General features: G+C 71.2%; 50 protein-coding genes (2 of these 50 running past the window's edge). 34 read left to right on the plus strand and 16 right to left on the minus strand.

Features of this window, described 5'->3' with window-relative positions; all coding sequences use genetic code 11:
* The 3 genes from ACFYPG_RS14340 to ACFYPG_RS14350 form a co-directional block, all read left to right on the plus strand.
* Positions 1 to 987: the 3' portion of a uroporphyrinogen-III synthase gene (locus ACFYPG_RS14340; RefSeq protein ID WP_355005750.1), read on the plus strand. The gene continues 594 nt to the left of window position 1, outside the view; only the last 987 of its 1,581 coding nucleotides appear in the window; its start codon lies off the left edge, out of view; the stop codon is at positions 985 to 987.
* A 20-nt stretch (positions 988 to 1,007) separates the two neighbouring features.
* A complete protein-coding gene (hemB, locus tag ACFYPG_RS14345) occupies positions 1,008 to 1,991 on the plus strand; it encodes a porphobilinogen synthase (protein ID WP_355005749.1) in 984 nt (327 codons plus the stop codon).
* A gap of 647 nt (positions 1,992 to 2,638) precedes the next feature.
* On the plus strand, positions 2,639 to 3,127 hold the full coding sequence (locus tag ACFYPG_RS14350; protein ID WP_355005748.1) for a helix-turn-helix transcriptional regulator: 489 nt from the start codon (positions 2,639 to 2,641) through the stop codon (positions 3,125 to 3,127).
* Between the two features lie 68 nt (positions 3,128 to 3,195).
* On the opposite strand, the gene ACFYPG_RS14355 is transcribed toward ACFYPG_RS14350, so the two are convergent.
* The 3 genes from ACFYPG_RS14355 to ACFYPG_RS14365 all read right to left on the minus strand — a co-directional run bounded on the left by ACFYPG_RS14355 (position 3,196) and on the right by ACFYPG_RS14365 (position 9,200).
* The gene (locus tag ACFYPG_RS14355) at positions 3,196 to 6,474 is read right to left on the minus strand and encodes a lamin tail domain-containing protein (protein ID WP_387352209.1); all 3,279 of its coding nucleotides are present in this window, start codon (positions 6,472 to 6,474) and stop codon (positions 3,196 to 3,198) included.
* 92 nt (positions 6,475 to 6,566) lie between these two features.
* Positions 6,567 to 7,583: a GNAT family N-acetyltransferase gene (locus ACFYPG_RS14360; protein ID WP_355006076.1), complete on the minus strand. Its 1,017-nt coding sequence runs from the start codon at positions 7,581 to 7,583 to the stop codon at positions 6,567 to 6,569.
* A 75-nt stretch (positions 7,584 to 7,658) separates the two neighbouring features.
* A complete protein-coding gene (locus ACFYPG_RS14365; protein WP_387352211.1) occupies positions 7,659 to 9,200 on the minus strand; it encodes a lytic murein transglycosylase in 1,542 nt (513 codons plus the stop codon).
* A 37-nt stretch (positions 9,201 to 9,237) separates the two neighbouring features.
* On the opposite strand from ACFYPG_RS14365, the gene ACFYPG_RS14370 reads away from it, so the two are divergent.
* Both ACFYPG_RS14370 and ACFYPG_RS14375 read left to right on the plus strand, forming a co-directional pair.
* Positions 9,238 to 9,450: a zinc ribbon domain-containing protein gene (locus ACFYPG_RS14370; RefSeq protein ID WP_112674337.1), complete on the plus strand. Its 213-nt coding sequence runs from the start codon at positions 9,238 to 9,240 to the stop codon at positions 9,448 to 9,450.
* A gap of 150 nt (positions 9,451 to 9,600) precedes the next feature.
* Entirely contained in the window at positions 9,601 to 12,441 is a 2,841-nt protein-coding gene (locus tag ACFYPG_RS14375; RefSeq protein WP_355005745.1) for an NB-ARC domain-containing protein, read from the plus strand.
* Between the two features lie 289 nt (positions 12,442 to 12,730).
* On the opposite strand, the gene ACFYPG_RS14380 is transcribed toward ACFYPG_RS14375, so the two are convergent.
* Entirely contained in the window at positions 12,731 to 13,267 is a 537-nt protein-coding gene (locus ACFYPG_RS14380; protein ID WP_355005744.1) for a phospholipase, read from the minus strand.
* Between the two features lie 179 nt (positions 13,268 to 13,446).
* On the minus strand, positions 13,447 to 15,105 hold the full coding sequence (locus ACFYPG_RS14385) for a family 10 glycosylhydrolase (RefSeq protein WP_355005743.1): 1,659 nt from the start codon (positions 15,103 to 15,105) through the stop codon (positions 13,447 to 13,449).
* A gap of 201 nt (positions 15,106 to 15,306) precedes the next feature.
* Here ACFYPG_RS14385 and ACFYPG_RS14390 point away from each other — a divergent pair, with 201 nt between their 5' ends.
* Together ACFYPG_RS14390 and ACFYPG_RS14395 are read left to right on the plus strand one after the other, a co-directional pair.
* Positions 15,307 to 16,803, plus strand: a complete 1,497-nt coding sequence (locus ACFYPG_RS14390) for an amino acid permease (protein WP_355005742.1) — start codon at positions 15,307 to 15,309, stop codon at positions 16,801 to 16,803.
* An 89-nt stretch (positions 16,804 to 16,892) separates the two neighbouring features.
* Positions 16,893 to 17,900, plus strand: coding sequence for a LacI family DNA-binding transcriptional regulator (locus ACFYPG_RS14395; RefSeq protein ID WP_387352214.1), 1,008 nt, complete (start codon positions 16,893 to 16,895; stop codon positions 17,898 to 17,900).
* On the opposite strand, the gene ACFYPG_RS14400 is transcribed toward ACFYPG_RS14395, so the two are convergent.
* The 3 genes from ACFYPG_RS14400 to ACFYPG_RS14410 form a co-directional block, all read right to left on the minus strand.
* Positions 17,897 to 18,622, minus strand: a complete 726-nt coding sequence (locus ACFYPG_RS14400) for a methyltransferase domain-containing protein (protein ID WP_355005740.1) — start codon at positions 18,620 to 18,622, stop codon at positions 17,897 to 17,899. The two genes, ACFYPG_RS14395 and ACFYPG_RS14400, sit on opposite strands and share 4 nt — an antisense overlap.
* 391 nt (positions 18,623 to 19,013) lie before the next feature.
* The gene (locus ACFYPG_RS14405) at positions 19,014 to 19,322 is read right to left on the minus strand and encodes a hypothetical protein (RefSeq protein WP_355005739.1); all 309 of its coding nucleotides are present in this window, start codon (positions 19,320 to 19,322) and stop codon (positions 19,014 to 19,016) included.
* Positions 19,323 to 19,360: 38 nt separating this feature from the next.
* A complete protein-coding gene (locus tag ACFYPG_RS14410) occupies positions 19,361 to 20,998 on the minus strand; it encodes an ABC-F family ATP-binding cassette domain-containing protein (protein ID WP_387352217.1) in 1,638 nt (545 codons plus the stop codon).
* Between the two features lie 62 nt (positions 20,999 to 21,060).
* On the opposite strand from ACFYPG_RS14410, the gene ACFYPG_RS14415 reads away from it, so the two are divergent.
* The 4 genes from ACFYPG_RS14415 to ACFYPG_RS14430 all read left to right on the plus strand — a co-directional run bounded on the left by ACFYPG_RS14415 (position 21,061) and on the right by ACFYPG_RS14430 (position 23,949).
* On the plus strand, positions 21,061 to 21,831 hold the full coding sequence (locus tag ACFYPG_RS14415) for an ROK family protein (RefSeq protein ID WP_355005737.1): 771 nt from the start codon (positions 21,061 to 21,063) through the stop codon (positions 21,829 to 21,831).
* A gap of 131 nt (positions 21,832 to 21,962) precedes the next feature.
* Positions 21,963 to 22,331: a tetratricopeptide repeat protein gene (locus ACFYPG_RS14420; RefSeq protein ID WP_355005736.1), complete on the plus strand. Its 369-nt coding sequence runs from the start codon at positions 21,963 to 21,965 to the stop codon at positions 22,329 to 22,331.
* A 119-nt stretch (positions 22,332 to 22,450) separates the two neighbouring features.
* Positions 22,451 to 22,705 (plus strand): Smr/MutS family protein, encoded by a 255-nt coding sequence (locus tag ACFYPG_RS14425; protein ID WP_007465523.1) that lies wholly within the window; start codon positions 22,451 to 22,453, stop codon positions 22,703 to 22,705.
* A 227-nt stretch (positions 22,706 to 22,932) separates the two neighbouring features.
* Positions 22,933 to 23,949, plus strand: a complete 1,017-nt coding sequence (locus ACFYPG_RS14430; protein ID WP_387352708.1) for a hypothetical protein — start codon at positions 22,933 to 22,935, stop codon at positions 23,947 to 23,949.
* Between the two features lie 258 nt (positions 23,950 to 24,207).
* Here the strand turns inward: ACFYPG_RS14430 and ACFYPG_RS14435 are convergent, their stop codons facing one another.
* Positions 24,208 to 24,834, minus strand: a complete 627-nt coding sequence (locus ACFYPG_RS14435) for a class I SAM-dependent methyltransferase (RefSeq protein WP_387352219.1) — start codon at positions 24,832 to 24,834, stop codon at positions 24,208 to 24,210.
* On the minus strand, positions 24,831 to 25,433 hold the full coding sequence (locus tag ACFYPG_RS14440) for a DinB family protein (protein WP_387352221.1): 603 nt from the start codon (positions 25,431 to 25,433) through the stop codon (positions 24,831 to 24,833). Before ACFYPG_RS14440 ends, ACFYPG_RS14435 begins: the two co-directional genes overlap by 4 nt.
* 184 nt (positions 25,434 to 25,617) lie before the next feature.
* On the opposite strand from ACFYPG_RS14440, the gene ACFYPG_RS14445 reads away from it, so the two are divergent.
* From ACFYPG_RS14445 to ACFYPG_RS14460, 4 genes are all read left to right on the plus strand, one after another.
* Complete coding sequence (locus ACFYPG_RS14445; protein ID WP_387352223.1) at positions 25,618 to 26,115, plus strand: NUDIX hydrolase; 498 nt, start codon at positions 25,618 to 25,620, stop codon at positions 26,113 to 26,115.
* Between the two features lie 82 nt (positions 26,116 to 26,197).
* Positions 26,198 to 27,646: an ATP-binding protein gene (locus ACFYPG_RS14450; protein ID WP_387352225.1), complete on the plus strand. Its 1,449-nt coding sequence runs from the start codon at positions 26,198 to 26,200 to the stop codon at positions 27,644 to 27,646.
* Between the two features lie 128 nt (positions 27,647 to 27,774).
* The gene (locus tag ACFYPG_RS14455) at positions 27,775 to 27,969 is read left to right on the plus strand and encodes a hypothetical protein (protein WP_387352227.1); all 195 of its coding nucleotides are present in this window, start codon (positions 27,775 to 27,777) and stop codon (positions 27,967 to 27,969) included.
* A 1-nt stretch (position 27,970) separates the two neighbouring features.
* Entirely contained in the window at positions 27,971 to 28,264 is a 294-nt protein-coding gene (locus tag ACFYPG_RS14460) for a hypothetical protein (RefSeq protein WP_387352229.1), read from the plus strand.
* A gap of 86 nt (positions 28,265 to 28,350) precedes the next feature.
* Here ACFYPG_RS14460 and ACFYPG_RS14465 read toward each other — a convergent pair whose 3' ends face one another.
* Complete coding sequence (locus tag ACFYPG_RS14465) at positions 28,351 to 28,785, minus strand: GNAT family N-acetyltransferase (RefSeq protein WP_387352231.1); 435 nt, start codon at positions 28,783 to 28,785, stop codon at positions 28,351 to 28,353.
* Between the two features lie 148 nt (positions 28,786 to 28,933).
* Here ACFYPG_RS14465 and ACFYPG_RS14470 point away from each other — a divergent pair, with 148 nt between their 5' ends.
* Positions 28,934 to 29,254, plus strand: coding sequence for an ArsR/SmtB family transcription factor (locus ACFYPG_RS14470; protein ID WP_387352233.1), 321 nt, complete (start codon positions 28,934 to 28,936; stop codon positions 29,252 to 29,254).
* A complete protein-coding gene (locus ACFYPG_RS14475; protein ID WP_387352710.1) occupies positions 29,217 to 29,723 on the plus strand; it encodes an SRPBCC domain-containing protein in 507 nt (168 codons plus the stop codon). The genes ACFYPG_RS14470 and ACFYPG_RS14475 overlap by 38 nt, the downstream gene beginning before the upstream one ends.
* A gap of 37 nt (positions 29,724 to 29,760) precedes the next feature.
* Here ACFYPG_RS14475 and ACFYPG_RS14480 read toward each other — a convergent pair whose 3' ends face one another.
* A complete protein-coding gene (locus tag ACFYPG_RS14480) occupies positions 29,761 to 30,009 on the minus strand; it encodes a hypothetical protein (protein WP_387352234.1) in 249 nt (82 codons plus the stop codon).
* 194 nt (positions 30,010 to 30,203) lie between these two features.
* On the opposite strand from ACFYPG_RS14480, the gene ACFYPG_RS14485 reads away from it, so the two are divergent.
* Together ACFYPG_RS14485 and ACFYPG_RS14490 are read left to right on the plus strand one after the other, a co-directional pair.
* Entirely contained in the window at positions 30,204 to 31,004 is an 801-nt protein-coding gene (locus ACFYPG_RS14485; RefSeq protein ID WP_387352236.1) for a proline hydroxylase, read from the plus strand.
* 15 nt (positions 31,005 to 31,019) lie between these two features.
* Positions 31,020 to 31,961 (plus strand): threonine/serine dehydratase, encoded by a 942-nt coding sequence (locus ACFYPG_RS14490; protein WP_387352238.1) that lies wholly within the window; start codon positions 31,020 to 31,022, stop codon positions 31,959 to 31,961.
* Positions 31,962 to 32,002: 41 nt separating this feature from the next.
* On the opposite strand, the gene ACFYPG_RS14495 is transcribed toward ACFYPG_RS14490, so the two are convergent.
* Positions 32,003 to 34,153 (minus strand): tetratricopeptide repeat protein, encoded by a 2,151-nt coding sequence (locus tag ACFYPG_RS14495; RefSeq protein ID WP_387352239.1) that lies wholly within the window; start codon positions 34,151 to 34,153, stop codon positions 32,003 to 32,005.
* A gap of 281 nt (positions 34,154 to 34,434) precedes the next feature.
* Between ACFYPG_RS14495 and ACFYPG_RS14500 the strand changes: the two genes are divergently transcribed.
* Entirely contained in the window at positions 34,435 to 34,923 is a 489-nt protein-coding gene (locus tag ACFYPG_RS14500; RefSeq protein ID WP_387352241.1) for a hypothetical protein, read from the plus strand.
* A gap of 54 nt (positions 34,924 to 34,977) precedes the next feature.
* Here ACFYPG_RS14500 and ACFYPG_RS14505 read toward each other — a convergent pair whose 3' ends face one another.
* On the minus strand, positions 34,978 to 37,398 hold the full coding sequence (locus ACFYPG_RS14505) for a M28 family peptidase (RefSeq protein WP_387352242.1): 2,421 nt from the start codon (positions 37,396 to 37,398) through the stop codon (positions 34,978 to 34,980).
* Positions 37,399 to 37,688: 290 nt separating this feature from the next.
* Here ACFYPG_RS14505 and ACFYPG_RS14510 point away from each other — a divergent pair, with 290 nt between their 5' ends.
* The 7 genes from ACFYPG_RS14510 to ACFYPG_RS14540 all read left to right on the plus strand — a co-directional run bounded on the left by ACFYPG_RS14510 (position 37,689) and on the right by ACFYPG_RS14540 (position 46,381).
* Positions 37,689 to 38,888 (plus strand): fused response regulator/phosphatase, encoded by a 1,200-nt coding sequence (locus ACFYPG_RS14510; protein WP_355005725.1) that lies wholly within the window; start codon positions 37,689 to 37,691, stop codon positions 38,886 to 38,888.
* A complete protein-coding gene (locus tag ACFYPG_RS14515) occupies positions 38,885 to 40,609 on the plus strand; it encodes an ATP-binding protein (protein ID WP_387352244.1) in 1,725 nt (574 codons plus the stop codon). Before ACFYPG_RS14510 ends, ACFYPG_RS14515 begins: the two co-directional genes overlap by 4 nt.
* The gene (locus ACFYPG_RS14520; RefSeq protein ID WP_355005723.1) at positions 40,606 to 41,058 is read left to right on the plus strand and encodes a response regulator; all 453 of its coding nucleotides are present in this window, start codon (positions 40,606 to 40,608) and stop codon (positions 41,056 to 41,058) included. The genes ACFYPG_RS14515 and ACFYPG_RS14520 overlap by 4 nt, the downstream gene beginning before the upstream one ends.
* Positions 41,051 to 41,860, plus strand: coding sequence for an inositol monophosphatase (locus ACFYPG_RS14525; protein WP_355005722.1), 810 nt, complete (start codon positions 41,051 to 41,053; stop codon positions 41,858 to 41,860). The genes ACFYPG_RS14520 and ACFYPG_RS14525 overlap by 8 nt, the downstream gene beginning before the upstream one ends.
* Before the next feature lie 181 nt (positions 41,861 to 42,041).
* On the plus strand, positions 42,042 to 43,058 hold the full coding sequence (locus ACFYPG_RS14530) for a hypothetical protein (protein WP_355005721.1): 1,017 nt from the start codon (positions 42,042 to 42,044) through the stop codon (positions 43,056 to 43,058).
* A gap of 36 nt (positions 43,059 to 43,094) precedes the next feature.
* Positions 43,095 to 44,657 (plus strand): fused MFS/spermidine synthase, encoded by a 1,563-nt coding sequence (locus ACFYPG_RS14535; RefSeq protein ID WP_355005720.1) that lies wholly within the window; start codon positions 43,095 to 43,097, stop codon positions 44,655 to 44,657.
* 71 nt (positions 44,658 to 44,728) lie between these two features.
* Positions 44,729 to 46,381 (plus strand): protein kinase, encoded by a 1,653-nt coding sequence (locus ACFYPG_RS14540; RefSeq protein ID WP_387352247.1) that lies wholly within the window; start codon positions 44,729 to 44,731, stop codon positions 46,379 to 46,381.
* Between the two features lie 115 nt (positions 46,382 to 46,496).
* Here ACFYPG_RS14540 and ACFYPG_RS14545 read toward each other — a convergent pair whose 3' ends face one another.
* Both ACFYPG_RS14545 and ACFYPG_RS14550 read right to left on the minus strand, forming a co-directional pair.
* On the minus strand, positions 46,497 to 47,165 hold the full coding sequence (locus tag ACFYPG_RS14545) for a potassium channel family protein (protein WP_387352249.1): 669 nt from the start codon (positions 47,163 to 47,165) through the stop codon (positions 46,497 to 46,499).
* A 68-nt stretch (positions 47,166 to 47,233) separates the two neighbouring features.
* Complete coding sequence (locus ACFYPG_RS14550; protein WP_387352251.1) at positions 47,234 to 48,568, minus strand: TrkH family potassium uptake protein; 1,335 nt, start codon at positions 48,566 to 48,568, stop codon at positions 47,234 to 47,236.
* 681 nt (positions 48,569 to 49,249) lie between these two features.
* On the opposite strand from ACFYPG_RS14550, the gene ACFYPG_RS14555 reads away from it, so the two are divergent.
* From ACFYPG_RS14555 to ACFYPG_RS14585, 7 genes are all read left to right on the plus strand, one after another.
* Positions 49,250 to 50,449 (plus strand): substrate-binding domain-containing protein, encoded by a 1,200-nt coding sequence (locus ACFYPG_RS14555; RefSeq protein WP_355005716.1) that lies wholly within the window; start codon positions 49,250 to 49,252, stop codon positions 50,447 to 50,449.
* A gap of 2 nt (positions 50,450 to 50,451) precedes the next feature.
* Positions 50,452 to 51,195, plus strand: a complete 744-nt coding sequence (locus ACFYPG_RS14560) for an ABC transporter ATP-binding protein (RefSeq protein WP_355005715.1) — start codon at positions 50,452 to 50,454, stop codon at positions 51,193 to 51,195.
* A gap of 55 nt (positions 51,196 to 51,250) precedes the next feature.
* Complete coding sequence (locus ACFYPG_RS14565; protein ID WP_355005714.1) at positions 51,251 to 52,033, plus strand: ABC transporter ATP-binding protein; 783 nt, start codon at positions 51,251 to 51,253, stop codon at positions 52,031 to 52,033.
* Positions 52,033 to 52,923, plus strand: coding sequence for a branched-chain amino acid ABC transporter permease (locus tag ACFYPG_RS14570; protein WP_091402581.1), 891 nt, complete (start codon positions 52,033 to 52,035; stop codon positions 52,921 to 52,923). Before ACFYPG_RS14565 ends, ACFYPG_RS14570 begins: the two co-directional genes overlap by 1 nt.
* Positions 52,920 to 54,023 (plus strand): branched-chain amino acid ABC transporter permease, encoded by a 1,104-nt coding sequence (locus ACFYPG_RS14575; RefSeq protein ID WP_387352253.1) that lies wholly within the window; start codon positions 52,920 to 52,922, stop codon positions 54,021 to 54,023. Before ACFYPG_RS14570 ends, ACFYPG_RS14575 begins: the two co-directional genes overlap by 4 nt.
* Positions 54,024 to 54,150: 127 nt before the next feature.
* Complete coding sequence (locus tag ACFYPG_RS14580; RefSeq protein WP_387352254.1) at positions 54,151 to 56,274, plus strand: DEAD/DEAH box helicase; 2,124 nt, start codon at positions 54,151 to 54,153, stop codon at positions 56,272 to 56,274.
* Positions 56,275 to 56,615: 341 nt separating this feature from the next.
* Positions 56,616 to 56,922, plus strand: the 5' end (the start) of a protein-coding gene (locus ACFYPG_RS14585; RefSeq protein ID WP_355005711.1) for a hypothetical protein. The gene runs 620 nt beyond the window's last position; the window shows 307 of its 927 coding nt (coding positions 1-307); its start codon is at positions 56,616 to 56,618; its stop codon lies off the right edge, out of view.

Consider the following 56,922-nt stretch of genomic DNA (forward strand, 5'->3'; position numbering starts at 1 on the left):
GAGACCCAGTACACGACCACGTCGACAGTGGACAGCTTCGTGGCCGCCGCGCTCGGCTTCACCGGCCGGGTGGTGCTCACCGTCGGTGTCGGCGTGGGGCAGCGCGACAAGCTGAGCTGGTGGGAGAACCGCCCGCTGTACGGCTGGAAGGTGCTCGTACCCCGGACCAAGGAGCAGGCCGGCGCGATGAGCGCCCGGCTGCGCGCGTACGGGGCCATCCCGTGCGAGGTGCCGACGATCGCGGTCGAGCCGCCGCGTACCCCGGCGCAGATGGAGCGGGCGGTCAAGGGCCTTGTCGACGGCCGGTACGCCTGGGTGATCTTCACGTCGGTGAACGCGGTCCGCGCGGTCTGGGAGAAGTTCGCCGAGCACGGCCTCGACGCCCGGCACTTCGGCGGCGTCAAGATCGCCTGCATCGGTGAGGCCACCGCGGACTCGGTCCGCGCGTTCGGCATCCAGCCGGAACTGATCCCCGCCGGGGAGCAGTCCTCGGAGGGCCTGCTGGCCGAGTTCTCGCCGCACGACGAGATCCTCGACCCGGTGGGCCGGGTGCTGCTGCCGCGCGCCGACATCGCCACCGAGACGCTCGCCGCCGGGCTCACCGAGCGCGGCTGGGAGGTCGACGACGTGACCGCGTACCGGACGGTGCGGGCCGCTCCGCCGCCCGCCGAGATCCGCGACGCGATCAAGTCGGGCGGGTTCGACGCGGTGCTCTTCACCTCGTCCTCCACCGTGCGCAACCTGGTCGGCATCGCCGGGAAGCCGCACGCCCGGACTGTTGTTGCCGTCATTGGGCCCAAGACGGCGGAGACTGCGACGGAGTTCGGCCTGCGCGTCGACGTCCAGCCGCCGCACGCCTCGGTGCCCGACCTGGTGGAGGCGCTTGCCGCCTACGCCGTCGAACTGCGGGAGAAGCTGGCCGCCATGCCGGCCAAGCAGCGCCGTGGCTCGAAGGTGCAGGGCCCGACCGCTCTGCGCTTCCGGTAGTCGTTCGAGGAGGGCCTGCCATGTCGTACCCCGAGATCCGGCCCCGCCGGCTGCGCCGCAACCCGGCGGTCCGCCGGCTGGTGTCAGAGACCCGGGTCGACCCGGCCGAGCTTGTCGTGCCGATGTTCGTCAAGGAGGGGCTGACCGAGCCCCGCGCCATCGGGTCGCTCCCGGGGGTGCTCCAGCACTCCCGGGACTCGCTCCGCAAGGCGGCGGCCGAGGCGGTCCAGGCCGGTGTCGGCGGGATCATGCTCTTCGGCGTGCCGGAGCAGCGGGACCCGACCGGCTCCGGCGGCATCGACCCGAACGGCATCCTCAACGTCGCCATCCGCGACGTGGTGGCCGAGGTGGGCGACGCCACAGTGGTGATGAGTGACCTGTGCCTCGACGAGTTCACCTCGCACGGGCACTGTGGGCTGCTCACCCCCGACGGTGAGGTCGACAACGACTCGACCCTGGCCGCGTACGCCGACATGGCGGTGGCCCAGGCCGCCGCCGGGGTCGGCATGGTCGGGCCGTCCGGGATGATGGACGGCCAGGTCGGCGTGGTACGCCGGGCCCTCGACGCCGCCGGGCACCAGGACGTCTCCGTGCTGGCGTACGCGGTGAAGTACGCCTCCGCCTTCTACGGCCCGTTCCGGGAGGCGGTGGAGTCGGCGCTGGAGGGCGACCGGCGCACCTACCAGCAGGACCCGGCCAATCTGCGTGAGTCGCTTCGCGAGGTCGCGTTGGACGTGGCCGAGGGCGCCGACCTGGTGATGGTCAAGCCGGCGCTGCCCTACCTCGACGTGGTGTCGGCGGTGCGGGCCGCGGTGGACGTCCCGGTCGCCGCCTACCAGGTCTCCGGCGAGTACGCGATGGTCGAGGCGGCCGCCGCGAACGGCTGGATCGACCGCGAGCGGGTGATGCTGGAGACGCTCACCTCGATCAAGCGGGCCGGTGCGCAGGTCATCCTCACCTACTGGGCCGTCGAGGCCGCTGGCCTGCTCCGCCAGCGCTACTGAGCGGCCCGTCCGCGGCCGTCCTCTCCCGCTGTGCGCCGATCGTGGCGCGCCGGTGGACCTTGACGCGGCCGTGACCGCTGGGGCCCGGCTCGCGCGGGGTCCAGTTCTTGTCAGCCGGATCCCGGCTCCCGACTGTGCCGTGTTCGGGCTCCTGACCGCAGCGGGTGCGGGCTCCTGACCGCGGCGCATCCCGGCTCCTGACCGCGGCGCATCCCGGCTCCTGACCGCGGCGCATCCCGGCTCCTGACTGTGCGGATCGCTGGCTCCGATGTCTCCACCACTGCCTTTGCTCTGCACCCGCGGATGCGCCGGCCACGGTCTTAGGCCGGCGCTGACCAGGATGGCGCGTATCAGCAGGGACAAAGCGTGTCGGGGGTGGCGCACGAGAGGGCGCGTCTTGGTGGCGCGCTTCAGAGGGGCCGTCGGGGTGGCGCGTATCAGGGTGCAGAGCAAAGGGGATAGGTCGGGGATTGCCTCCCCGCTCCGTCGCGCGGACGACGTGCTGCTCAAAGCCCACGACTTCGTCGCCTGAGCGGAAGCCACCCTCGCCACGATGACGGATGTCCCGTTGTCCACAGGTCCTTCCGTTGTCCACAGGCCAGCCGAACGGGACTGCGAGAAACGGGGCGAGCCGGGACGGTGGAGGCATGGACGACCTACCGAGCGAGCCCTCCGACACCCTATGGCCGGTCGTTGGCATCGTCCGGGCGGTCCGTCGCCACGCCGACCTCAGCCAACGTGAGCTGGCCCGACGGGCAGGGGTGCACCACGCCACCATCGGCCGCATCGAAGGCGGTCGGACTGTTCCGAGCATCGAGCTGCTCTGCCGGATCATCGACGTCGTCGGGTGTCGGCTGGCCGTCGTCGACGACCTCGGCCGGGTGCTCAAGCCGATGCGGGACTGGGAGGACACGCGTGACGGCGCGGGGCGCCGCTACCCGACGCACCTGGACACCATTCTCGACCCGAAGCCGGGAGAGTGGTGGGCGGACATCTACGGGCTGGCCCGCCCACCCGAGACGTTCTACCGCAACCGGCAGGTCCGTGACGCGATGCGTCGGCGTAGCCAATGGGAGGTGCGGGTAGCCAAGCACCGCGGCGATCCACCACCGCCGCAGCGCTGGCGGTACGACTGACCGCAGAACGGACGACGGCCCGCCGCCCCCGGGCGGGGTTCGGCGGGCCGTCGACGACCACTCCAGAATCAGTCGTCGTTGGTGATCGTTCCGGTCGCGAGTGGATCAGCCAGCCGCAGGCCCGGCACGCCGGCCACCAGCAACGTCAACTTCTCGTCCGCCTCCCGCTTGCGGTCACCGCGCACCGACACCGGGAACGCCACCGACGTCTGCCCGGCGGCCAACACCTTGCAGCCGGCGTACGGGTCGAAGTCCGAGCCCACCTGCGCCGTGAGGCCGACGGTCGCGGCGCAGAGCAGCACCGACTGGGACAGCGGCCGAGACACGGTCGCGGTGAAGGTGAGCTGCCGGGTGCCCTGGTTGCCCTCGGCCACCGCCGAGTCGGCCACTGTCAACGACGCCCGAGACCGGAACCGCGCCACCTGCGGGTCGTGGTCACTGGAACCTCGCGACCCGTCACCGGCGAACTCCGCCGGCCAGTCGGCGTTGATGTGCGCCGCCCGCACCTGCACCAGGTCGCTGTGGAGCGCGTCGTTGACGAACAGGTGGTCGAGAGTCTGAGCGTGCCCCTCGAAGCTGTACGAGTAGGCCGAGGCCGGCGCGTCCGCGACGAGGTCGTCCCACAGGTTGCGCAGGCCCGCCTCGTAGAGCGGGGCGAGCTGGTCCGACGGCGTGGGCTGCTCTCCGGTCGCGATGGGATCGTCCGGGCGGGGGAAGACGTTCAGGTCCCCGCCGTAGACCACCCGGGCGGTCTGGTCGGCCTCCTCGATCGCGGTGACGATCGCCGCACCGTAACGCGCCTGCTCACGCCGCTGCCCGACCCGGCTGTCCGGGCCGGACGAGTAGTGGTTGCTGAGCGCGTACAGGGTGAACCGCTCGGTCGAGCCGGGCGCAGCCGCCACGCTGAACTTGCCCAGCTGCGGAGCACGGGTGAAGACGTTGCTGCCGTCCCGACCGGTCGAGGTGTCCACGTCCGCCGGCAGCACCGCGTTGAGGGCCTTCGGGTTCTGCACGTCGGCGTTGGTCGGCAGCCCCGCAGCCCGGTACTGAACGGTCGGTGTCGTCCCCAGCAGGGGGTCCGCCGCCGTCGCGTCCGCCAGCGACACCCGGTCCGTGCGGTGAAGGAAGGCCGCGGTGATACCGCGAGCGTCCGCGCCGGTCCGGTCATAGGCGGCGGCGTACGCGGGCCCACCGGCCGCCGCCACCGCGAGCGCCAACTCCTGGATGCTGTCCGGGGCGCCATCGGCGTTGTTGGTGTCGCCGCAGCTAAGCGCCGCCCCGGAGATCGTGCAGATGTCCTGGTCCTCGGCCTCCTGCACCAGGATCAGGTCCGGTGCGTGCAGGTCCTTGACGATCTGATCGGCGAGGGCGGCCAGTTGCTCGCGGTATTCCGCCTCGCTGGCCGGGACGTAGTCGAACGGCGGGGAGACCCCCACGCAGCCGGCGTTACCGGCGAAGTCGCAGCCGTCGAACGGGTCGTCGCGGTAGTCGTACAGGTTCTCCACGTTGTAGGTGGCCACGGCCACCTCCTGCGACCGGTCGGCCGGCTTGGGTGGGTTGTTCTTCGACGGGTCGGCCCCGGCGGCGAACTCCGCCCGCTCGACCTGGACGCCGTACTTCTCGAACGAGTAGTAGACCCCGCCCACCGCGTCCGCCCGCAACGTGTCGAAGGTGTGCGCCGGCGGGAGCAGCGCGGCGCTGTCCCCGGCGGTGGCCTTCACGCCCATGCTGCCCAGCAGCGTCCGCTGGCCGTTGCCGTCGTCGAAGCGGCGGGTCGGGTCGTTGTCCAGCGGGTGCGAGTCACGGAAGACCCGCCGGGAGTACGGGTCGGCGCGGTCCAGCAGCGGGTCGTCGCGGTCGACCACCCACAGCTCCGCGTCGGCGGTGGAGGAGAAGACGTCCCGGCCGCTCACCGCGCCGCTGCCCGCGCGTACCCGCATCCGGGAGCCCTCGTGCCGCTCCCAGAAGCGCTGCGCGTCCGTCAGCACGGCCGGCGGCACCGCGTCGGCCACCGCGACCGCGGTGTCCACGACCAGCCCGCCGCCGATCAGGCGGACCAGCGACGCGCCGGAGAGCTGGGTGAAGTTGTAGTACTCCGACACCCGGGCCCGCAGCACGACCTCGTCGCCGACCGTCGGCACGTAACCGCCGATCAGCGAGGTGAACGTACCCATGAACACGAAGATGCCGTCGGAGCTGGTCGGATCGCCGTCGGTGTCACCAACGCGGCTCTGCAGGAAGAAGCCGTGCTGCTCCGCTCCGGCCGAGGTGCGGGCGAGGGTCAACTGGGTGATCACGCCGCGTACGTCGTACAGGGCGCTGCTCGTGCCGTTGCCGCTCGCAGGTGCGAGCGGTGACCGGTCGCTCGGACCGGCCTCGGTGTCGGTGGTCGGACCCTGCACCTCTCCGACGGTCAGCTCCCGGGTCACCTGCACCGCCAGCGCGCAACTCGCGGTGCCACCGCCCGCGTCGGTCGTGGTCACTGTGACGGTGTACGCCCCGGCGGCGAGGTCGGCGCTCACACCGACCGTGGCGCGGGCGGTGCCGCCCACCCCGTCGGCGGGGGTGAACGCGGTACGGGTGATCGAGCCGGAGGTCGGGCTCGGGCTGATCGCGGTCACCGCCAGGTCGACGATCGTGTCGTCGGGGTCGGCGGCGGTCACCTCGCGGCTCGCGGCAGTGCCGGCGGCGGTGACCAGCGGCCCGCCGCAGGTCAGCGTGGCGGGCACGTCGACCGGGCCGCCGCCGTCCACTGTGTGCGCGCCCAGCCCGTCGAAGGTGTCGACGGGGAATCCGGCCCACTGTGCGGCGGGGTCGAACGCGTCCGACGGGTCGGTGTCACCGGCGGCCACGCTCGCCAGCCGGCGCAGGGTGTTGTCCGCGGTGCTGGTGACGCCAGCGCCCCACTCGGTGCCCGGGTCGACGCCCACCTGGCCGATCGAGTCTAGCACTGTGGTGCCCCGGCGCAGCACTATCGCGTCGTCACCGTTGAAGAGGCTCGCCCCGGTGGTCTGGTCAGCCTGGGCGAGGATGGCGGCCCCGGCCGAGGCGCTGGCGAACACGAACGCGTCACCGGCCGCCACACTGCCGATCAGGGCGATAGTGGTGGCCGTGGCGGAGCCGTTGAAGTAGAGCTGCAACTGGTAGCCACCGGCCGCCAGGTCGACGGCGGCGCCCGTGCCGTTGAACAGCTCGATCGCCTTGTTGTTCGACGAACCCTCGACGTACTCCGAGATGAACAGGTCGGTGGGCGCGGCGCTGGCCGCGGTGGGTGCGACGCCGAGCGCCGTGACTGTCACGGCGGCGGTGGCGGTCGCGAGCGCGGCGAATGAGCGGCGCGGGCGCATAGGGCCTCCACGATGGGTGGATGGGGGTCAACGCACGTTAAGGTGCGCGACTGTCCACCGTCCATCCCCTAATGGACAGTTTCGTGAATTTCTCAGCGCGGTGGATCGAGGCGGTGCACCAGCTCAGCGACGTCGACGCTGTATTCGCACCAGTCCCGGTCGGGGCGGTAGCCCAGCTCAGCGTTGACCTTCAACATCGCCTCGTTGGCCTGCGCGTTCCAGGTCTGCACCTCGATCAGCTCCGGCTCGGCGGAGCGCAACTCCAGCAGCATCCGCGCCTTGATCGCCCGATCGATGCCGTAGCCCCGGTGGTCCTGCGCGACGATCGTGTCGTACTGGTCGGCGCGGGTCGGGTGCTGCGCCGGCACCACCACCTCGGTCAGACCGGCCACCTCGCCGCTCTGCTCGTGCCGGGCGAGCACGATGTACGGCTTCATGCCCCGCCGGTGCAGCGTGTCGAGGCTGTCCCGCAGTCGCTCCGGGTCGTAGGAGCTGGGGCGCAGCTCACCGTCGTCGACGTCGCGAACCTCGGCCTTGGCCCGCGCGTACGCCTCGATCAGGTCGTCCGGCGGCCCGCCCGGGAAGAACTCCAACTGGTAGCCCGCCCCGATGCCGGTGGCCATCTCGGCCAGCTCGGCCCAGTCCACCGCCGTCAGGTCGAGCACGCTGCGCGTCTCCACGTACTCCCTGGTGAAGCCGAGCGACTCGTAGAACCCGACCGCCGGCGTGTCGCCGACAACCTCGACCCCGATCGACTGGAAACCCTCCTGGTAGACCCGGCGCGCGGCACGCAGCACCAGGTCACGGCCGAGGCCGGTGCGCCGCGCGGACGGGTGCACCAGCACCTCGAGCACGCCGATGTCACCCAGAAGGAGTACGTGCACCTGGCCGATCACAGCGCCCGTGTCGCCCGGATCCGTCGGCTCGGCCTGGGCGATCCAGGAGATCCGCCGCTCGCCGGGCATCACCTCGGCGAGGTACTCCCGCAGCGAGGCCTCCCGCCAGGGCGGATCCTGCGGCAGATCGGCCGCCAGGACCGCGTTCAGCGTGGCCAACAGCGACGCGATCTCGGCGGACGACGCGGTCCTGGGGTCCCACTCGCGCACCATCACCCGTCTAGCTTGCCGCTAACAGAGGCCCGGGGGAAGTGTCCAGTTCTCCAACGTATCGAGACGATCACTTCACTAGCGACTGGCCCGTCCGTACCGGTTCGCGGTGTCGTAGACGTCCTGGGCGTACCGCCGTACGTCGTTGTAGGAGAGGATCGCGTTCCACCAGTCGCCCGCGATGCTCAGGTTCCGGCCGCCCTTGCAGAGGTAGTTCCCCGCTGCCAGTGCCGCGTCGTCCAGGTCGTGCGGGTCCTTGACGCCGTCGTTGTCCGCGTCCGCGCCGATCTCCTGCCAGGTGGTCGGGATGAACTGCATCGGCCCGATGGCGCGGTCGAGGATCGAGTTCCCGTCGAGCGCCCCACGGTCGGTGTCGATGATCCGCATCCGGCCGTCCTTGCCGTCCAGCGGCAGCCCGAAGATGTTGGGCACCGCCTTGCCGTCCTGCCCCAACTGGGCCCCGTTGGTCGACCCGTGATCCGATTCGACCTTTCCGATCGCGGCCAGCGTGGTCCAGCTCAGCGCACAGCTGCGGTTGGTCTGGGCGAGCACCAGCTCGGCGTAGCCGTACGCCTGCATGGCTACCGCCGGGACACCGACCTTGGCACCGACCTGCTGCGCCCAGCCGGCCAGGGCATCCGACGGTCGGCCACCGATCACCGACCCGGTCGGCAGCCCGTTGCCGGGCAACCCGCCGGAGGGCAGCGGAAGGGTCGGCAGCGGTCCGGTCGGCAGCGGTCCGGTGGGCAGCGGGCTGGTCGGCAGGCCGGACGGCATCCCAGGCGCTGCCACCCCGCTCGGCGCGGCCGAGGCGTCGACGGCGACCGGGCGCGGTGCACGGATCGTGGCCGGTACGAGCAGCGCTCCCACCGCGCCGGTCGCCGCCACCAGTGCCAGCAGGAAGACACCGGGCAGGGTCAGCCGACCACTCGGCCGGCGCGCCCACGCACGGGTCGCCTGGGTCGCTGCGGCTGCTGCCCGACGGGGCGGCAGCCGTACCGCGTGCGCGAACTGCACCCGCCGTCGGCGGGCCGGGTCGGACGCCGGCACGGCCGGGATCTCATCCACAGTGGTCTTCGCCGGACCTGGGGCGTCGGTCTTCGCGTCGTCGGCGGGCGCGTCGGCGCTCGACGCGCCGGCCGCCTTCGACGAGGCCGGGCCACTGGCGCTGCCGTCCGCCTCCGCGGCGTCGGCCTTCGCGTCCTTGGCCTCGGGGGTGTCGGCCTTACCGGCTTCGGCCTTCGCGTCCTTGGCCTTGCCCGTCTCGGCGTTGGATGCCGCGGCCAGGGGGTCGGCTGCGGGGATTGCGGTCGGGACAGATTCGGCCGGGACCTCCGGGCCGGCGGCGCGCGAGTCCGGTTCGGACCCGGCGGAGTCGGCTGCGGAGGACTTCGCCGCTGGCGGAGCTGGCGTCGCGGCTGGTGGCGTGGTGGTCGCTGGCGTGCTCGGCGCGCCGGCGGAACGCCCGCTCAGCCAGGGGCGGCGGGGGCGGGGCACCTTGCGCGCCTGGTCGGGCGCGGCCCCGGAGCCTTCGAGCGGCCCGTCCAGCGGCGCGGCCGGTCGTAACGGTTGCACACGCGTGTCGTCCTCGCCGTCCACCACCTGTCGAGTATCACCCATGCTCCGCGAACCGTCAGATCCACGTACCCTGGGTGGCATGCCCCGGTACGAGTTCCGCTGCCGCGCCTGCGGCGACACCTTCGAGGTCAACCGTTCGATGGCGGCGGCCGGTGAGCCGGCCAGCTGCCCTCAGGGACACGCCGACACGGTCAAGCTTCTTTCCGCGGTCGCAGTCACCGGTCGCAGTGGTGGTGCCCCGGCACCCGCCGCTGGTGGTGGTGGCTGCTGCGGCGGCGCCTGCGGCTGCTGATCGGGTCAATTCGCCGCCGCCTGGTGGGCCAGCCTTGCCGGGAGCGGGTCCGAGTGGCACGTTGGCGGCACTTGCCCGGCCGTTCTCACGATGTGTGATCGTTCGGACTCAGGCAGCATGAACCCGACGTCACGGGCGGAGGTTCCTCGCATGTCGCCACGGATCCAGCTCCCGAGCGGTTGGGTGACCTTCGTATTCACTGATATCGAGGGCTCTACACGGCTGGCTCAGCTGCTCGGCCCGGACTACCGCCCGGTGCTCGCCGAGCATCGACGGCTGCTGCGCCGCACACTGGCCAGCACCGGTGGCGCGGAGCTGCTGACCGAGGGCGACTCGTTCTTCCTGGCCTTCGAGGAAGCTTCCGCGGCGATGACCGCGTGCCTGACCGCTCAGCGGGCACTCTCCAGCCACGACTGGCCCACCCCCGAGGCCGCGCCCCGGGTGCGGATGGGCCTGCACACCGGCTATGCCGAGCCACGCGACGGCGAGTACGCCAGCGCCGAGGTGCACCGGGCCGCCCGGGTGGCGGCCGCCGCGCACGGCGGGCAGGTGCTCTGCACGGCGTCCACCGCCCGTCGGGCCGAGCCGATGCCGCCGGGTGCGACCCTGCTCGACCTGGGGCTGCACCGGCTACGCGGCTTTGACGACCGTGAACGGCTGTTCCAACTGGTCGCACCGGGTCTGGAGCGACAGTTCCCCCGGCCCCGCACCGCCGACGCGGTGGCGCACAACCTGCCCACCCAGGTCACCTCGTTCGTCGGCCGGCAGGCCGAGCGCATCGAGCTGAGCCTGCTGGTGCGTCAGAACCGCCTGGTCACCGTGCTGGGTGCCGGCGGCGCGGGCAAGACCCGGCTTGCGGTGGAGTTGGCCAGCGGAGTCGTCGAGGCGTACCCGGACGGGGTCTGGTTCGTCGACATCGCCTCGGTGACCGACCCGGGGTTGGTGGCGTTCGCCATCGCCGCCGTGCTCGGCCTGCGTCCCGAGCCCGGTCGGCCGATGCTGGACACCCTCGTCGAGTACGCGGCCGGCCGTCGGATGCTGGTCGTACTGGACACCTGTGACACCCAACCTGCCGCCTGCGCCGAGGTGATCGCGCGGCTGCTGTCCGGTGGCAGCGGCGTACGGGTGCTGGCCACCAGTCGCGAGTCGTTCAGCCTGCCCGGCGAGGTGGTGTGGCGGATTCCGCCGCTCTCTGTCGACCCGCGCGCGGACGGCGCGGAGAGCGACGCGGTGGCGCTGCTGCTGGACCGTACGGCGGCGGCCCGTGGTGGTCGGCAGCCGGACCCGGCCGAGTCCGCCGACCTGCGTCGGGTCGTGCAGCGGTTGGACGGTCTGCCGCTCGCCATCGAGCTGGCCGCCGCCCGGCTACGGGTGCTCTCGGTCGGTCAGCTCGCCGAGCGCCTGGACGACGTCCTCGGCACCCTGGACGCCGGCCGGGAGGACCCGGATCCGCCGCCGGTGGAGCGGGGCTGGTCCGGCAACCAGCAGGACACCGTGGACCTGGTCGCCGCAGCGGCCGGAGCGTCGCCACCCTCACCGGCCAGCCGAGCGGTGCAGCGCTCGGCCACCGAACGGCATCTGACCATGCAGGCCACCGTCACCTGGTCCTACCGGACGCTGGGGCCCCGGGCCGCCCGCCTGCTGCGGTGGCTGGCGGTCTTCGCCGGCCCGGTGGATCTGGCGACTGTGGAGTGGCTGCTGGGTGACGATCCGCTGGACCCGCTGTCGGTCCTGGTGGACAAGTCGATGGTGTTGGCCGAGCCGCGGGCCTCCGGCAGCACCTACCGGATGCTCGACCCCATCCGGGCGTACGCGGCGCGACGGCTGGCCGAGGCGGGCGAGGAGCAGGCCGCCCGGGACCGGCACGTGGCCTGGTCGGCCCACGCGTTGGACCGGGCCCACCTGGGCCAGGACGGCCGGCCGGTGACGCTGTCGCTGTATGCCCTCGATCCACTGGCCGGGGAGCTGCGCGCCGCGCTGCGGTGGTGCGCCACCGGCGGCAGCGCCCGTGCCGGGCTCGGCCTGGCGGGTGGGCTGGACCAGTGGTGGCTGGAGCGGGGCCTGGCCCGCGAGGGGCGGCTGTGGCTGTTCCGGCTGTACGGACGGATCGCTGAGACGGGGGAGCGGATCCCGGAGGCGGAGCTGGCGGCGGCGTACCACATGCATTCGCTGCATGCCAGCGCCGACGGTGAGTTCGCCGAGGAACTGCGCTTCTCCCAGCGGGCGGAGGCGGCGGCCCGGCAGGCCGGCGACGCCGGGTTGCTGGCTCGGGTGCTCGCCGGCCGGGCGGCACCGCTTGTCGACATGGGGCAGTTCGCCGAGGCCGAACGGGTGTGCCGGGAGGTCATCGACTGGGCGCACGGGCAGGACGTGGTCGGCGAGGCTCTGTTCGCGGTCTTCAGCCTGGCCGAGCTGCTGTGGCGGCGGGGTGCCCTGGAGGAGGCCGCGGAGCTGCTGGGCGCGGTGCGTCCGGTGGAGGCGGCCCGGCCCGTGGAGCGGGGACGGCGTTCGGTGGACATGCTGCTCGGCATGGTCGCGCTGGCCCGCGGCGACGTGATCGCCGCACACGAGCATCTGCTGGTGGCGTTGCGCTCCCGGATGGGTCACGGCTACCACGGGCGGGCGTGCGACACCTTGAACGCGGTAGCGGTGCGCTGCGCGATCGGCGGGGAGCGGTTGACCGCGGCCCGCCTGTTCGGGGCGGCGCAGGCCACCCGGGCGAGCATGCGGGCCACCCCCGGCATCTTCGGCGGTTACTGGGCCGAGCAGCAGGGGGAGTTGCGCGCGGTGCTGGGCGACGCGGCCTTCGACGACGCGTACGGCGAGGGTGCGGAGCTGGGGCTGGACGAGGCCGCGGCGCTGGCACTCGACGTGGAACACCCGGACCTGGCGGCGGACTCGACCCGCTTCAGCACCGGCCTGTCCCAACCAACCCCCCGCCGTCCCGCCGACCCCGACCGCCACCCAGCCACCCGAACCGAACGCGCCTAACCCCACCCGCCCAGCCCTGCCCTGCCTCGCCCCTGCCCTCCCTCGCCCCTGCCCTCCTCCCCCGGGCCCCGCGCCCTCGCGCCGGCCCTCGCGCCCCCGCCCTGCCCCGCCGATCTTGCACTTTCTGTCGTGAGATACCGGCGCCAAAGCGGCAAACCGACAACCGAAAGTGCAAGATCGCGGGCGGGCGGGCGGGCGGGCGGGCGGGCGCGAGTGCGAGGCGCGAAGGCGCGAGGGCGCGGGGCGCGAGGGCGCGAGGGCGAGGGGTGGGGAGTGCGGGGGGTGGGGGTTAGTGGGTTGCGGCGTTGGCTTCGGCTTGGGCCTTCATGCGGGCGGCGCGGTCGATGTCGGCCTGCTGGACGGCCGCTACCGAACCGAAGATGCTGACCGCCTGGTAGTAGGTCCAGGCCAGGCTGTAGCAGGCCGGTCGGACGACCGAGTTGTACGTGGTGCAGACACGCTTCAGGTCCTCGTAGAAGGCGTTGTCGAGGCGGGACTTGTTTGCGGAGAACTGGCCGACCGCCTTGTAGTTGCGGTAGCCGAAGTCGTGCCGGTAGCAGCCCAGGTTGAAGGTGAAGCCGAGCGGGTTGTCCGGGCTGGACGAGCAGTAGTCGGTGGACCAGTTGAAGTTGTACTCGGCCCAGGGCGCCCGGTTGACCCGGGCGCTGTTCCACGAGTTGTAGCTGGACGCGCTGGTCTGGGTCCAGCTGGACAGCACGGAGAGCTTCTGGGCGGGGGTGACGGCGGCGGCGGGTGAGGCGATGGCGAGGGTGGCGAGCAGCGCTGACGCGCCCGAGGCGAGCAGGGTGGCGAGACGTCGGGGCACGGGTTACCTCCGCGGGGGTGAGCGGGTGGGACGGAAGTTACCGGCGGGTTACCGGATGTCGATGAGTGTCGATCAGCTGATCAACTAGGTGGTATGCGCATCGCCAACTATTGGTGACATACGTCGAAACAGACGAATGCCCCGGACGCGCGAGGCGTCCGGGGCATTCAGAGAGACGGTCAGCGCAGGACGAATGCCGGCGGGCTGGCGGCGCTCTCGTTGGCCGACCGGTCCACCGCGGTCAACTGGTAGGTGTAGCGCCGGCCGGGCTCGGCCGACGTGTCCACCCAGGACTGGACGCTGCCGGGCGTGGCCCGGACAGTGTCGACCAGGTGCGCGGCGTCGGCAGTGGCGCACCGGCCGGGCAGCGTGGTGCCGTCGAATCGGTAGATCGCGTACGAGGTGGCGGTGCCGAGCGGGCCGACGCCGTCGGCGGGCTGCCGCCAGGTGAGCCGGACGCCGTCGGCCTGCCGGGTCGCCTTGGTGACCACCGGAAAGAGCAGCGGCCGGGCCGGCAGGTGGGGCATGGCCGGCACCAGCGCCGGTCGGGAGTAGTGCTCACCCGCGTAGATGTCGGTGGCGCCGAGCCGGTTGGCCCGCACCTGCACCGCGGAGAAGTGCACGTTGCCCTGCACCTCCGGGTACGACCGGTTGAGCGTCAGGTGGTCGGACAGCTCACGCGGGTTCTGCCAGTACGGCCCGTACGCCGGGTCTCCGCTCTTGTAGTCGGCCTGGCCGATGTAGAGCTGCACGCGGGTGCCGCGCACCGTCTCGGCCCACCACGGCACGAGGCGCGCGTAGTCGGCGGCCGGGTACTGGCCGATATACCAGTAGAGCTGCGGCACCACGTAGTCGATCCACTCCTGCTTGATCCACTTACGGGTGTCGGCGGAGATGATGTCGTACGACTGGCTGCCGGTGGTGTCCGAACCGAGCGGGTCGGCGGTCTTGTTGCGCCAGATGCCGAACGGGCTGACGCCGAACTTCACCCACGGCTTCGCCGCCTTGATTTTGCCGTTCATCTCCTGGATCAACAGGTTGATGTTGTCCCGCCGCCAGTCGGCCCGGTCGGTGAAGCCCCGGTTGTGGGCCGCGAAGGTCGCATCGTCCGGCACCTGGTACGTGCCGCTGGGGTAGGGGTAGAAGTAGTCGTCGAAGTGGACACCGTCGATGTCGTACCGCTTGACGGCGTCCATCATGGCGGTCTGGACGAACTCGCGTACCTCGGGGATTCCGGGGTTGTAGTAGAGCCGGCTGCCGGCCACGCCGGCCGGTGGGTAGGCGAAGGTCCAGTCGGGGTGCTGCTGGGCCGGGTGGCCGGGGGCGAGCTGGGCGAGGTCCGCGCCGGCGCCACCGGGGGCCGGCATGGAGACGCGGTACGGGTTGAACCAGGCGTGGAACTCCAGGTTCCGCTTGTGCGACTCGTCGACCAGGAAGGCCAGTGGGTCCCAGCCCGGGTCCTGGCCGCGTACCCCGGTCAGGTACTCCGACCAGGGCTCGTACGGCGAGGGCCAGAGCGCGTCGGCGGTGGGCCGGACCTGCACCACGACGGCGTTGTGGTTCAGTCGCCCGGCCAGGTCGAGCAGCTCGCGGTACTCGGTCTGCTGCGCGGCGATCCGGTCGGGGCTGGTCTGGGACGCCTTGCTGGGCCAGTCGATGTTGACCACCGACGAGATCCACATGGCCCGGAACTGCCGTTTCGGGGTGGCCGGGTCGGTGGCGCATGTGGTGGTGGTGGTGTCGGCCGCGCTGGGCGCGGCGCTCGCGGGGGTGGCGGTGACGAACGTACCGAGCAGGGCTGTGACCAGCCCGGCGACTCCGAGTCGGGTGGCTTTCATGCGGTGTGTCCCTTCGTTGGGGCTCCCGGATGTTTCGCGCGGTGCGCGGCAAGATTCGCCGTCGATGTCCGCGTTGCTGGTAGGAAATTTTCACAATCTGGCCGACGCCGCAAGAGTTCGTGGTTGACCAATCGCTCCGTTGGGTAGCAACGCCGGTCACCGGCCGCCACGGGGTGGTCGCACGGTGGAAGGGGTGACCGGGTGTCCGTGCTGCGCACAAAACCAATCAAGGACGTGATAGCCCAGGGTGAGGCGGACGGCAGCGACGGCCAGTTGGGGCTGAAGCGACGGCTCGGCGCGATCGACCTCACCGGATTCGGCATCGGCATCGTGATCGGCACCGGCATCTTCACACTCACCGGGATCGAGGCCCGGGACAGCGCCGGGCCGGGCGTGGTGATCTCCTTCGCCATCGCCGGCGTGGTGGCCCTGCTCGCCGCCCTCTGCTACGCCGAGCTGGCCTCCAGCGTGCCGACCGCCGGCAGCGCCTACACCTACGCGTACGCCACGATGGGCGAGATCGTCGCCTGGATCATCGGCTGGGACCTGCTGCTGGAGTTCGCGCTCGGCGCCGCGGTGGTGGCCCGAGGCTGGTCCGGCTACCTCGCCGAACTGCTCGACCTGCCGACCCGATGGTTCGGCGAGGAGGGCAGCACCGTCAACGTGGGCGCCATCGCCATCGTGCTGATCCTCGGCGTCGTGGCGATCGTCGGCATCCGGGAATCGGCCCGGATCACCAACCTGCTGGTGCTGGTCAAGGTGGCCATCTGCGTCTTCGTGGTGGTAGCCGGGCTGTTCTTCGTCAAGGCCGCCAACCTCACCCCGTTCATCCCGCCGGCCGAGCCCGCCGGGAGCGGCGACGACGGCATCAAGCAGCCGGTCACCCAGGCGCTCTTCGGTCTTGAGCCGTCGGTCTTCGGCTTCGTCGGGGTGCTCAGCGCCGCCGCCGTGGTCTTCTTCGCGTACACCGGCTTCGAGGCCGTGGCCAACCTGGGCGAGGAGACGCGCAAGCCCAAGCGGGACCTCACCCTGGGTCTGCTCGGCACGCTGCTGATCTCCACTGTGCTCTACATCGGCGTCTCGCTGGTGGTGGTCGGGATGGTGCCGTACACCGAGATCGACCGGGGTGCCCCGATCGCGTCGGCCTTCGAATCGGTCGGCGCGGGTTGGGCCGCAGTGCTGGTCTCCATCGCCGCTGTCGCGGGCCTGACCAGCGTCATCCTGGTCGACCTGGTGGCGATGGGCCGGATCGGCTTCGCCATCGCCCGGGACGGCTTGATCCCGCCCTCGATCGCGAAGGTGCACCCGCGCTGGGGCACCCCGTACCGGATTTCGGCGATCATGACGGTGGCGGTCGCGCTGCTGGCCGGCTTCCTGCCGCTGTCCGCGCTGGCCGACCTGGTCAGCATCGGCGCGCTCTGCGCGTTCGTCCTCGTCTCGCTGGCGGTGCCGATCCTGCGCCGCAAGCGGCCGGACCTGGAGCGGCCGTTCCGGGTGCCGTTCTCACCGGTGCTGCCGATCGTCTCGGCGTTGGCCTGCTTCTACCTGATGCTCAACCTGTCAGTGGAGACCTGGCTGCGGTTCCTGGCCTGGATGCTGCTCGGCGCGCTGATCTACTTCGGCTACGGGTACCGCCGCAACCGGCTGGCCCAGCACGAGCCCGCCGTCGCTCCGACCCCCCGTGAGCCGACTGCCTGACCCGAAGGTGCGGAAGGGCCCGATCGGCGGGGCCCTTCCGCGCGACCCGCGCAGCTATGGTGCGCTGGGTCCATCGGGGAGGTTGCGGCGTGCGGCACAGACTCAAGGACGTTGCGGAACGGGCCGGCGTCTCCGTCAAGACCGTCTCGAACGTCGTGAACGGCCACGTGCACGTGCGACCGGACACCCGCGCCCGGGTCGAGGAGGCGATCGTCGAACTCAACTACCGGCCGAACCTCTCCGCCCGTCACCTCCGCAAGGGACGCACCGGCGTGATCGCGCTGGCGGTTCCGGAACTCGACATCCCGTACTTCGCCGAGCTGGCCCGTCACGTGGTCAGCGCCGCCGCCGAGCACGGCTGGACGGTGCTCATCGACCAGACCGGCGGCCGGCGTGACCAGGAACGGGTGCTCGCCGCCGGTATCACCGACCACCTGATCGACGGGCTCATCCTCAGTCCGTCGGCGCTCACCGCGGCGGACCTGGCCGGTCTGGACGGCACCCCGATGGTGCTGCTCGGCGAGCGGATCGAACAGTGCTCGGCGGATCGCGTGGTGATCGACAACGTGGCAGCGGCCCGGGAGATCACGAGCCACCTGATCCAGTCGGGTCGCCGCCGCATTGCGGCCGTCGGCTGGCGGCGCACCGACGGGGGTGCCAGCGCCCGGCTGCGCCTGGCCGGCTACCGCGACGCGCTGCGCGCCGCCGGGCTCGACCATGACCAGTCCCTGGTAGCGTCCGCGCCGGCTTGGCACCGCGCGGACGGCGCGGCCGCGATGCGGGGCCTACTCACCTCCGGTGTACGCCCCGACGCCGTCTTCTGCTTCAACGACACGCTGGCCCTCGGTGCCCTGCGGGCGCTGCACGAGGCCGGCCTGCGGGTCCCCGAGGACGTGGCGGTGGCCGGCTTCGACGACATCGAGGACGGCAGGTTCGCCATCCCGACCCTGAGCACCGTCGCCCCGGCGAAGGAGCAGGTCGCCCGCCTGGCCGTCCAACTTCTCGCCAACCGCCTGGACGGTGACCGCACCGGCCCCGCCCAGGAACTCCGCGCCCCCCACCGCCTGGAACTCCGCGAGTCCACCCAGACCCGCTAGTCGAAGAAGCGGGCCAGGTGGGACTGGGGTGCCGGGTCGGCGTCCGGGGGAAGGGGCGTCAGGTCGGCGAAGATCGAGGCGCCGTCGCAGCCCGCGTGCAGTGGGTACCAGCGCGGCGTGCCCGGTGGCCGCAGCTGGCAGATCCCCTTGAACGTCTGCACGTCCATCAGCCGGACGTGAGTCGGGTCGGCCACCGCGTTCACATGCCCCCACCAGGGGCTCATCACGTGCAGCACCCCGCCGGGGCGGAGCACCCGGTGACACTCGTCGACCAGCGGCAGGAAGTCGATCAGGTGCTCCAGGATGTGCACCGCGAAGAGGACGTCCACCGAGTTGTCGGCGAGCGGCAGCGAGCCGGACAGGTCCGCCACCGCATCCACTCCGGGCGCCGGGTAGATGTCCAGCCCCAGGTTGCTCGACCACTGCTTGGTCGGCCCACAACCGAGGTCCACCACCACCGGCGCCCGCCCGCCGATGCCGACCCGGCACCAGACGCCGTAGACACCGGCCAGCCGTCCGACCAGCTCCCGCACCAGCCGTAGCTGGGCGGGCTCGGCCACCTGGCCGCTCAGATGCGCCACCCCCCGGTCGAACCGCACCTCGACCGCCAGGTCCCGCAACCGATCATCGTGGCGGACCTGATCCGCCCATGCCTGGGCGAGGAAATCATCGATCGCCCGCAGCCGGTCGGCCGAGGGCGGAGTCTGTGCCAAAGCGACCATTCGGGCCACCTCCCGCCGCGCGTTACCCGCAATCCCGCCCGTTATGCCCCACTCGTCCACCTCGCCGCTCGCTGAGGCGAGGTCCGCCCATGCGCGGGTCGCGGGTCGCGGGCCGAGTCGCAGTCATCGTGATGCCACACAGTCATCACGATGACTCCACGACATCACGGTCAACGCGGGCACGGGCTTCGCGCGGGCACGGGCTTCGCGCGGGCACGGGCTTCGCGCGGGCACGGGCTTCGCGCGGGCACGGGCTTCGCGCGGGCACGGGTCTCGCGCGGGCACGGGTCTCGCGCGGGCACGGGTCTCGCGCGGGCACGGGTCTCGCGCGGGCACGGGTCTCGCGCGGGCACGGGTCTCGCGCCGGCCGCCTCGGCCCGGAGCGGTCGGATCAGCCGGAGACGGTGCGTCGGCCGCCGCGCATTCGCTGGCGGGGTGGCGGGTCGGCGGGCTTCGGCCGCTTCAGGTGGTAGCGGTGCAGTTCGTGGTTGCCGGGCAGGGACGGGTCCTCGCTCATCGCGACCAACTCCCAGCCCTGGTCGCCGGCCCGGTTCAGGTGGGCCAGCGAGGTGTCGCCGTACGGCGTCACGTCGACCATCGAGCCGTCCGGGCCGTACCAGACGAAGACGACCTCCCAGCCGAGGTCGGTGGTCGCGGCCTGGCGGCGGCGGACCAGCAGGGCGTACTCCCACTTGAGCATGGCGTCATTCTCACCCCGCGCCGGCCCGCGGACACGGATCAATCCTCGGCGATCCGCCCGGCGTCGACCCGCAGTCGCCGGTTGGTCTCGATGGCCGCCAGCATCCGCCGGTCGTGGGTGACCAGCAGCAGCGTTCCGGGGTAGCTGGCCAGCGCCGATTCGAGCTGCTCGATGGCGGGCAGGTCCAGGTGGTTGGTGGGCTCGTCCAGCACCAGCAGGTTCACCCCACGGCCCTGGAGCAGGGCCAGCGCGGCCCGGGTCCGCTCACCGGGGGAGAGGGTGGCCGCCGGTCGGGGCACGTGCGCCGCCCGCAGGCCGAACTTGGCCAGCAGGGTCCGCGCGTCCGCCGGCGACAGGTGGGGTACGGCCGCCTCGAACGCGTCGATCAGCGGCATGTCGCCGAGGAACAGCCCGCGGGCCTGGTCCACCTCGCCGATCACCACGCCGGGCCCGAGCGAGGCGGTGCCCTCGTCCAGCGGCAGCCGGCCGAGCAGCGCGGCCAGCAGGGTGGACTTGCCCGAGCCGTTCGCCCCGGTCACCGCGACCCGGTCCGCCCAGTCGATCTGGAGGTCCACCGGGCCGAGGGTGAAGCCACCACGGCGTACCACGGCTCCGCGCAGCGTGGCCACGACGGCGCCGGCGCGGGGCGCGGCGGCGATCTCCATGCGCAGCTCCCACTCCTTGCGGGGCTCCTCGACCACGTCGAGCCGTTCGATCAGCCGATCGGTCTGCTTGGCCTTGGCGGCCTGCTTCTCGCTCGACTCGGCTCGGAACTTGCGGCCGATCTTGTCGTTGTCGGTGGCCTTGCGGCGGGCGTTCTTCACGCCCTTCTCCATCCAGCCACGCTGGGTCCGGGCCCGAGCCTCCAGCCCAGCCTTGGTCTCCGCGTACTCCTCGAAGTCCGCGCGGGCGTGCCGACGGGCCACCTCGCGCTCCTCCAGGTAGGCCGCGTAGCCGCCGCCGTAGTGGTTGACCTGCTGCTGCGCCAGGTCCAGCTCCAGCACCCGGGTGACCGTGCGGGTGAGGAACTCCCGGTCGTGGCTGACCAGCACCGTGCCGGCCCGCAACCCGGTGACGAACTCCTCCAGCCGTTCCAGCCCGGCCAGGTCCAGGTCGTTGGTCGGCTCGTCGAGCAGGAACACGTCGTACCGGCTGAGCAGCAGCGACGCCAGCCCGGCCCGGGCCGCCTGACCGCCGGAGAGCCCGGTCGTCGGGTGGTCCAGGTCGACCGCGAGCCCCAGGTCGGCGCTCACCTGCTCGGCGCGCTCGTCCAGGTCCGCGCCGCCGAGGGCGAGCCAGCGCTCCAGCGCGTCGCCGTACGCGTCGTCGGCGCCCGCCGCCCCGGCGGTCAGCGCCTCGGTCGCCGCGTCCAACGCCGCCTGCGCGGCGGTCACCCCGGTCCTGCGGGCCAGGAAGTCCCGTACCGTCTCGCCCGGCCGCCGTTCCGGCTCCTGCGGCAGGTGTCCGACGCTCGCGGTGGGCGGGCTGAGTCGCACGCTGCCGGCCTCGACCGGCAACAACCCGGCGAGGGTACGCAGCAGCGTCGACTTGCCGGCCCCGTTCGGCCCGACCAGCCCGACCACGTCGCCGGGGGCGACCACCAGGTCCAATCCGGCGAAGAGCGGGCGGTCGCCGTGCCCGGCGGCCAGGTCCTTGACGATCATCGTGGCGCTCATCAGGACGGCAGCCTATCCGGCCGCCTGCATATCACTGCTCCCCAGCGGGCAGACTCAACGACGTGGTGACCACACTGGCGATCGACTGCGGCGGCGGGGGCATCAAGGCGTCCGTGCTCGACGAGGCGGGAACGATGCGGGCCCGGCCGTTGCGGGTGCCCACCCCGTACCCGTTGCCGCCCGCGCTGTTTGTCCGGACCCTGCGGGATCTCGGCGGGCGCCTGCCAACGGCGGACCGGCTCACTGTCGGCGTACCCGGGATGATCCGGCACGGAGTGGTCGTGAGCACGCCGCACTACGTGACCCGCAGCGGCCCCCGCAGTCGGGTCGACCCGGACCTGCTGGCCGAGTGGTCCGGCTGGGACGCGCGCGGCGCGCTGGCCGACGCGTTCGGGGTGCCGGCGCTGGTGCTCAACGACGCCGAGGTGCACGGTGCCGGAGTGGTCGCCGGCACCGGCTGCGAGCTGGTGCTGACCCTGGGGACGGGGCTGGGCAGCGCGCTCTTCGACGGCGGGGTGCTCGCACCGCACCTGGAGCTGTCGCACGCGCCGGTGCGCTGGGGCACCACCTACGACACGTACGTCGGCGAGCCGGAACGGCGGCGGCTCGGCGACGCCTTCTGGTCCCGTCGGATCCGGCAGGTGGTGGACGGGCTGCGCCCGGTGTTCCGCTGGGACCGGCTCTACCTGGGTGGGGGCAACTCCCGACTGATCCGGCCCGAGCAGCTGGCCCGGATGGGCGACGACGTGGTGGTGGTGCCCAACACCGCCGGAATCGTCGGCGGAGTGCGCGCCTGGGAACTGTCCGCCGGACGACGCAACGCCCGCACCTGACCATTCGACGCCTCTTCGGCGGCCCATCGGCGGCCGGAAGTGACCCGATCTCGACCCCGGGAACAGTCGCCAAACGTCCGGTGTTGTGCCAGCGTCGGAACAGGTGACGGTGCGACCCGAGGAGGTGGCAGATGGATCTTCTGGCGGACTACCGGCGGGCGACCATGTTCTTCGAGACCGGTGACCCCAGCGGTGCAGCCCGACTGCTGGAGCCGATCATCGACGCCGAACCCGGCAACGCTGCGGTCCGGCAACTGCTGGCCCGGGCGTACTTCCAGTCGGCCCAGCTCAACAGGGCCGAGGAGCACCTGCGTGAGCTGGTCGAACGGGACCCGAGCGACCACTACGCGCACCACGTGCTCGGTCGGACGCTGGAGCGGCTGAACCGGCACACCGACGCGCTGCGGCACCTGCGGATCGCCGCAGCGATGTACGCGGCCAACGACGACTACCGGACCGCGCTGGAGCGGGTGGAGACCCGAGTGGGCGGTCGGCGCTGAGCGTGCGAGTCGACGTGGCAGGGGCGGTCCTTCGGGGCCGCCCCTTCGTCGTCGTCGGACGACCTGGCGGACGTGCCTAGGATGGCGGACATGGGACCTGACCGGCCGGGGGCTGCGGCATGAAGCTCAAGCTGGACCTGCACGAGATCTTCAACAAGGGCCAGGACATCGACCGGGCGTTGCGCGGGATCATGGACGAGGCGGTGGCGAAGAAGGCCACCCTCGTCGAGATCATCCCCGGCAAGGGGTCCGGCCAGCTCAAGAAGCGGGTGCTGCGGTTCCTCGACCAGAAGGACGTCAAGCAGCTCTACCACCGGGTGGAGAAGGACTCGAAGAACTTCGGCCGCCTCTTCGTCCACTTCCGCTGGAAGTAAGACCCCACACCGCCTCCAATAGTGAGGACTGGCACGAAGCCTGCTTCGAGGTCAGCGGTGGGGCGTCGTACTGCTGCGGAATGATGTACGAGGACGGCGAGGACACCTGCATGAGTTGCGGCGAGCCTGTCTAGCCTCTGCGCTGAGGTGTAGGCGGCTACTAGTTTCGAAACATGACATCTGGACCTTCGCGCCACCGCCCCGGAGTCGGTTGGCTGGTCCGCATGCTGCCGACCCGGGCGATCGAGGCGGCGTCCCACCTCCAGGCGTTCGTGCTCTCCGGCGTGGTTACCGTGCTGGCCTTGCGGGCGTACCTGGAGGCCACGAACTATCCGCAGATCGGCGGCGGCGGGCTGCACATCGCGCACGTGCTTTGGGGCGGCCTGCTGCTCGTGGTCGGCCTGGGGATCCCGTTGGTGTTCCTCGGCGAAGGATCACGCACCGCCGGGGCGGTGGTCGGCGGCGTCGGGTTCGGGCTGTTCATCGACGAGGTGGGAAAGTTCGTCACGACCGGCACCGACTACTTCTACGCCCCGGCCGCCGCCATCATCTACGTCGCGTTCGCCCTGCTCGTGCTTCTCACCCAGGCGGTACGCGGGCGTACCGGCCGGTCGCGGCTGACCTCGGCCGAGCGCACCGCCAACGCGCTGGACATGGTGCTCAGAGGTCTGCCCGCCGGGCTGACCGACCGGCACCGGGCGGACGTACGTCGTCTGGTGCGGGGCGCCGGTCCGGCCACCGAGGAGGCCATTGCGCAGTTGCTGGACACGGTGCCTCGGCGGGAACCACCTCCGGTCCGGTTCTGGCAGCGGGCGGCGGACGGATTCCGGCGTCTCGCCGTCTGGGCGACCAGGCAGCGCTGGCTGGTCTGGCTGGTGGTGGTCTACCTGGTGGTGGAGCCGGTGCTGATCATGGTGGCGGTGCTGGTGGACGGTGTGACCGGAGAGCTGGACCAGGAGCGCGAGTGGGGTGCGGTTGTCGGTGTCACCGCCACCGCGTTGGTCACGGCGGTGCTCAGCCTGAGGGCGGCGTGGTTGCTGCGCTCGGACCGCCGGCAAGCGTTCCGGTTCTTCAAGCTCGCGTTGCTGGTCAATCTGCTGTTCGGGCAGGTCTTCAACTTCACCGTCAACCAGTTCGGCGCGGTCGCCGTGGTCGCGCTCGACCTGGCCCTGCTGGGGGTGGTGACCGCTGAGCACCGCCGGCTGCGGCGCGCCGCCGATCGAGGCGACCTGCCATCGCACTGACCGGTGCGGCATCGCCGCGGTGGTCATCTGATCCGGCTTGATCGACCAGACCTCGCTAGATCATGTCGTTGGACTGACTATCGAATGGCGTTCAGCGTCGCGGAAGTCGGCAGTGGCTTGCTCGTGCGGACTAGAGACCGGTCCCACCACCCGGCCCCCCACATCGCGGTCCGGGACGACAGCAAAATGACGCACGCTCATCGAGAGCCGTGGCCCGGCCGGGCGACGGGGCCAGCACTGCCTGCGGCTCGGGCCAGGTCAGCTCTCTGGGCGCTGCGCCCAGAAGAGGGCGTGCCCGCTGCTGCCCTCCGGGACGAGATCCTCGGCGATGATTGTCAGCCCTGCCTGTCGCAGCCAGGAGCGGTAACTGGAGGCGTCGGCTTGGCTCCACCACATGGTGGCGGGGCCATCGAGCCAGTTGTCCTCGGTGCCGGTCCAGGCGCTGTTGCCGACGGTGGTGAGCAGCCAGCCGCCGGGGCGTAACCAGGTGGCGATGCTCCTGATGAGCTGCGGTTGATCGGCCAGGGGCATGTGGATAACTGCGTACAGGCAGACCACGGCATCGAACGAGCCTGGCGGCAGGTCGAGCCGGGTGGCGTCGGCCCGGAGAAAGGTGCCGTTGGGCACCAGGCGGCGCGCCCGCTCGATTTGCACGTCGCTGATGTCAACGCCGGTGACGCGGTGTCCAGCGTTGGCGAGGAATCGGGCGACCGGCACTCCACAGCCGCACCCGAGGTCGAGGACCGCCGCTGAGGCAGGCAGGCGCTGGTGTAAGCCGGCGAGCCAGGGAGCGTACTGGCCGTCGTCGGCGTCGTCCGATCGATAGTGGTAGGAGAGTGCGTCGTACCCGCGTCGGACCAGGTCAGGCTCGTCGCTTCTGTTCATTCAGGGAACGCCAAGAGGCTCGGTGCCGCTTGCCGATCCATTGATCGCGGTGCGGCTTCGTCTCGCCAGCGGTAGAGGTCGCGCAGCAGGGAGATTTCGGCACCGTGATGGATCAGCTCCCTGTTGACGTGCAGGACGATGCCCTCCATGGGAAACCGCTCTGGACCCACACTGGGCGGATTGTCGAGGTCGGCGTCCGAGAGTTCGCGGACCCCCGCGTTCCATCTCCCATACATCTCGTCGAGCTGCCTCAGCGCCTCGTCAGCGGTCCCCGCGTAGGCGAACGTCTGGGAGTCGACCTCCTTGCCGCCGAAGTGCCAGGCGACCCGATAGCCCAGGCAGGAGACGATGATGTGCGCCAGCCGCCAGGCAATCGTGGTCCCCGGCGCAGGCACCGGTTCGGGGGACGCGGATTCCATCGTCCATGTTCTCGAGCCCGCCGACATCGGTGCGGCCGACGTGCCACGTGGGCGGATGCTCCAGCAGCCACGCACCGGCTCCCAGAAGTACTCCTCATCGGCAAGACCGTGCAGCCGCGGCCGCAGGTTCTTGTGCCAGTGCCGGTCCAGCTGGTCCGCGATGCGCTCGCTTCTCGCCATTTCCGCACATTACCTATTACGGAGACCCGCCAGCGCCCCTCGCGGACGCCGTCGCCACTCGTGGGCCGCGAGTGTGTACCCGTCTCGGCCGCTGACTCTGTGTGTGATCACGGCTGAACAGGCGCATCCAGCCGCAGAGCCGAGCTGGGCGTCGACGGCGATCTCTGACCCGTAGGGTGTTCTGATGTCGGCGGTTAACCTGCGGCGGTCGGCGCGTGCGGTCGTCGTTGATGAGGACGACCGCGTTCTGCTGCTCCGACTCGCCATTCCCGATCCGGCTGGCACCATCACCGTTTGGATCACTCCCGGGGGTGGCGTCGAAGACGGCGAGACAGCATTGGCGGCCCTGCGGCGAGAGCTGCGCGAAGAGGTCGGTCTTGCTGTCGATGTCGACCCGCCTCACGTCTGGCGCCAGGAGATAGTCGCCGCCGGGTTCGCACCCGGCCACGATGGCGTCGTGAACGACTACTTCCTCGTTCGGACCGCGTCGTTCACGCCGCGCGGGGCGATGAGCGATGAGGAACTCGCCGCCGAGCACGTCGTCGGCTGGCGTTGGTGGTCGCTGTCAGAGATCAGGGAGTACGTCGGCCCGGAACTGTTCTCGCCCCGCGACCTCGCCACGCCGTTGACCGAATTGATCAATGCTGGAGTGTCAGCCCAAACCGTCGCGCTCGGCTCGTGAATCACATCAACGCCAGGTGTGACAACCTTCAGCTTAGCTAGACTGTTCCGAAGTAAGATGCAATCTAGCCTCGGGAGGGCCGATGTTCGTCGGGCGACGCACGGAACTCGACCTGCTCGGCAGGCAGCTTGATCATGTAAAGCGCACCGGCGGTGGGCGCTCAGTCGCTATCCGCGGTCGCCGGCAGGTGGGCAAGTCGCGGCTGGTGCAGGAGTTGTGCGACCGGGTCGATCTGCCGTACTGCTTCTACACCGCGGTCAAGGGCGCATCGAGCATCGAGGCGGTCGGCTACTTTCTCGGCGCCTTGCGCGACTCGTCGCTGCTCACCTCCGGCGGTCGTGACCTTCTACCGTCCCAGCCGCCGGCCGGTGGCTGGGGAGACATGCTGCGGGTCCTGGCGGGCGTCCTGCCCGATACGCCGAGTGTGGTCGTCCTCGACGAACTGCCCTGGATCTCCGAGCAGGACGCGACCTTCGACGGGCACCTGCAGGTTGCCTGGGACCGGCTCATCTCCAGCAAGCCAGTGCTACTGCTGCTGCTCGGCAGTGATCTGCACATGATGCAGCGGTTCACCGAGTACGACCGCCCGTTCTACGGCAGGGCCACGAACATGGTCCTCGGCCCGTTCAATCTTGCCGAGACCGCCTCCGTGACCGGGTTGAGTGGCGCGGACGCGATCGATGCGCACCTGATCACCGGCGGCTTGCCAGGTGTGGCTCTGGAGTGGTCCCCGGGAGTGCCCCCTGCCGACTTCCTGAGTCAGGAGATCGCCAACAAGACTTCAGCGCTGTTCACCGTCCCCGAACAGTCCCTGGCGTCGGAGTTTCCCGCTCCGGACACTGCCCGGCGCATTCTGGAAGCGGTCGGCGGGGTAGGTAGCCGGACGTTCAGCAACATCGCTGCTGCCGCTGGCGACCGCGGCGGCCCGGTCAGCTCCGGCACCCTTGCCCCGCTGCTGCACCGGCTCGTCGAGGAGAAACAGGTCCTCGCTGTCGACAGGCCGTTGTCCACCAAGCCCAGCAAGCTGGCGCAATACCGGATCGCGGACAGCAATCTGCGCCTGTACCTGGCCATTTTGCGCGACGTGCATCAACTGGTTCTGCGCGACCGGCCAGCGGCTGCTCGCGCCGTCCTCGAAAGTCGGTGGTCCTCCTGGCGGGGCAACGCCGTTGAACCAATCATCCGCGATGCTCTCGCCATCTCCGCCGGTGCCGGAGGCTTGCCCTGGAAGGACACGTGGGAAGTCGGCGGCTGGTGGAACCGGCAGTCCAACCCGGAGATTGATCTCGTCGGAGCCGATCGGGCCCCGATCGCTTCCCGCATCGCGTTCGCTGGCTCCATCAAGTGGCAGGACGGCCCGTTCGACCGGCACCATCTCGACGAACTGCGGCGTCACGCCCCGCTGATCCCTGGGTTTCAGCCGGAGACCAGCGGCCTGGTCGTGGTCAGCCGCTCCGGAGTCGACCTTCCGGCCGGGGCCGTGGACCTTGTCTGGGGACCTGACGACGTCATCCAGGCATGGTCGGCCTGAAGCCGTCGAGCGATGCGCTGGGAGCCCTGAGGTTGAGCGGTGAATCGGGCGGGCGGCGCGTGCTGGGCGCGTGAGGATCGGCCGTACCGCCGCCGCGAAAGCGCGAGGCGGCGTGCTCTCATGACCGCGTGAAGCTGACGGCACTGATCCGGGCCAGTAAGCGGCAATTCCTGTTCGGCGCGGTGATGTGGGGTATCGGCGCCCCTCTCATGTTCTACGCCCTCTTCCAGGGGATGCCCACGCTCTACTTCATAGGATTGATGACGATGGCCGTCGGCACTGGCATCGTCGCCAGGTGCCTGCGGCAGGCGGCGGGGAAGTGACGTGCCGGACTCGCTGAACGTGTGGGCAGGCTGGGCCTGCGTCGGGTTGGCCCTGCTGTTCGCACTCAACGGGGTGCGGCTCCTGCGGGAGGAGCGGAATCGGCGTTTGACACCCAGCCGGCCGTTCAGCGGACGTGAGCTGTTGTGGGAGAGCGCCGCGATGGCATTGCTGGGAACCGGAAATCTGGTCGGCGGAACATGGGTGCTGCTCGCCATCCCGGCAGTGATCATCATGATGGTGCTACTCGCGCGGCTGTTTGCCCGCTCGGGCGGTCGACGGCGTCAGTCGCGCTAACCAGGTAAAGCCACTCAGGCTGTCACGCCGTTGCAGTCGAGCCGGCCGGCGACGGACCGGGTGTGCGACCCGGGCGGCTGACGGCGTCATGGAAGGGTGCGCACCATCGTGTCCGCGTCCTCGAAGGACTCGACCGTGCGGAACCCCTCGGCGGCGTACAGCCTTGCGGCGAAGTTCGCTCGCTCCACGCTCAGCGACACGGTGCTGATGCCACGTGCTCGGGCGGCGTCGAGAACGGCCCGTAGTAGCGCCCGCCCCACACCTCGGCCCCTCCAGTTCTCCACCACGCCGATGGTCAACTCCGGCACGTCGTCACTCACGTACCCGTAGCCAGGGTCGGCGGCGGTCAGGTAGCGGAACCAGGCCGCGCCGACCGGCCGACCGGCCGCATCCACCGCCAGCAGGCCGAAGTCGGTCGGCTGCATCCAGCCAGCGACGTAGTGCGCCAGTGCCGGATTCTCCAGGATCTGCTCGCGCGACCAGTTGCGCTCGGGCAGCCAGTTCACGGCCTCGACGAGCATGTCGACAAGGAAGTCGACATCGGCCGGGTAGCTGCGCGGACGTCGAGATCAGTCACTCCGAAGCCTCACACACAAGATCGATACGGCCAATGCCATTTCATCTGCGGACCTGCTTGACTAGCATGTCGGTAAGTCGTAGCTTACGTTCGTGGTGACTTACGAAGCGCATTCGGGCTGGGAGGCGCTCGGCGATCCCAGCCGGCTCGCCATCGTCCAGCGCCTGGCCGAGCGTCCGTGTGCCGTCGGGGAGTTGGCGGACGAGCTGCCGATCAGCCGGCCGGCCGTGTCACAGCACCTCAAGGTGCTCAAGAGTGCCGGCCTCGTCATCGACCAGGCGATGGGAACCCGCCGGGTCTACCGGTTGAGCCCGGTGGGGTTGAGCGCGCTGCGGGACCAGCTCGACACCTTCTGGCGTCGAGCGCTCAACGGATATCAGGACGTCGTCGAAGAGGCGGAGGAGAGTTCATGACGCAAGCGGCTACAGCGGTGGTGCGCCGCCAGATCGTCGTCAACGTACCGGTCGAGCGGGCCTTCACCGTGTTCGCCGAGCGGTTCGGCGACTTCAAGCCACCCGAGCACACCCTGCTCGACGTCCCGGTCACCGCTACCGTGTTCGAGCCCAGGGTCGGCGGGCACATCTACGACGTCGGGGCCGACGGCAGCGAGTGCCGGTGGGCGCGTACGAGCCGCCGACCCGGATCGTCTTCAGCTGGGACATCGGACCGACCTGGCAGATCGAGACGAACCTGGCCCTCACCAGCGAGGTGGAGATCCGATTCGTGGCCGAGACCCCGTCCCGGACCCGGGTCGAGCTTGAGCACCGGAACATCGACCGACACGGCCCCGGCTGGGAGTCGATTCGGGACGGCGTCGACACCGACACCGGGTGGCCGCTGTACCTCAGTCGTTACGAGTCCTTCTTCGGGGCCGATAGCTAGGGGTGCGCGAACCACTCGACGGGAAGGAGGTTTCGGGTCAGTGGGCTGCCGCGTCGGCGCGGGTGCCGTGGCCGGCCGGGCGTCGGGACCAGCACTGTGGGCGCTGCCTGACGGCGAGCTCCAGGGCCTGATGGTCGGACTCGATCATTTCCCGGGCTATTCGACGCGCCATTTCCAGGCGGTCGACGTGCATGTCAAGATCCGTCGGGCCGGCGCCTGCCATCTCGAACTCCTTGTCAGCGTTCGAACTAGTCGCATCATGCGTCACGCCGAGAATCGTCACCATTCCCCGATCGGTGGAAAGCTTCCGCCGTACGGCTCGGTGTCAGTTACCCCGGTTGCGCCGATGGTAGCGGTGGCCGCGCCACGTCGCCCGGAACTGCGTACACCTTGTCTTGCCTGCGGTTTGTACATTGCACGGTGCGCGGGTCGGGGGGCGCGACAAGTCCGGTGAGGGATCTTCGTTACGGGAGGACCGCCGTGCAGCATTCGAGCAGGACCGATCCCTTGTTCGTCGCCGTCGAATCAGAATCGATCACCCGAGCGGATGTCGCCGGGCTCATCGCGGGGCGGCTGGCCGCCGTTCGGGTGCCGGGGTTGCTCTCCGTGGCCCGCTGCCAGGCGATCACCGCCGCCCTCGCCAACGCGCCGATGGACCGCTACGACGAGAGCCGGGTCTTTCCCGTCGTCGCCAAGTTCGGTCCGGCCATCAACGACCACCGGTCCGCCGGGGAGCTCCGCGAGGACTACTGGGACGCGGCCAGCGCGGCCGAGAAGAGCTGGTCCACGCTGGGCGTGTCGGACTCGCCCCGGGACCTGTGCCTGGCTGCGTTCCGCGGTGCCTGGCCGGATGTGGCACCTGGGCGTCGGCAGGGTCGGGAGATGCACGTCGGCGTCGTCCGCGAGATCAACGCGGGGCTCCAGGTGCACTTCGACGACGCGGTACGGGAGTACGCGGGCCGGCTGCTCGACAGCGAGGTGGTGGCCCAGTTGGCGTTCAACATCTACATCCGCGTGCCACCGGCCGGTGGTGAGACGGTGCTGTGGCGGCGGCGCTGGCAGCCGGACGACGAGCTGCTGCGGATCCCCGGCGGGTACGGCTTCCAGGAGGCGGTCGTCGCCGACACGCAGTCGTTGACGTTGCGCCCCACGCTCGGGGAGGGCTTTCTGTTTGATCCGCGGCACTATCACACGGTGCGTCAGGCGTCGGATGGCCGACGGATCTCCATAGGATGTTTCGTCGGGCTCACCGACGATGGTCGACTGGCCCTCTGGTCGTAGTGAAGGGCGTTCCCCATGGTGGACAGAAGCGACGTCGAGGCGGCCGCGGCCCTTGTCGAGGGGCGGGTCCGGGAAACCCCGGTCATTGCCGTCGACGGCGCCGATCTGGGTGTGCCGGGGCAGCTCAGTCTCAAGTTGGAGCTGCATCAGCACACCGGCTCGTTCAAGCCGCGCGGCGCGTTCAACCGGATGCTCCAGGGGTCCCTGCCCTCGGCCGGGGTGATCGCCGCGTCGGGCGGCAACCATGGCCTCGCCGTCGCGTACGCGGCCCGGTCGTTGGGCGTGCCGGCGGAGGTCTTCGTGCCGGTCACCGCCTCGCCGGTGAAGGTGCAGCGGTTGGCCGGGCTGGGCGCACAGGTGCGCCAGGTTGGCCAGCACTACGCCGAGGCCCTGGCCGCGAGCACGCAGCGGGCCGCAGAGACCGGCGCGCTGGTGGTGCACGCGTACGACCAGCCGGAGGTGGTGGCCGGTCAGGGCACCGTCGGCCGCGAGTTGGAGCGGCAGGTGGACGGGATCGACACCGTGCTGGTGGCGGTCGGTGGCGGCGGGTTGGTGTCCGGCATCGCCAGTTGGTTCGGTGGTTCGGTACGGGTCGTGGCGGTCGAGCCGGAGCAGATCCCCACCCTGCACTCGGCCCTGAAGGCGGGTCGTCCGGTCGACATCGAGGTGGGTGGCATCGCCACCGATTCGTTGGGTGCCCGGCGGATCGGCGAGATCGCCTTCGACACCGCCCGTCGGACCGAGGTGGTGTCCGTGCTGGTCCGCGACGAGGACCTGGTGCGGGCGCGTCGGCTGCTCTGGTCGGAGCTGCGGGTCGCCGCCGAGTTGGGTGGCGCCGCCGCGTTGGCCGCGCTGGTCGGCGGCGCGTACGTGCCGCAGCCGGGGGAGCGGGTGGCAGTGATCATCTGCGGTGGCAACACCGACCCCAGCGACCTGGGCCCGGCCGCGCCGCGCTGACCGGCCGCGCCGCACTGACCGGCCGCGCCGCACTGCACCGGTCAGTCGCCGTGGCGCAGCCGGCGCAGCGCGTGCTCCACCTGGAGGGTGTCCAGGTGGGTGTCGCCGAGGAGTCGCCGACGGTCGGCCAGCAACTGCTCGTACACCTCGATCGCCGCGTCGACCTGCTCCTCGAGCAGCAGCACCAGGGCCAGGGTGGATCGGATCGCGAGCACCTCGCTGCGGTCGGCGTGCCGGGATTCCACAGTGGCCAGGGTGGCGCGCAGCTCGGCTTCCGCCTCGGCGAACCGGTCCTGCGCCTGCATGCAGCGGGCCAGCGTGTGCCGGGCCTGCCAGGTCTCCGGTTGGTTGAGTGGCCACAACCGGTAGCGGACCTCCAGGATGGCGTGCAGCATCTCCTCGGCCTCGGGCGCCCGTTGCTGGGCCAGCACCGCCAGCGCCAGGCTGTGCCGCACGATCATGGTGTCCCAGTGTTCCGGGCCGCGTACCTGATCCTCGGCGGCGACGATCTGCCGCAGCTCCACCTCGGCCTCCGGCCACTGCCGCTGCGCCATGATCGCCTTGGTGAGCTTGTGCCGGCTGGCGAGGGTGTCGGCGTCGTCGCTGCCCAGCACCCTGGTGCGGTCGGCGATCACCTCGCGGAGCACCCGGTCGGCCATCTCCGGCTGGTTGCGCTCCAGCCAGGTGCGGCCCAGTTCGTGGCGCAGCGCCAGCACCTGCGGCCGGTCCAGGTCGTGGTCGTACGCGGTGCAACCGCGCACGATCGGGTCGAGGATGTCGAAGGCCGAGCCGGGTAGGCCGATCGCGATGAGGTAGCGGGCGGTGAGTCGGGTCAGCTCCAGCGCGCGGCGTACCGTCTCGGGGTCGTGCTTGTGTTTCTGCGGCACGAGGTATTCCCGCACGGCCTCGACCAGGTGCGGCACCAGCACGTCCCAGTTGGTCCAGGCTGCGGAGTCGTCCGGGTTCTGCCCTGCGGTGGCGGCGAGCAGCAGCTTCATGACCAACCCGTGGTATTCGGCGATCTGCTCACGCACCTCGTCGCGGTCGCGGAACATCGCGTGCACCAGTGGGTGCAGCGAGAGCACGTGCGCGAACGCAGGATCGGTGACCTCCTCCTGCACGTCGAAGTCGACCAGGGCCAGGTTGCCGATGCCCTCCAGCACCTTCACCCGCTGCCGGCCGGTGAGCCCCTTGAAGAGCGGCGACTCGGCCAGGATGGCCGGCTTGAGCACCACCTCGTAGGGCACCGGGGAGATGCTCAGGCAGGCCAGCACGTTGAGCAATGGTCGGCTCTGTTGGAGTTGGCGGCGGGCCAGCAGGTCCAGTGAGATGTCGTCGACCTCGCGGACGATCTCCAGGCCGAGGGACTCGTCGAGGTCGACGTCGGCGGCGTCGCGGGGTGAGCGGAACCGACGCTGCACAGCGGTGCGGTACTCGGCGAAGGTGGTGATCGTGGATGAGCCGCGCCAGACCGGGCTGGCGTTTACCGACCTCAGGTAGTTGCCGGCGGCGCGCAGGGCGAGAGGCAGCCCGCCCAGCTCCCGGGCGAGCTCCCGGGCGTCGGCCAGGCCGCCGGCCTGGGCGCCGGCCCGGTCGATGAGCACCTTCGCGCCGGCCTCGGCGTCGAGTGGACGCACCTGGTGCAGCACCGACCAGGTGCCCCAGGTGGCCCGGTTGCCGTCCCGGCTGGTCACGATGACCATGCCGTCTTCGGCTTCCGGGCTGCGAAGCCAGCCGGTGCCGTCGGCGAGCACTCCGTCGGTGGGGCCCAGGCTGGCGGGCTCGTCCGCACTGTCGAAGATCAACAGCCAGGGCTGCGCGGCCTGGTTGAGGTAGCGCCACACCAGGTCGGTGGCGCTGATCATGCCGGCCCAGGCCTGGTCGACCTGGGTCTCCGACGCGCCGAGTTGGCTGACCACCTCCCGCATCCCGGAGTTGAGCCGCCCGGCCTGCACCCACCAGACCGTCCGGCCGTCGGCACGGGCCCGACGGGCGATCTCCAGCGCGACGTGGCTCTTGCCGGACCCGCCCATGCCGCACAGGATGTGCACCGCGGGTCGGCCCCCGGCATCTTCCCCCGGCTGGATGATCTCGTCGATCAGGTCGTCACGCCCGTGCAGCGGGCTGTCCAGTCGCCCGAGCGGTGGATCGACGGAGACCCGACTCGGCCGGTCGTACGCAGGCCGAGGCACGCCGGCATCCTCGGGTGGAACGTCCGCAGTCAATGCGGTCCCCCTTCGGTGGCGAATTCACAATGGGGCGGCGGCGAAAGATCCTGTCCATCTGATGGACAGTCGGAGGGATTGCCATCCGCACCATGTCGACCGCAAGCGTATCCATCCCCGTACTGGGTTGCACACTCTCCGTTCAGGCCACCAGGCTGACCAAAATCAGCGCCGGAATTCCCAATTCGCCGCTGATTCCGGCCGATCCGCCGTGCGCGGCACTCGACACGGGCATCCACGATGGACTTATGAACTGGTCACCAATCCAGGACGTCGTCGACTGGGGTTCCGTGCCGGACTGGTTCGGCGCGGTCGGCTCCATTGCCAGCGTGCTCTTCGTCTACCTCGGATTGCGACGGGAAATCCGTGCCCGTCGCGACGACGATCTGCGGGTCCGGGCCACCCAGGCTCGGCTGGTCTCGGCGGTGGCCGAGATTCGTGGCACCTCGGTGCTGCGGGTCGCGGTGGCCAACGAGAGCGACGCCCCGGTGCTGGACGTGGTGGTGCTGGCCCGGCTCGCCCCGCCCGACGATTCGGACGCCCCGCCGGTCGGGCTGGCGGCGGCGAAACAGGTCCGACGGATTGCCGGCCGCGACGTGCACGACCTCTTCGTCACCGTCGCGGCGGAGCATCGGCTCCGCCCGGCCGACACCGTTCTGGTGGACCTCACCTTCACCGACCACGACGGTAATCGCTGGCACCGGATCGGTGCCGGCCAACCGGAGCCGGTGAGCTGACCGGAGGAGGAGGTGGTCCGGCGACGAATCACTAGCCGGACCACCTCCAACCCGTCAGAGGGGATAGGTGCGGGCGACCGCCAGCATCTCCGAGCTGTGCGACCCGACGACGCCGACGGCCGGCGGCCGGGGGCGGAAGCCGGGCAGCGCGTCCAACCCGTCACTGGCGTCCATCGCCCGCAGCGCGACCTGCCCGGCGATCGGGCGCACTGTCAACACGACCTCGATGCCCTCCGCCGGCGGGGCGTGGAACACCAGCCCGAAGCCCCACTTCCCGGCGCGGGGCTCCACCGGCACCGACCGCCCCGCCACGTCGGCGCGCAGCACGGTGGCGGTCGACGTGTCGACGTGCAGGGTGGCGAGCCGGGCCACCCGCTGCGGGGTGAGCCGTAGCCGCAGCGTGCGCTCGCCGCCCGCGGTGGCGTCGGCCACCACCTCCAGTTTCGGTGCCGGCAGGTTCGCCGACTGCGCCGGCCCGGCCCGCAACTCACCGTCGCCGAGCCCGGGGAAGTCGTCGCCGACATCGGTGACGCCGTCGACGTAGCCGTCCGTCCACGGCTGCGGGTCGCTCTCGTGGCTGAGCCAACGGGCCTGGCCGGTGCCGGCGTCCAGGGCGTACATCAGGTGGGTGGGAGCGGGGTGGGCGGCGTCGAAGCGGTCGACGCCCAGGCCGACCCCGGCGAGCACCATCGCCGCCACGGCGGCGGCGCCGGCCGGCAGCAGCGCGAGCCGCCGGGCCCGCAGCGCGAGCAGACCACGCTGGCCGCCGGCCTGCGGGTGCAGCAGGTCGACCACCGGCAGGGCGACCAGGCCGAGCAGCACCGCGACCAGCGCGGCCACCCCGCCCATGGCCATCCCCAGCGCGGGGAAGAGCAGCACCACGGTGGGCAGCAGGATGACCACACCCACTGCCGCGGCGGCCGTCACCGCCACCACCGGCCACGGTCCGGCTTGCCGGGTACGCAGCGCGACGAGCCCGCCGAGGGCGCCGGCCAGCGCTGGCACTGTGGTGAGGTACGCCCCACCCGGCACCGCCACGGCGAGCAGCACACCGAGCACTGCCAGCCAGGCCAGCCCGCCGACGGCCAGCGCGGCCGGGCCGATCCGGCGGCGGGTCAGCGCGTACCAGGTGAACAGGATGGCGGCGGCGAGCGCCAGGACGGCCAGCCGGTACCAGATCGGCCGGTACGGGTCGAGCAGTTCCGCGTACCCCGGTCGGATCGTGGTGATCGCCAGCCAGAGCAGTTGGGCGGCGACCGGCGCGGCGATGATCGGCACCAGGGCCAGCGCGAAGCCGGCGGCCAGCCGGCCGGTGCTGGCCCGGCCGCTGCGGCGGGTCAGCCAGCCCAGGGCGGCCACCAGTGCCACCGCGAGCAGGGCCAGCGGCACTGTGAGCCAGCCGGGGTAGCGGACCAGCCCGCCGGGGACGGGGAAGTAGGTGGCGTCGTGCCCGGAGCGCAGGTCGGCCAGGTCGGTGCCACCGAACTCCCGGGCGAGGCCCAACGCGTTGTCCCCGTGCTGCTGGAGGCTGCCCCGGTCCATGGCGGCCGGGGTGTCCAACGGCGTGTGGTAGATCGCGCCCCCGTCGATGTACGCCGAGTTCAGCCCGATGAACTTCTGATCGAGGAAGGCGGTGAAGTCGGTGTCGTTGGGCAGCGCGCGGTAGATCTCCACAGCGAACGAGGTGCCGACCGGGTGTGGGGCGGCCCGGCCGAAGATGTCCACCAGCTTCGCGTTGTTCCGGGACGTCTCGAACATGATCACGGGCCCGGTGGAGCCCCGCGCCTCCAGGTTGAGCACCACACCGCCGTCGGCGGCCAGCGGGTGGCTGGCGGCGAACGCGGCCGCGCCGCAGAGGCACGCCTCCTCGGCGTCGGTCAGGACGAAGACGATGTCGTTGCGCGGTCGGGGGCCGGTGGTCAGCGCGCGGGCCACCTCCAGGATCGTCGACGTGCCGGCCGCGTCGTCGTTGCCGCCCGGCCCGGTCTGCACCGAGTCGTAGTGGGCGACCAGGAAGACCCGGCCCGTCGAGTCGGTGCCCGGCATCCGGGCCACCACGTTGCGGACCCGGGCCAGCGTCGCCCCTCCCGCCGCCCCGCTGAGCTGACCGGCCTCCGGTGCCACGGTGTCCTGCACCTCGGTCTCCAGGCCCAGCCCCCGCAACTGCTGCTCAAGGTGAGCGCGGACCTGCTCGTTGGCCGGGCTGCCGGCGACGTGCGACCGGGCGGCGATCACCTGGACGTCCTCGTACGCCCGGCCGGCGCTGAACGCGCCCGCCGGGGCGTCGGCCGACTTCGGGGCGGGGGTGCGCAGGTCGAGCAGACTGCCGGCGCCGACCGCGGCCAGCGCGACCAGAGCCGCCGCGGCGGCCACGAGCCGCCGGCGCGGCCGGGTCAACGCGCGGTCGGCAAGGGGTACGCCCGGGACCGGACGGGGTGGCGTGCCCGTCGTGGCCGGGGTGGTGGGTGCTCCCACGGGAACTCCTCGGGGGGTGGTGGGGCCTGGGGTGGGATCATCCTGCCCGTCGGTGGCTGTGGAGGGGATGGCCGGTACGTCAGGCGTCCATCAGCCGCCCGGTTTGTCCGCGGCCGGGCAGTGATGCGCTCCATCCCCGCCCGCGCCGGAGGCATCGTGTTGTGTGCGACCGTTGTCTAATACAGGATCAGCGGGGCACTCGGAAGGAGCCCGACATCACCAGCGAACTCCCGCGTCTCGCGGCGGTGACCCGGCCGCACCGGGGGGCCGGCTCGGCCGGTTCCCCAGTTGTGCCGTACCCGCACGGTGGTCTGGCGCGGCACGCCAACCTGCCGCCGGGTGAGCGGCTGCGCGTGCTGCTGGTGGAGGACGACGAGGGCGACGCCTTCCTGGTCGGTGAGCTGCTCGCCGAGACGAACTCGATGATCGACCTGTTGGTCGCCACCAGCCTGCGCGAGGCGCGGCAGCGGATCAACGACGTCGACTGCGTCCTGCTCGACCTGGGTCTGCCCGACGCGCAGGGGCTGGACGGGCTGCGCCAGGTGTTGGAGATGTCCAGTGGGGCCGCGGTCTGCGTGCTGACCGGCCGCACCGACGAGCACCTGGGCGTCGTGGCGGTCGCCGAGGGCGCCCAGGACTACCTGGTCAAGGGCCAGGTCGACGGGGTGCTGCTGACCCGGGCGCTGCGCTACGCCGTGGAGCGTAAGCGCGCCGACGAGAACGCCCGCCGGTTGCGCGAGGTCGAGCTGCGCCAGGCCGAGTCGGCCCGACTCGAACGCGGTCTGCTGCCCCAACCGCTGATGACCACCGACCAGGTCGCGGTGCACACCTTCTACCGGCCGGGCCGGCACGCCGCCCTGATCGGCGGGGACTTCTTCGACGTGGTGCAGACCCACCCGGACCGCCTCGACCTGATCGTCGGCGACGTCTGTGGGCACGGGGTGGACGAGGCCGCGCTCGGGGTCGAGCTGCGGGTGGCCTGGCGCGCCCTGGTGCTCGCCCGGGTGCCGGACGACGAGGTGCTGCCCGCCCTGGAGCAGGTGCTGATGAGTGAGCGCCGCCTCCAGGAGATCTTCGCGACGGTGGCCACCGTCAGACTGGACCTGGACGCCAACCGGGCCACCGTCCGACTGGCCGGGCACCCGCCACCGCTGCTGCTCTCCGGCGGCCGGGTCGCCCCGGTGCCCGCGCCCGGCGGCCTGCTGCTGGGCGTACGACCTCGCCGGCCGATCGCCTACGACCTGGAGTTCGACACCGATGACTGGTCCCTGTTGATGTACACCGACGGCTTGATCGAGGGGCGGGTGGGTGCCGGCAACGAACGGCTCGACGTGCCGGGCCTCAGTGGCTTGCTGGGCGAGCCGGCCAACCGTTCGGTGTCGCTGCCCGAGCTGCCGGCGTGGCTGGTCGGGCGGGCCGAGCGGCTCAACGGTGGTCCGCTCGCCGACGACGTGGCCATGCTGCTTGTCAGCCGGGGAGGTGGCCGGTGAGGCCGGTCATCGGCGGCTGGAGTCTCCGCCGCCGGGTGATCACCCTGCTCTCCGTCGTGGGCTTTCTGTTGATCGGGCTGGCCGGCGCGGAAGCGGCGGTGGCCGCCCGCAACCGCACCCAGATCGACGCGGTGCTGAACGAGACCGGCCCGTTGCGGGTGCAGTCCCAGGAACTGCTCAACGCGTTGCTCGACCAGGAGACGGCGATCCGCGGGTACGCGGTCAGCGGCAACCAGGACGACCTGAGCCCGTACCGGGAAGGGCTCGCCCAGGAGCAGAGCGTGACCGCCTCGATGCGGTCGTTGCTCGACGACTATCCGGGGATCAGCCAGGAGCTGCGGACCGTCGAGGAGCGTGTCACGCAGTGGCGGCGGTCGGTAGCGGAGCCGGTGATCGTCACCACCGAGCAGAGCGGCACCAGCGCCGGGCAGGCGTTGGTCACCGAATCGGCCCGGCAACAGTTCGACGAGGTGCGCTCGGCGGTGAACGACCTCCAGAAGGAGGTCCTGGCCGCCCGGGAGCAGACCGCAGCCAACGTGCGTACCAGCAGCAACGTGCTGGTCGTCCTGCTGATCGTGGCCGCCCTGGTGGTGGTCATCGCCGGCGCGGTGCTGCTGCTCTCGCTGGACCGGATGGTGGTCCGGCCGCTGACCGGCCTCGCCAACCAGGTCCGCGAGGTCGCCGAAGGCGACTACCAGCACCGCATCGCCACCGTCGGCCCGCCGGAGTTCATCCAGCTCGGCGAGGACGTGGATGCGATGCGGCAGAAGATCGCCGCCGACCTGGCCGAGGTCCGGGCCGCCCGCGAGCGCATCGAGTGGGTGAACAGTCAGCTCCAGAAGCAGGCCGAGGAGTTGACCCGTTCCAACCGGGACCTGGAGCAGTTCGCGTACGTGGCCTCGCACGACCTGCAGGAGCCGCTGCGTAAGGTCGCCAGCTTCTGCCAGCTGCTCCAGCGCCGTTACGCCGGGCAGCTCGACGAGCGGGCCGACCAGTACATCGCCTTCGCCGTGGACGGCGCGCAACGGATGCAGCGCCTGATCAACGACCTGCTCGCGTTCTCCCGGATCGGGCGGCTCACCACCGGCTTCGTCGAGGTCGACCTCAACAAGGTGATGGGCGACGTGGCCGGCCAGACCGAGGCCGCCCGGCAGTACGCGGACGCCGAGTTGACCTGGGCCGAGCTGCCGACGATCTCGGGTGAGGAACCGCTGCTCACCAATTTGCTGGCCAACCTGGTGAGCAACTCGATCAAGTTCCGCCGCCCGGACGTGCCGTCGAAGGTGCACGTCTCGGCCCGCCTTGTGGGTGCCGAGTGGGAGATCACCTGCCAGGACAACGGCATCGGGATCGAGCCGGAGTTCGCCGACAAGATCTTCGTGATCTTCCAGCGGCTGCACTCGAAGGACGCGTACCCGGGCACCGGCATCGGGTTGGCGATCGTCAAGAAGATCGTCGAGTACCACGGCGGCCGCGTCTGGGTGGACACCGACGTGCCCGAGGGCACCGCGATCCGCTTCACCCTGCCGGCACTTCCCGAGGACGTCGCGGCGGCTGCCGCCGCCGATTCCGCGGGGGAGCCGACCGATGGTGACGCGACACCCTCGACCGAGGCTCCGGCAGCGCTGACGGAGCAGGCCGACGGACCGGACCAGCCGGACCGGGCCGACCGGACGCTGGAAAGCGGTAGAACGGGTGACATGAAGGAGACGGTGGGATGACCGCGCCGGCGGACGGCAAGAGCCCGATCGAGGTCCTGCTCGTCGAGGACGACCCGGGTGACGTGCTGATGACCCAGGAGGCGTTCGAGGAACACAAGCTGCGTAACCGGCTGACCGTCGTCTCCGACGGGGCCGAGGCGCTCGCCTACCTGCGCCGGGAAGGTCAGTACGCCGACGTGACGGCGCCCGACCTGATCCTGCTCGACCTCAACCTGCCCCGGCGCGACGGCCGGGAGGTGCTGGAAGAGATCAAGAAAGACCCGAACCTGCGCCGGATCCCGGTGGTGGTGCTCACCACCTCGCAGGCCGACGAGGACATCCTGCGCAGCTACCAGCTGCACGCCAACGCCTACGTGACCAAGCCGGTGGACTTCGAGCGCTTCATTTCGGTGGTCCGTCAGATCGACGAGTTCTTCGTCAGCGTGGTCAAGTTGCCGCCGCGTGGCTGACACCCTGCTGGACGACGTCAGCGGCCTGCTCTGGGAGGCCGCCGACCAGGTCGTGCTGCCACTGTTCCGCAAGCTCGACGACGATGACGTGTCGGAGAAGGCGCCCGGTGAGGTGGTCACCGTCGCGGACCGCCGGGCCGAGGAACTGCTCTCGGCGGGGCTGCGCCGGCTGCGGCCGGGCTCGAAGGTGGTCGGCGAGGAGGGTGTCGCCGACGATCCGGGGTTGCTGCGGCACCTCCGCGACGGCGGGGACGTCTGGCTGGTCGACCCGGTCGACGGGACCGCCAACTTCGCCGCCGGTCGCCGGCCGTTCGCCCTGATGGTGTCGCTGCTGACCGACGGGCGACCGGCCGCCGGCTGGATCCTCGACCCGCTGGCCGGCACTCTCGCCGCCGGCTCGGCGGACGAGGGCACCCTGCTCAACGGTCGACCGGTGGACGGCACCGGCTCGGTGCCGCCGCTCGGCGAGCTGCGCGGCGCGGCGATGACCCGGTTCCTGCCGCCGGAGACCCGCGACCGGGTCCGCGCCGGCGGGCGGCGGCTCGGTGAGCTGCTGCCCGGCCAGCACTGCGCCGGTCGGGAGTACCTGGACATCCTCACCGGCGAGCAGCAGTTCGTCCTCTTCTGGCGCACCCTGCCCTGGGACCACGGCCCGGGCACCGTGCTGGTCCGTGCCGCCGGGGGCGTCGCCCGCCGATTCGACGGCGTCGACTACCACCCCGCCGACGACGGCCGCGGTCTGCTCGTCGCCGCCAACGAGCAGGTCTGGGCCGACGTGCGCGAGGCGCTCCTCAGCCCCTGATCCGCGCGCTGCGCGACCGCGCTGGAACGCTGCGTCGACATCGAGGCAGCCTGAGGTTCAGCAGGCTGGTCACCCGCCCACGATCCGGTATCGTGACCGGCGGTCTCCGCCAGCGGGCCGCCGACCGGCGTCGCCATGCAGCGTTCAATCGGGGGCCGGCGGTCGACGGAAGGACGCTTTCGTGCCCAGGAACAGGTTCAGCCCGCGGCTGGGTCGCCGCGCTCTGTTCGCCGTGCTCGCCGCCGTCGCGCTGGTGCTCGGCGGTGCCGCGGTGCCCGCGTACGCGGAGCCGGACGAGGGTGGCAGCAAGAAGCTGCGGGACGCGCTGGAGCTGACCGCCAGGGGCCACATCGAGGCCAAGGCCAAGCTGGACAACTCCAAGCGTCGCCAGACCGCGCTGGCCGGCGAGCTGACGACGATCGAGGGTCGGCTGGTCGGGCTCACCAGCCAGGTGGGTGAGGTGGCCGCCCAGTCGTACCGGGTGGGTCGGCTGAGCGCTGTCTCGATGCTGCTCAACACGGCCACGCCGGAGGCGTTCCTGGAACGCGCGGGCGACCTCGACCTGATGGCTCAGCGGGACAGCAAGCGGCTGCGTGACCTCACCGAGGCCCGGCAGCAGGCGCAGCAGGCCAAGGTGGCCATGGACGCCGAGGTTCGCGAGCAGCAGAAGCAACTCGCCGTGATGGCGAAGAAGAAGAAGGAAGCCGAGGAGGCGCTCGCCGAGGTCAGCTCCGGCGGCAGCAACGGTTTCAGTGGTGGCAGCTCCACCTCGGCGAAGCCGGCCCCGCGTAACTCCGACGGGTCCTGGCCGTCGGAATCCTGCTCGGTGAAGGACCCGACGACCTCCGGGTGCATCACTCCGCGCACCCTCAACGCGCTCAAGCAGACCCAGGCGGCCGGCTACAAGCGGCACGTCTCCTGCAAGCGCAGTGGTGGCGGCGGCGAGCATCCGAAGGGCCGTGCCTGCGACTTCTCGGCCGCCACGAACGGCTTCGAGGACAAGAACGCGACCGGCGGCGACAAGGCGTACGGGGACAGCCTGGCCGCCTGGCACGTACGCAACGCCGATCGGCTGGGCGTGCTCTACGTGATCTGGTACCGGCAGATCTGGCATCCCGGCACCGGCTGGCGCTCGTACAGTGGAAGCGGCTCTCCGGCGGCGTCCCACACGAACCATGTTCATCTCTCGATGTACTGACCCGGAGCACCAGCTTCGCTGCGTACCATCGCGACGATGAGCTCCCCACCGTCCGACGTAGCGGCCCTTCCGGCGCCCCCGGCCCAGCCCGTGCCGATCACCGGCCGGGCGCTGCCCAACGGCCTGGCCGCGTTCCTGGTCTTCTTCTCCAGCGGTGCCGTGCTGGTGCTGGAGACCGTCGCGCTGCGCCTGGTCGGCCCGTACGTCGGGGTGACCCTTCAGGTGACCAGCTCCGTGATCGGCATCGCGTTGGCCGCGATCGCCTACGGGGCGTGGACCGGCGGCTGGCTGGCCGACCGGCGTGACCCGCGCGGCCTGCTCGCGCCGGCGTTGGTGCTGGCCGGCATCGCCACCGCGATCACGCTGCCCGTGGTCCGGTACGCCGGTGAGGTGCTGCGCGGCGGTGCGGCCAGCGCGATCCTGCTGTTGGTGGCGTTGGCGGTGTTCGTGCCGGCCGCGCTGCTGGCCGCGGTCACCCCGTTGGTCGTGAAGCTCCAGTTGGCCGACCTGCGCCGCACCGGCCAGGTGGTCGGTCGACTCTCCGGGATCGGCACCCTGGGCGGCATCACCGCGACCCTGCTGACCGGGTTCGTGCTGGTCGCCGCGCTGCGCAGCACCGTCATCCTGCTGGCCCTGGCGCTCGCCCTCGGGCTGGTCGGCATCGGCCTCGGCTGGTACCTGCGCCGAGAGGAGCCCACCGAACTGCCCGGTCCGGCCCGGGCCCGGGCCGCGCTGGCCGTGCTCGGCCTGGCCGGGGCGGGGCTGAGCACAGTGGCGCCCAACCCGTGCGACATCGAGACGGCGTACCACTGCGCCCGGGTCACCGCGGACCCCTCCCGGCCCAGCGGACGGACGCTGCTGCTCAACTCCGCCCAGCACTCGTACGTGGACCTCGCCGACCCGAAACACCTGGAGTACGCGTACACGAAGTGGATCGGCGCGGTCGGCGACGTCGCCGCGCCGGCCGGTCAGCGCCTGGACGCGCTGCACCTGGGCGGCGGTGGGTTCACGGTGCCGCGCTACCTGACCGCGACCCGACCGGGCACCGACAACCTGGTGTTCGAGATCGACGGCGGGCTGGTCGAGCTGGGTGAGCAGGAGCTGGGCGTACGGCCGGGGCCGGACCTGCGGGCGGTGGTGGGCGACGCCCGGATGCTGGTTTCCGCCGAGCCGACCGACAGCCGTGACCTGGTGGTCGGCGACGCGTTCGGGCACCTGGTGGTGCCCTGGCACCTGGCCACCCGGGAGATGGCCGCCGACGTCCGGCGGGTGACCCGCCCCGGCGGCGTGTACGTGCAGAACGTCATCGACTACCCGCCGCTGCGGTTCATCCGCGCCGAGTTGGCCACGGTGGCCGCCGAGTTCGGGCACGTCGCGTTGATCGCGCCCCCGGAAGCGCTCGCCGAGGAGCAGGGCTCCAACTTCCTCATCGTCGGCTCCGACGCGCCGTTGCCGCTGGAAGCCGTCCGGGCCCGGCTGGCCGAGGTGGACCCGAAGGTCAGCCTGCTGTCCGGTGCGGCGCTGACGGACTTCGTCGGTCAGGCGATGGTGTTGACAGACGACTACGCCCCGGTTGACCAACTGCTGGCCACCGCCTGATCGGGTGACAATCCTGACCGATTCCGATACTCCAGGTGTAGGCGGGCCGTTACTGGGCAACATCGCTCACCATGGGCGGTGGGGACCGGAACGGCGCGCAGTTGCTCGATGAGCGGTACCGGCTGATCGAGCAGCTCGGCGCGGGTGGCATGTCGGTGGTCTGGCGTGGCTACGACGAGGTGCTGGGTCGCCAGGTCGCGGTGAAGGTGTTGGCCTCCCGGCTGGCCAGCGACCGGGCCTTCCGCCACCGCATCCGGATCGAGGCGCAGGCCGCCGCGCGGCTCTGCCACCCCAACATCACCAACGTGTACGACTACGGCGAGTCCGAGCAGGTCGGCCTCACCGTGCCGTACGTGGTGATGGAGCTTGTCGACGGCGCTTCGCTGGCCAGCCGGCTGGGTCGGGAGAGCAAACTGCCGTGGCGGGAGGCGGTGACCATCGGCGCCGAGGTCAGCTCCGCGCTGGCCACCGCGCACGCTCGCGGAGTGGTGCACCGCGACGTCACCCCGGGCAACGTCATGCTCACCTCGACCGGCGTCAAGGTGGTCGACTTCGGCATCTCCGCGCTCGTCGGGGAGAGTGAGAAGGGCCCGGACGGCGCGCTGTTGGGCACTCCCGCGTACCTCGCCCCGGAGCGGCTGGACAACGGCCAGGTCTCCCCGGCCACCGACGTGTACGCCGTTGGGCTGCTGCTCTACCGGATGCTCACCGGCCGACTGCCGTGGCTGGCCAGCACTACCACCCAGATGCTGCGCGCCCACATGTACAACGACCCGGAGCCGATGCCCACCGTCCCGGGGCTGCCCGACGGGGTGGCCGACCTGGTCGGACGCTGCCTGGCCAAGCGTCCCGCGGACCGGCCGGCCACCGCCGAGCTGACCCGGACGCTCGCCGAGGCGGCCGGCATGCTCGCGGCGGTGCCGGTCTCCCCGGCTGCCGGCCCGCTGGACGCGGCGATGCTCGGCAGTGCGCGTACCACCATCCTGCCCTGGTCGGCGGCGACCGACGCGTTGCCGCTGTCGCGGACCCGTAACCGTCGGACGCAGCAGCGGGTGACCCGGCGTCGGCGGGTGGAGGCCGGCGTGGCCGCCGTCGGGCTGATCGCTGTCACCGGGGCGATGTGGGGGTTCACCTCGCGCAGCCCGGCCAGCGGAGAGGACCGGCCGACGACCGAGGCTCGGATGGGGATGCCGACGGCGGCGCCCTGCGAGGTGGCGTACGCGTTGCGCACCGACTCCGGCACCGACTTCTCCGCCGAGCTGACCCTGACCAACACCGGTGGCCGTGAGCTGCGCGACTGGGCCATGAGCTTCACCTTCCCCGGGCAGCAGAAGGTGACGAAGGCGGAGCCCGCGCCGGTGCACCAGCAGGGGAGCACGGTGCTGATCCGACCGGCGGCCCAACGCACCACGCTGGCCCCCGGTGCGGCCGAGAAGGTGACCCTCACGGGCAAGTACAGCGGGGCGAACCCGTTGCCTGTCGAGTTCCGACTCGGCGAGGCGACCTGCGGGGTTCGGGTTTCCGGCGTCGCCGGCAGCGCGCCCTCCACGGCCCCGCCGGCCAAGGCCGCCACGGTGAAGGCCCCGCCGAAGAAGACGACGGCACGCGGCGGCTCCGGCGCGGGCGGCGGCGCGTCGAAGGCCAAGCCACCGAAGCCTCCGAAGGCCCCGGCGAAGCCCGCGAAGGCCGCGAAGGCCGCAGGTGGTGGCCCGGGAAAAGTGTGAAGGTGACCAAGGGGCCGCGTGGTCATCGAAAGTGAGCAGGCCACCGTGTCGCCATGCTCAGGGGGCCGTCGGTCCAGTTGGTCCGACGGGCGAGATCGGTAGGGGCCGTAGCAGGTCAGCGCATCCCCGCGAATCGCTGCACCTGGTCGATCCCACCCTCGACGATGAGCACCCCGCCCTGGGGAAGCGTGGTGTCGTCGGAGGTGTACCGGAAGCGTTCGCCCGGCAGCTTGGCGCCGATCACGCGTACCCCGAAGCGCTCCTCCGGTCTCAGGTCGATCAGGGTGCGCCCGACCAGGGACTCCGGCACCCGGACGGTGGCGATGGCGAAGTCGTCGTCGAACTCGATGAAGTTGAGCAACCGGCTGACGAGCAGGTGCGCGACCCGGTCCCCGGTCTCCGCCTCGGGGAAGATCACGTGGTGGGCGCCCACCGACGCCAGGATCTTGGCGTGCTTCTGCGAGGTGGCCCGCGCCCAGATCTCGGGTACGCCCAGCTCGACCAGCGCCAACACGGTGAGCACACTCGCCTCCACCGAAGCCCCGATGGCCACCACCGCCCGCCCGAAAGTGGTGATGCCCAGCTGCCGCAGCGCTCCCTCCTCGGTCGCGTCGGCCTGAACCACCCGGTCGAGCTGCGCCGACCACCGCTGCACCTTCGCCGGGCTGCGGTCGATCGCCAACACCTCGCGGTCCATCCGGCTCAGCGACCCGGCCAGGTGGCAACCGAATCGACCCAGCCCGATCACCACGATGCCGCCGCTGTCCGCCCGTCTAGCCGACACCTCGGCCCTCCCTGCTTCCAATGGCGTGTCGCCGGTGTGCGGGCCGGCCGACACCTCCGAACCACGCCCTAGCCGACAATGGGTTGCTCCTGGGGATAGCGGTAGAGCCGGCGTCGGGTGTTCAGGGCGATCGCCGACCCGAGGGTGAGCGTCCCGACGCGGCCGATGAACATCAGCACGGTCAGCGCCACTTGGCCGCCGGGCGGCAGTTCGGCGGCCAGACCGACGGTCAGACCGGTGGTGCTGAACGCCGAGGTGATCTCGAACAGGGCCGCGACGAAGCGGACGCCCTCGGTGAGCAGCAGCAACAGCATGGTTCCGGCCATCACCAACGCGACGCTGAGCAGCGCCACTGTGATCGCCTGCCGCTGGCTCGCGGTGGCCACCCGCCGGTGCCCGATCGTCACGTCGGGCTCACCGCGCAGCTCCGCCCAGATGGTGAACGCCAGCAGGAAGAACGTGGACACCTTGATGCCTCCGGCCGTGCTGGCGCTGCCGCCGCCGATGAACATCAGCACGATCAGCAGGGGATAGCTCTCCTCCTGAAGAGCGGTGATGTCCAGGACGCTGAAGCCGCCGGTGCGGCTCAGCGCGATCTGGGTGAACGACGCGAGGACCTTCCCGGGTACGTCGTACTGGCCGATCGTGCTCGCGTTGGTCCATTCGGCGGCGAGCAGGCCACCGAAGCCGAGCAGCAGCAGCACCACGCTGCCCCAGATGGTCAACTTCGTCGCCACCGCCCAGCGGGTCGGCTGCCGCCATTCGCGGACCGCCTCGAAGAGGGCGGGAAACCCGAGACCGCCGATGATCGCGCCGATCGCCAGGGGCAGCGACACCCACGGATCACGGCTGAAGGCCAGCAGGCCATCGGTGTAGAGCGCGAAGCCACCGTTGTTGAACGCCTGCACGGCGTGGAAGACGCCCGACCAGAGAGCCTCGGAGAACGGGTAGTCGTAGGTCAGCCAGAGTCGACCGGCGACCAGCACTGTCATCACCGCCTCGCAGGCGAAGACGGTCAGCGCGATCCGGCGGAGCAGCCGGCCCACGTCACCGAGGCCGAACTCCGCCGTCTCGGCCTGCACCAGCAACCGGTTGCGCAGTCCGAGCTGACTGGAGACCACCAGGATGACCAACGCGGCGACGGTGAGGATGCCGAGGCCGCCGAGCTGAGTGAGCAGGGTGATCACCAGCAGGCCCCAGCCGGACCAGTAGTTCGGCGTGTCGGTGATGGCCATGCCGGTGACCGACACGGCCGAGGTGGCGGTGAAGAGCGCCGTGACCACTGGTGGGCGTACGTGTTCGGCGGTCGCCCAGCGCGCCATGAGCAACCCGGTACCGAGCAGGATCGGCACCAGGAACGCGAACGGCACCAGCCGCACGGGATTGCGGAAGAACCGGCGCACCAGACAATCTTCCTGTCCGCCCGCGCCCCCGGAGTGGGAACGGGCATTCCGGAGATTCATCTGCCGGCCAGCCATCGACCAACTCCTGGCAAATCACTGGCCCACGCTTGGAGAAGGGGCTCCTGGTCGGTCCCCGTAGGTGGAGCGAGAAGATCGCGCCGATCATGCGCTTTCGGTTGTCGACATGGGTGGAATGCGGCTTGTGTCGGGACAGGAAGTGCAAGATCGCGGAGTAGGGGCAGGGCGGCGCGGGCGATCATGGAGTTGTGGTGCCTGGCTTGGCCGTTTGCGGGCGTTTTGTTGCCCACCACAACTGCATGATCGGCGAGGTTGCTGTCTCGCGGCGGGCCGAGGGAGGACGCTCAGTGCGTACGTCATCGGGTCTTCTGTGACAGCTTGCTCGACGGTCGGCGGCGCTGCCCGCGCGCGGCGGCCCACGACGGGCCCTGCGGTGACCGAACCGGGCGAATGGCGCGGGCCGACACACGGTTCGGGTGGTCCGTGGGGGTTCGGGCCATCGAGGGCATGAGCTCCCGGCTGGTAGTGCGGCCCGTTGTAACCTCCGGCCACCTCAATCCTGTTACTTGTGTGTTTCCGCCACATAGCTCGTGGGTGACGTCACTTCTAGCGTGAGCCGTCACGAAGAAGTTCTCTCCCTCTGAGTCCTCATGTGGAGTCGCAATGACGGTCCGGACGACGCGGCGGGCGTTCCTCTCCGCCGCCACGATGATGGCCGCGGCGCTCGCCGCCACGGCCTGTGGCAGCCCGCAGGACACCGCCACCGGCGGCGGCGACAGTGCCGCGCCGGTCAAGGTCGGCCTGGTGTACTCCCAGTCGGGAGCCCTGGCCAGTTACGGAAAGCAGTACATCGAGGGGTTCAAGGCGGGGCTGGACTTCGCCACCCAGGGCACCGGCAAGGTCGGTGACCGGAAGATCGAGCTGACCGAGGTCGACGACGCGGGCGATCCGGCCAAGGCGGTCTCCGCGGCGAAGGACCTGATCGGCAAGGGCACGAAGATCATCGCCGGCTCCACCGCCTCGGGCGTGGCGCTCCAGGTGGCGCCGATCGCGGCGCAGAACAAGGTGCTGTTCATCTCCGGCCCGGCCGCCACGGACGCGGTGACCGGCGCGAACAAGTACACCTTCCGCTCCGGCCGGCAGTCGTACCAGGACGTGGTGACCGCCAAGTCGTTCATCGGCGACCCCACCGGCAAGAAGGTGGTGGTCTTCGCCCAGGACGGCGCGTTCGGTGACGCCAACGAGGCCGCCGTCAAGGCTGTCATCGGCAGCGCGGGCGCGACGGTGAGCAGCGTCCGGGCCCCGGCCAGTGCCACCGAGTTCACCCCGTTCGCCAGTCAGATCAAGGCCGCCAAGCCGGACCTGCTCTTCGTGGCGTGGGCGGGCACGACCGCCCCGGCCATGTGGCAGACCCTCGACCAGCAGGGCGTCCTCTCGTCCACCACTGTCGTCACCGGCCTGGACATCCGCGCCTCGTGGCCGACCTTCGGTGCTGCCGGCGCGAAGATCTCCTTCCTGTCGCACTACTTCGACGGTGCCAGCGACACCGAGGCCAGCAAGGCGTTGAAGGCCACTGTCAACACCATCGACCTGTTCCACCCGGACGGCTTCGCCGCCGCGCAGATGGTGGTCCGGGCCGCGCAGGAGGGCGGGGACGACGTCGACAAGATGGTCACCGCTCTGGAGGGCTGGAGCTTCGACGGGGTCAAGGGCAAGATGACCATCCGGGCCGCCGACCACGCGCTGCTCCAGCCGATGTTCCAGGCCAAGTTGACCGGCAGCGGCACCGCGTTCACGGCGACCGCGCAGAAGAGCCTCACCGGTGACGAGACCGCGCCGCCGGCCGTGGCCATGAAGGGCTGACCATGCTCGCCACCCGCGGTCTGACCTGGCGGATCGGTGAGGTCGCCATCGTCGACAGCGTCTACCTCGACCTGGCTCCCGGGGAGTTCCTGGGCGTCATCGGGCCGAACGGCGCCGGTAAGACCTCACTGTTCAACCTGATCACCGGCCTGCGTCGGGCCACCGAGGGCCGGGTCGTCCTCGACGGGCAGGACATCGGGGCGCTTCCGCCGCATCGGCGGGCCCGCCTCGGCCTGGGCCGTACCTTCCAGGCGTCCTCGGTCTTCGGCTCGCTGAGCGTGCGGGAGAACGTCCGGCTCGCCGTGCAGGCGCACCGCGGGGGCTCAATGGCGTTGTGGCGGCGGGCGGCGGCCGACCGGGAGGTCGCCGTCGCCGCCGACGCGGCGCTCGACCGGGTCGGCCTCGCCCACCGGGGTACGGCCCTCGCCGGCACCCTGGCCCACGGCGAGAAGCGCAAGCTGGAGATCGCCCTGCTGCTCGCCGGTGAACCGCGGGTGATGCTGCTGGACGAGCCGATGGCCGGGGTCAGCGCCGAGGACGTGCCGGAGCTGGTCGCCGTCATCAAGTCGTTGACCGGCGACAGCGGCCGGGCGGTGTTGATGGTCGAACACCACATGGACGTCATCCTGGAACTGGCCGACCGCATCGCCGTCATGCACCACGGCGCGCTGCTGGCCTGCGACACCCCGGAGACGGTGATGGCCAACCCCACAGTGCAAGAGGCCTACCTGGGGGAGTCGCTGTGAGCGCGAGGAGTGAGCCGGGTTTGCGAGCCCCGCAGTCGCGAACGGAGGCATCTCAGTGACGGAACCGATCCTCAGTGTGGAGGATTTGTCGGTCCGGATCTCCGGGCTGCACATCCTCCAGGGAGTGTCCTTCACTGTCGCCCCGACCGGCGTCACAGTGCTGCTCGGTCGCAACGGCGTCGGCAAGACCACCACGCTGCGCGCGATCGTTGGCCTCACCCCGCCTGCCGGGGAGGTCCGCGGCACCATCCGGATGGGTGCGCAGAGTCTGCTGGCCCGGCCGACGCACCGGCTGGTCCGCGGTGGGCTCGGCTACGTGCCCGAGGACCGCTGCGTGTTCGCCGGGCTCACCGTCGCGGAGAACCTGCGGCTCGCCGAGCGGCGCGGCACCATCCCGGCGTACGACAAGGTCTTCGCGCTCTTTCCGGAGCTGGACCGACGCGGACGGCAACGGGCCGGTTCGCTGTCCGGCGGGCAGCAGCAGATGCTCGCCATCGGTCGGGTGCTGCTCAACGACAACCGGCTGCTGCTCGTCGACGAGCCGACCAAGGGGTTGGCGCCGAAGGTGGTTACCGAGGTGGCCGAGGTGTTGGAACGGGTCGCGGAGTCGGTGCCGGTGCTGCTGGTCGAGCAGAACCTCGCCGTCGTACGCCGACTGGCCCGCGACGCGGTCGTGCTGGCCGCCGGCAAGGTGGCCTGGACCGGCGACGCCCACGAGTTGCTGTTGGAGACCGCGTTGACGAAGTCGCTGCTCGGTGTCGGCTCCGCGGAGGTGGCTGCGCCGAGCGCGAGGAGTGAGCTTGCGAGCCCCGCAGTCGCGAGGGAGGAAAAGCTCTGATGGGCACCGTGATCCTGTTGGCGCTGACCGGGCTCGGTCTGGCGGCGCTGTACTTCCTGGTCGCATCCGGCCTGTCCCTGGTCTTCGGCCTGGCCGACGTGCTCAACTTCGCGCACGGGCTGTTCCTCGGCGTCGGCGCGTACGGCACCTGGTGGGCGGCGGGCAACCTGCCGGGCGCCGGCCCGGACGGGTTCGGCTTCGTGTTCGCTGTCGCCTTCGGGGTGGCCGCCGGCACGCTGGTCGCGATCCTGGTCGAGCTGGTGCTGATCCGCCCGCTGTACTCCCGCACCATCGAGCAGGTGCTGGTCACCGTCGGGCTGTCGCTGGCCGGGGTGGCGCTGCTCCAGGCCACCTGGGGTGCGGACGCCCGTCCGTTCCCGCGTCCGGACTGGACCCGGCAGGTGACCGGGATCTTCGGCGCGCAGGTGCCCAACGGTGGCCTGCTGCTGATCATCGCGGCGGTGCTGGTGCTCGGCGCGATCCTGGCGTTCCTGCGGTGGACCCGGTACGGCCTGGTGATCCGGGCCGGCGTGGAGAACCGGGAGATGGTGACCGCGCTGGGCATCGACGTCCGCAAGGCGTTCACGCTGGTCTTCGCGATCGGTGGGGCGGCCGCGGCGCTCGCCGGCGCGCTCGGCGGGGTCTACTTCGGCACCGTCTCGCCCGGGCAGGGCGGCTCGCTGCTGATCTTCGCGTTCATCGTGGTGGTGATCGGCGGGATGGGCTCGGTGGTCGGCTCCGCGTACGCGGCGGTCGTGGTCGGGCTGGTGCAGCAGTTCGTCAACTACTACGGCACGTCCGGGCTGGGCGACATCTGCGTGGTCGGGCTGCTGGCCGTGGTGCTGCTGCTGCGCCCGCAGGGCATCGCCGGAAAGGTGGCAACGGCATGACGGTGATCGACGCTCCTCCCGCGCAGGTGCCCGACGAGTTGACCCCGCAGCGGGGGCGGTGGCTTCGGGTCCGCCCGTTCCTGCCGCTGGTAGCGCTTGTCGTGCTGGCGATCCTGCCGTACTCGACGATCTCCCTACCGGGGATCTTCGAGGGGCCGGTCAACTCACCCGGCACCCTGCAGATTCTCGCCATCTGCCTGATCTTCGGCGGCCTGGCGGCCGGGTACGACCTGCTCTTCGGTCGGACCGGGATGCTCTCCTTCGGGCACGCGCTGTACTTCGCCGCCGGTGTCTACGGCACCGACATCCTGGTCACCAGGGCCGGTCTGCCGCTGTGGCAGGCGGCGCTGCTGACCATCACCGGCGGCACCATCCTCGCCGCGCTGCTCGGCGCTGTGGCGCTGCGTACCGTGGGCATCGCGTTCGCCATGGTCACGTTGGCCTTCGCCCAGGTGGGCGCGATCCTGGTGGCCCGGGACTTCGGCGGGCTCACCGGTGGCGAGGAGGGCCTGCCGCTGGACGTGTCGGGGCTGCCCGCCGGGCTGGTCGGGGTGACGAACACCGTCAACCTGTACTGGTTGGCGCTGGCGTACCTGACGCTTGTGGTCTTCGTGGTGCACCGGGTGAGCGGTTCACCGACCGGTCGGGTGCTCGCCGGGCTGCGTGACGACGAGCGGCGGATCGGCGTGCTCGGGTTGGACCCGTACCGCTACAAGCTGGTGGCGTTCACCCTTGCCGGCGGGTTGGCGTCGGCGGGCGGTGTGGTCTACGTCCTGATCGTCGGCGGCGCGTCGCCGCACATCACGTCCTCCGAGCTGACCCTGTCGCTGCTGGTCATGGTGGTGCTCGGGGGGCCGGGCACCCGGTGGGGTCCGGTGCTCGGTGGTGTCCTCTACATGTACCTGGACCACCGGCTCACCGCCTTCGGCACGAGCGACGCGGTGGACAACCTGCCGGCCATCCTCAGCCGTCCGCTGAGCCAGCCGCTGTTCGTCCTGGGCACTGTCTTCATCCTGGCCGTCTACTTCTTCCCAGGTGGCCTGACCAGTCTGGCCCCCCGCCTGTCCCACCTGACCCGAGCCCTCCGCTCCCGCCGATAACCTCGGGCTGACAAGCCCCCGCCGATAAGCCTCTTGATCAAGAGGTTTGCGTCGAAATCCGACCGGATGGTGACGCAAACCTCTTGATCAACAGGGGTATGACGGACGGCGCTGGTAGAAATGCCGGGTGGAGACAGCAGAGCGGGCAGCGGTACGCGAGCGGGCCGAGGCGGTGCTGCGCCGGCTGGCCGGTGACCACGCCCGGCTGCGCGAGGATCAGTGGCGCGCCATCGAGGCGCTGGTCGTCGACCGGCGGCGGGTGCTCTGCGTCCAGCGCACCGGTTGGGGCAAGTCGGCTGTCTACTTCGTGGCCACCGCCCTGCTGCGGGAGCGGGGGGAGCACGGCCCGACAGTCATCGTCTCGCCGCTGCTGGCGTTGATGCGCAACCAGGTCGAGGCCGCCGCGCGGGCCGGCATCCGGGCTCGCACGATCAACTCGGCGAACCTCGACGAGTGGGACGAGATCACCGCCGAGATCCAGACCGGCGCGGTGGACGTGCTGCTGATCAGCCCGGAACGGCTCAACAACCCGGATTTCCGCGACGGTGTCCTGCCGAAGTTGGCCGCCACCACCGGCCTGCTGGTGGTCGACGAGGCGCACTGCGTCTCCGACTGGGGGCACGACTTCCGGCCGGACTACCGGCGGCTGCGGACGTTCCTCGCCGAGCTGCCCGAGCGCACCCCCGTGCTGGCGACCACCGCCACCGCCAACGCCCGGGTCACCCAGGACGTCGCCGAGCAGCTGGGCGACGCCCTCATCCTGCGCGGCACCCTGGACCGCGAGTCGCTGCGCCTCGGGGTGCTCGACCTGCCCAGCCCGGCGCACCGGCTGGCCTGGCTCGCCGACCACCTGGACCAGCTGCCCGGCTCGGGCATCGTCTACACGCTGACAGTGGCGGCAGCGGGGGAGACCGCCGAGTTCCTGCGCTCCCGGGGCTACCCGGTCGCCTCGTACAGCGGGCAGTCCGACGACGCCGACCGGCGCGCCGCCGAACAGGACCTGCTCGACAACAAGATCAAGGCGTTGGTCGCCACCAGCGCCCTCGGCATGGGCTTCGACAAGCCCGACCTGGGCTTCGTCGTCCACCTCGGCGCGCCACCCTCGCCGATCGCGTACTACCAGCAGGTCGGCCGCGCGGGCCGCGCCGTCGAACACGCCGAGGTGCTGCTGCTGCCCGGCGTCGAGGACGCAGCGATCTGGCGCTACTTCGCCTCGCTGGCGTTCCCGCCGGAGCAGCAGGTCCGGGCCGTGCTGGCCGCCCTGCACACCGACCGCCCGCTCTCCACCCAGGCCCTCGAACCCCTCGTCGACCTGCGCCGGGCCCGGCTGGAGCTGATGCTCAAGGTGCTCGACGTGGACGGCGCGGTCCGCCGGGTGCGCGGTGGTTGGCTCGCCACCGGCGAGCCGTGGGTCTACGACGAGGCCCGGTTGCGCCGCGTCGCCGAGGCGCGCACCGTCGAGCAACAGGCCATGCGGGAGTACGCGACGACGTCCGACTGCCGAATGCGGTATCTACGGGAACGCCTGGACGACACCGAGGCGGTCGACTGCGGCCGATGCGACAGGTGCGCCGACCCACTCTTCGCCGCAGACGTGTCGACAGCAGCGCTCGCCGCCGCGCAGGCCTTCCTGGGTCGACCCGGCGTGGAGATCGCTCCGAAGAAGCTCTGGCCGACCGGGCTCGACGCGGTGGGCGTACCCCTCAAGGGCCGGATCGCCCCCGCGGAGCAGGCGCTGCCGGGCCGGGCCGTCGGGCGCCTCTCCGACCTGGGCTGGGGTAGCCGGCTGCGTGCCCTCGTCGGCCCGGAAGCGCCGGACGCGCCGGTGCCCGACGACGTGGCCGGCGCGGTCGTGGAGGTGCTGAAGGCGTGGGCGCACGGCGACAACCCGTGGCCCCGTCGACCGGTGGCGGTGGTCGCGGTCGGTTCCCGGCGGCGGCCCCGGCTGCTCGGCTCGCTGGCCGAGCGGATCGCCACAGTGGGCCGGCTGCCGCTGCTCGGCGAGGTCACCGCGGCCGGCCCCGACGGCCCGTCCGGGCCGCGCGGCAACAGCGCCCAACGGGTACGCGCGCTGCATGACGCCTTCACCGTGCCGGCCGACCTGGCCGACGCCCTGGCCGGGCTGGACGGCCCGGTGCTGCTCGTCGACGACCTGATCGACTCGGGCTGGACGATGACGCTGGTGGCCCGGGCCCTGCGTCGGGCCGGCGCGACCGACGTGCTCCCGCTCGCCCTCGCCGTGGCCGGCTGACCCGCTGCCCGCACGTCGGTTCCCCTCGGCGATGTTCGGGTCTGCGTCGTGGTCCGTGCCTGTTCGGGGCGTTGCCCGGCGCTGCGGCGCGATCTGCGTCGTGGTCCGTGCCTGTTCGGGGCGTTGCTTAGCGCTGCGGCGCGATCTGCGCCGGTCGGGGTGGGAAAGTTCCCGGGCGGTGTCGAGTGCGACGGTCGCCACCCTGTCCGGGCGTCGGCCTGACCCGGCCGGGCGCGACGGTACCGTGGTCGGCATGACCGACCAGCAGCCCTTCACCCGTGCGCGGACCATTGCGGGCAGGATCGCTGGCGGCGAGACCGGTCAGGCGCTGGGCGTCGGTCGTGGCTGACCAGGGCCCCGTCGAGCCGGACCGGAGCACTCTCCGGCTGGCGCTGGTGGTCGGCGGGCTGGTGCTGGCGGTGCTGCTCGGCTTCGGCCTCGGCCGGCTGAACGCCAACGGCGCCGTCACCGGCAGCCCGTCGTTCGCCGCCGAGCACACCGACCCACCGGGCGTCGCGCCGCACAACCACGGCAGTGCCACGGCCACCGATCAGGGCGCTGCCGTCGAGCCGGGCGGTCTGGCGGTCAGCTCGGCCGGGTTCACCCTGGTGCCTCTGGCCACCGAGTTCGTGGCAGGTCGCCCGGGTC

The sequence above is a fragment of the Micromonospora sp. NPDC005553 genome, assembly GCF_042871765.1.
In the GTDB taxonomy this organism is placed as follows: domain Bacteria; phylum Actinomycetota; class Actinomycetes; order Mycobacteriales; family Micromonosporaceae; genus Micromonospora.

What these genes read in the sequence shown, in the direction of transcription:
- hemB (WP_355005749.1), top strand. Translation starts at nt 1,008, where the DNA reads ATGTCGTACCCCGAGATCCGGCCCCGCCGGCTGCGCCGCAACCCGGCG.
- ACFYPG_RS14350 (WP_355005748.1), top strand. Translation starts at nt 2,639, where the DNA reads ATGGACGACCTACCGAGCGAGCCCTCCGACACCCTATGGCCGGTCGTT.
- ACFYPG_RS14355 (WP_387352209.1), bottom strand. Translation starts at nt 6,474, where the DNA reads ATGCGCCCGCGCCGCTCATTCGCCGCGCTCGCGACCGCCACCGCCGCC.
- ACFYPG_RS14360 (WP_355006076.1), bottom strand. Translation starts at nt 7,583, where the DNA reads ATGGTGCGCGAGTGGGACCCCAGGACCGCGTCGTCCGCCGAGATCGCG.
- ACFYPG_RS14365 (WP_387352211.1), bottom strand. Translation starts at nt 9,200, where the DNA reads ATGGGTGATACTCGACAGGTGGTGGACGGCGAGGACGACACGCGTGTG.
- ACFYPG_RS14370 (WP_112674337.1), top strand. Translation starts at nt 9,238, where the DNA reads ATGCCCCGGTACGAGTTCCGCTGCCGCGCCTGCGGCGACACCTTCGAG.
- ACFYPG_RS14375 (WP_355005745.1), top strand. Translation starts at nt 9,601, where the DNA reads ATGTCGCCACGGATCCAGCTCCCGAGCGGTTGGGTGACCTTCGTATTC.
- ACFYPG_RS14385 (WP_355005743.1), bottom strand. Translation starts at nt 15,105, where the DNA reads ATGAAAGCCACCCGACTCGGAGTCGCCGGGCTGGTCACAGCCCTGCTC.
- ACFYPG_RS14400 (WP_355005740.1), bottom strand. Translation starts at nt 18,622, where the DNA reads ATGGTCGCTTTGGCACAGACTCCGCCCTCGGCCGACCGGCTGCGGGCG.
- ACFYPG_RS14405 (WP_355005739.1), bottom strand. Translation starts at nt 19,322, where the DNA reads ATGCTCAAGTGGGAGTACGCCCTGCTGGTCCGCCGCCGCCAGGCCGCG.
- ACFYPG_RS14410 (WP_387352217.1), bottom strand. Translation starts at nt 20,998, where the DNA reads ATGAGCGCCACGATGATCGTCAAGGACCTGGCCGCCGGGCACGGCGAC.
- ACFYPG_RS14420 (WP_355005736.1), top strand. Translation starts at nt 21,963, where the DNA reads ATGGATCTTCTGGCGGACTACCGGCGGGCGACCATGTTCTTCGAGACC.
- ACFYPG_RS14425 (WP_007465523.1), top strand. Translation starts at nt 22,451, where the DNA reads ATGAAGCTCAAGCTGGACCTGCACGAGATCTTCAACAAGGGCCAGGAC.
- ACFYPG_RS14435 (WP_387352219.1), bottom strand. Translation starts at nt 24,834, where the DNA reads ATGAACAGAAGCGACGAGCCTGACCTGGTCCGACGCGGGTACGACGCA.
- ACFYPG_RS14440 (WP_387352221.1), bottom strand. Translation starts at nt 25,433, where the DNA reads ATGGCGAGAAGCGAGCGCATCGCGGACCAGCTGGACCGGCACTGGCAC.
- ACFYPG_RS14445 (WP_387352223.1), top strand. Translation starts at nt 25,618, where the DNA reads ATGTCGGCGGTTAACCTGCGGCGGTCGGCGCGTGCGGTCGTCGTTGAT.
- ACFYPG_RS14450 (WP_387352225.1), top strand. Translation starts at nt 26,198, where the DNA reads ATGTTCGTCGGGCGACGCACGGAACTCGACCTGCTCGGCAGGCAGCTT.
- ACFYPG_RS14465 (WP_387352231.1), bottom strand. Translation starts at nt 28,785, where the DNA reads ATGCTCGTCGAGGCCGTGAACTGGCTGCCCGAGCGCAACTGGTCGCGC.
- ACFYPG_RS14480 (WP_387352234.1), bottom strand. Translation starts at nt 30,009, where the DNA reads ATGGTGACGATTCTCGGCGTGACGCATGATGCGACTAGTTCGAACGCT.
- ACFYPG_RS14490 (WP_387352238.1), top strand. Translation starts at nt 31,020, where the DNA reads ATGGTGGACAGAAGCGACGTCGAGGCGGCCGCGGCCCTTGTCGAGGGG.
- ACFYPG_RS14500 (WP_387352241.1), top strand. Translation starts at nt 34,435, where the DNA reads ATGAACTGGTCACCAATCCAGGACGTCGTCGACTGGGGTTCCGTGCCG.
- ACFYPG_RS14520 (WP_355005723.1), top strand. Translation starts at nt 40,606, where the DNA reads ATGACCGCGCCGGCGGACGGCAAGAGCCCGATCGAGGTCCTGCTCGTC.
- ACFYPG_RS14535 (WP_355005720.1), top strand. Translation starts at nt 43,095, where the DNA reads ATGAGCTCCCCACCGTCCGACGTAGCGGCCCTTCCGGCGCCCCCGGCC.
- ACFYPG_RS14540 (WP_387352247.1), top strand. Translation starts at nt 44,729, where the DNA reads ATGGGCGGTGGGGACCGGAACGGCGCGCAGTTGCTCGATGAGCGGTAC.
- ACFYPG_RS14555 (WP_355005716.1), top strand. Translation starts at nt 49,250, where the DNA reads ATGACGGTCCGGACGACGCGGCGGGCGTTCCTCTCCGCCGCCACGATG.
- ACFYPG_RS14560 (WP_355005715.1), top strand. Translation starts at nt 50,452, where the DNA reads ATGCTCGCCACCCGCGGTCTGACCTGGCGGATCGGTGAGGTCGCCATC.
- ACFYPG_RS14570 (WP_091402581.1), top strand. Translation starts at nt 52,033, where the DNA reads ATGGGCACCGTGATCCTGTTGGCGCTGACCGGGCTCGGTCTGGCGGCG.
- ACFYPG_RS14575 (WP_387352253.1), top strand. Translation starts at nt 52,920, where the DNA reads ATGACGGTGATCGACGCTCCTCCCGCGCAGGTGCCCGACGAGTTGACC.